The sequence below is a fragment of the Daejeonella sp. genome (genome assembly GCF_030695525.1).
Lineage (GTDB): Bacteria > Bacteroidota > Bacteroidia > Sphingobacteriales > Sphingobacteriaceae > Daejeonella.
Genome location: NZ_JAUYSS010000047.1, coordinates 230687 through 271897, shown reverse-complemented (window position 1 = coordinate 271897; position 41211 = coordinate 230687). Strand labels below are relative to the sequence as shown.

The window sequence follows — 41211 nt, the reverse complement described above, 5'->3', positions numbered from 1 at the left end:
ATCCAACCTGATTGACCTGCATAATTCCTATTCCAAAGGAGACCGGGAAACAGATGTTCAGCTTGCAAAAAACCTGGGTTGTAAGGCTATCTATTTTTCAGACAGGAATTTGGAAAATACAGCCCTGAACAGCAGTAGCTGGCCGGAGATCTGCAAATTCCTAACTGGTAAAAAGGACAGGCTGGTTGAACTTGAACGCAATACGAAGGAAACAAAGATCAGACTAAGTCTGAATCTCGATGGAAATGGCGAACATAAGATAGATACCGGATTGAAATTCTATGATCACATGCTCGATCAGCTGGCAAAGCACTCTGGTGTTGACCTGACTCTGAAGGTCGAAGGTGATCTTGAAATTGATGAGCACCATACGATAGAAGACAGTGCAATTGCATTGGGCAAAGCCTTTAAACAGGCATTGGGTGATAAGCGCGGAATTGAGCGCTATGGATTCCTATTGCCTATGGACGAAGCCCTGGTTCAATGCGCCATTGATTTTTCTGACCGCGCTTATTTTATTTATGAAGGTAAATTCGACCGGGAGTATGTAGGTGATTTCCCCACAGAGATGTTTGAACACTGGATGAAATCATTCTCGGAACATGCCGGAATGAATTTAAACTTAAAAATTATTGACGGGAGTAATACCCACCATATGATTGAAGCCAGCTTTAAAGCCCTGGCAAAAAGCATTAAGCAGGCTATTCAAATTACCGGAACAGAATTACCAAGTACTAAAGGAGTATTATGATCGGCATAGTATATTATGGTGCCGGAAATATTTTTTCGTTAACCGCTGCACTTGATCGCCTGGGCTTAAGTTATGGGATGATTAAAACAGCTGAAGACTTTGAGAAATATGACCGATATATTATTCCTGGTGTAGGCCATGCAGGTTCTGCAATGCAAAAACTGGAAGATACAGGTCTGGTGCCGTCTATTATTGCTCTCAGGAAACCGGTTCTTGGAATATGCGTGGGAATGCAATTGCTAACCACTCATTCTGAAGAAGGCGATTCTGCACTTACAGGTATTATTCCATTGAAAACCAGGCTTTTCAGCGACAAATTAAATATTAAGGTTCCACATACAGGATGGAACAAAGTCTTTCAGTCATCTGATAATCCTTTATTCAGTGATATTGCACCGGGAACTCATTTTTATTTCGTTCATTCCTATTATATAGAATTTAATTCTAATTTTACGATTGCTTTAGCAGAATACGGAATAAAATTCTCTGCTGTTATACAGAAAGATAACTTTTATGGCGTTCAGTTTCACCCTGAAAAATCCGGCATTGCCGGCGAACAATTATTGAAAAATTTTGCACACTTAGCATAAACTCATGTATATAATTCCAGCTATTGATATTTTAAACGGAAAAGTTGTCCGTTTACGCGAAGGTGATTACGATCAGGCAACATTTTATGATGTTACCCTCGAGGAGATGATTGAAAAATACAAATCTAATGGTACCGAATTTATTCATATCATTGATCTGAATGGTGCCAAGGGGGATTTTAGCAATCAGAAATATTTGTTTGATATTATTCACAAGACGAGTATAAAGATCCAGTATGGTGGTGGAATCAGAAGCATCGATAAAGTGAAAGAACTGATTGATGCAGGAGTCCACCGCGTCATAGTTGGAACACAGGCCATTACAAATGTGAATTTCCTTCAGGAATTAAGTGAGGAAGTTTGCGGCAAGGAGAAATGTCAGGATCAGGTTGTGGTGGCTATTGATGTACTTGATGAGGTAATCAAATATTCGGGATGGATGGAAAGTTCTCCTATTAAACTGATGGATTATGTTGATAAATGCTTAAATCTTGGATTTTTCAGATTTCTTTGTACTGATATCGACAAAGATGGAAAACTGGGTGGTGCCGGGGTTAGTCTCTATAAAAAGCTGCTTGAGCACTCCCCTTTCATAAAACTGATTGCCTCTGGTGGAATAAGTTCGATGGAGGATATTAAAGAATTGCAGAAAATCAAAGTCGAGTCTTGTGTTGTTGGAAAAGCAATTTATGAAGGAAGAATTTCAATAGAGGAAATTAAGGACTGGAATCTGAAAGCACTAATCAGTTTCTAAATAAATATCTAAGTTTTGGAATCCTCAAGCCTAAAAACTGAAGCTCTAATGGCAGGCAATGATCTGGCAAAGCGAATCATACCTTGCCTGGATGTAAAAGATGGTCGCACAGTTAAGGGCGTCAATTTTGTTGCTTTAAGGGATGCCGGGGATCCGGTTGAACTTGCCTATCAGTATTCACAACAGGGCGCGGATGAACTTGTTTTTCTGGACATTACCGCAACGCATGAGAGGCGAAAAACAATAGTAGAACTGGTTAAAGCTGTTGCCCGGCAGGTAAACATACCCTTTACAATTGGTGGTGGAATAAATGAAATTTCTGATGCCGACATTCTTCTTAACTCAGGAGCGGATAAGATATCTGTAAATTCTGCGGTTGTAAGAAATCCGGCCTTCATTGATGAACTCGCACTGGCCTTTGGTAAGCAGTTCGTTGTAGTTGCCATCGACACCAAACATATCAATGGCAAAAACTATGTCCATTTGAATGGAGGTCGTATCGCTACAGAAATTGAAACCGAAGACTGGATCAGGGAAGCAGAGAGCAGAGGCGCAGGAGAAATCCTCCTGACTTCTATGGATCACGATGGTACAAAAGCGGGTTTTGACAATACCCTGTTAAAGAAAATAAATGATACACTGAGCATTCCTTTGATTGCCTCCGGCGGCGCCGGAAATATACAGGACTTTGTGGATGTGTTTAAAATAAGTAATGCTGATGCAGCACTTGCGGCTTCAGTTTTTCACTATGGTGAAATTCTGATCCCCGATCTTAAAAAAGTGCTGCAGCAAAATAATATCGAGGTTAGAATATAAGTCCGGAGAAAATGACGATTGATTTCAATAAAGGAGAAGGCCTGGTACCTGTTATTATTCAGGATGAGCAAACACTGGAAGTACTTATGCTTGGCTATATGAATGCAGAAGCTTACCAGAAAACACTGTCTGAAAATAAGGTTACTTTCTTTTCAAGAACGAAAAACCGTTTGTGGACAAAAGGAGAAGAGAGTGGAAACTTTCTCAATGTAGTATCCATTAGTGAGGACTGTGATAATGACACCCTGCTGATTAAGGTAAATCCTGTTGGAGCAACTTGTCACAAAGGAAACAGAAGTTGTTTCGATACAGCTTTTAACCAGAATTTCATTTTTGAACTGGAGAAAATCATTGAAGATCGTTATGCAAATCCTTTAGAAGGATCGTATGTCAACAAGCTTCGTAATAAAGGATTAAACAAAATTGCACAAAAGGTTGGGGAAGAAGGTGTTGAAACCGTGATTGCTGCTCTGAATGAAACCGAAAATGACTTAATCAATGAAGCATCTGATTTGGTGTTTCACCTTCTGGTATTGTTAAAAGAAAAGAATGTCCGTCTCGAAAAAATTGCCCAAAACCTGGAAGGCAGACATTCGGGAAAATAGTTTTTTGGTACCTTCCAATATGATTGAGATTCAAAATACAGCTACCTTATCAGGGCATCAAAATCCTATTTTTACTGTAGAGAATTCTCAGAAGGCGGGGATTATCTTTACAGGAGGAAATGACAAAGGGGTTGTGGAATGGAATGTAAAAAAACCTGGCTTTATCAAGGTTCTTTTTCCGGTTAAATCATCGGTATACAGTCTGCATTGCTCGGTTTCTGCCCCACTCCTTCTTGCTGCTGAACGTAGCGGTCAGGTTGATGTTTTCAATTTTGAGGATCAAAAGATTGTTGCTGTATTAGATCACCATAAACTTCCGGTTTTTGATATCAAATCTGTCCGTTCAAAAAATGAACTGATCATTTCATCCGAAGACGGGACTGTCAGTATCTGGGATATTAAAAGCCTTAAACTATTATTTTCATTTAAGGTCTCTTCAAATACGGTCAGGGTAATCAGTATTAGTCCGGATGAAAAAACAGTCGCTTTTGGTTGTAAAGACAATACAGTAAGGATCTACAATCTCGAAGATTATAGTCTGATTCATATTATTGATGAGCATACTATGCCAGTCAGTTCAATACAATTTTCTCCGGATGGGAAACACCTTTTATCCAGTAGCAGGGATGCTCAATTGAAGATCTGGAGTACCTCAGACTATTCCTTAATTCAGAGTATTCCGGCCCATTTATTTTCGATTTACAGTATAGCATTTCACCCGAATCTGCCTTATCTTGCCACTGCAAGCAGAGATAAAAGCATTAAAATATGGGAAACAGAGGGTTATACCTTAAAGAAAACCATCAGCCTTGAAAAAGGTTATAATGCACACCGGCTGTCTATTAATAAAATTATTTGGGAACCAGTTGATAATCAGCTTATTTCAGTAAGTGACGATAAATTGTTGAAGATTTGGAAAGTGGATTTTGGCGGTTAGTTGTTGGTTGTTGGTAAATTCCCGGTTCATTGCAAATTTAATTTTCAAAGCCATGAAGGATTAATTTTCAATTATCAACCCTATAGCTATCTGGTCTCTACTGCATTTGCAACAGATCTCTCCTCGCGCAAATATTCCGGTAAATTCAAAATATGTTTCGCTCGTCGACATGACGGAATTCAATTCTCAATTCAATTCTAATTATTAGGATTCTTTTGGTTACTGCTTCTCAATACTCTATACTCAATACTCAATACTCAGTACTCAGTACTCAATTAAACCTCTTAACAATCCTCAATTTATGCGTGTACTTATTCAGTTCTTTATTAAATATGCCCTGAGTGTCGACCGGATCGACCCGTACCCTTCCAGAAGCATGAATAATACGTCCATTATCAAGCATGATTCCTACATGGGTAATGCGCCCTTCATCATTATCAAAAAAAGCAAGATCACCGGCTCTGGCTTCCTGAATAAATCCTAATAATTGACCTTGCTCGGCCTGCTGCCAGGCATCCCGTTTTATACGGATACCGAATTGTCTAAACACCAGTTGTGTCAACCCTGAACAATCAATCCCAAAAACTGAACGCCCTCCCCATAGATACGGTGCATTCACATAGAACATAGCCGCCTCATAAACTGAAGATCTGAACTCATTAACATTCGGATGGTGGACTTGCCCTTCAAGTTTATATCTGGTTTCTCCCAGATAGAAATAATTATCTACGGTATATGGAATAATGGTACCAGCAAGCAAATTCAGCACTTCTGAAGTATCGGTTTTCAATACAGCATGAACGGCAGATAAACCAAGTATTGCATTCAGATTTGATAAGCCTGCATGTGCAGCATCAGTGATCCCGATGTATTGCTTATTATCTATCCAGCCTTCATAATCATCGTAGCTTGTAATAAGCTTTGTCCATTTTTCTCCAATTTCAAGTATCGAAAAACAGTCCCCAAATAATAACTGGGAGCACATTTCACTCTTATCAGAAGGATCAGTCCGGAGCGGGACAAGTGCAAGATTACAGACACCAAACTGTTGATTCATATTGCAAATAAACCAATTTTACCTTAAATTGAGCAATAATTGAATTCAAATACCAAAATCACTTAAATTTAACCAGAAAAGAATTATGATAAGTCCTGAAAACATCAACAGAATACTTATAGCGGTTGAAGAAAGCCCATATTCTGAGTTGGCAGTAAATTATGGTGTATTACTTGCCAAAAATCTAGGTTCCAAAATCATTCTGGTTCATGCTGATGAAATCCCAATCGCTTCATCTTACAGTGCTGATCCATTACTTAATGAGTCGCCGGCCATGATCCCTGAACTTATGAACATACAGGAAGAGGCGAGTAAAAATCTCTTTAAAAGGTTAATTGAAAAGCATGGCGACAAAGTAGAGATTTCAACTTATAACCGGATTGGCAGAGCTCAGGATGAGATTCTTTCAGTCGCTGAGGAATGCAAAGCTGATCTCATTATTCTGGGAACCCATGGCAGAACAGGCTTTGATCATTTTATCTCAGGAAGTGTTTCAGAGAGTGTCGCCAGGAAATCAAAATGCCCTGTATTAATTATTCCTAATCCTGAAAAGAAATAAATAAAAAAAACAGACCTGAAAAAGTGGTTTGAAGTATCAGTCAGCTAATGTAACCTATCTCTGCTTATTCAACGTGCAACCATGCTTTCTTGGCGAGCAATTCCTCACGACTTTCGCGAACATCTTCATCATCAACACAGCAATCTACCGGACAAACTGCGGCACATTGAGGTTCATCATGAAAACCTACACATTCAGTACACTTATCCGAAACAATATAATATACTTCATCCGAAATAGCAGCCTGTGCTTCTTCGGCATTCAGGGTTGAACCGTCTCCAAAATCAATGAGTCCTTTTAACCCTGTACCATCAGAAAATCTCCATGCTGCACCGGCATCATAAATTGCGTTATTTGGGCATTCGGGCTCACAAGCCCCGCAGTTAATACACTCATCGGTGATTTTAATTGCCATCTTATCTAAAAGTCTATTTTTAATTTATTTTTGCACTAAAATTGAGAAGAAACTCATTTTTCAGTATGGCACAAATATAACATTATTTGAAGTAAAAATTTGAATGAGTAAGATTTTGACAAGCAATCAACGAATCGCGGCTTTTGAGGCTTTAGGCCATATCATGGCACAACCAGATGAGCAATTAAGTGCACTAATCGACTCTGCACATCAATACAATGCCTGGTTCACTCCTCAAAGTGCTGCAATGGCTGTGCGTGCAATAGCGGGAATGTTGAACGGACCGAATCTGAAAATATGGCTAAAAAATGAACCATCAAATGCCGAACCAGGCATGCGCTCAATAGGTTTAATTCTGGCAGGTAATATTCCAATAGTTGGATTTCACGATATTCTTTGTGTACTGGCATCCGGGCACAAAGCCCTGATAAAACTATCATCACAGGATCAAAAATTTATACCCTTTATATTGAAAAAACTAATTGAAATTGAGCCTGATTTTGAGCAACAGATAAGTTATATCGATAGGTTAAAAGATTTTGATGCAGTAATCGCGACCGGTAGCAACAATACTTCAAGATATTTCGACTATTATTTCAGTAAAGTACCGCACATCATCCGCAAAAACCGAAATAGTGTGGCTGTATTAACCGGTCAGGAGAGCAGGGAAGAGCTCAAAGCTCTTGGGCATGATATTTTTGATTATTTCGGACTAGGCTGCAGGAATGTCTCAAAGATCTATGTACCTCAAGGCTATGATTTCAGGATATTTTTTGAGTCGATTGAAGAATTTAAACCGGTGGCCGATCATCATAAATACAATAATAATTACGATTATAACAAGTCGATATTTCTGGTCAATCTTGATAAACACCTCGACAATGGATTTCTGCTATTGAAAGAAGACTCGCGCTTTGTATCCCCTCTGGCAGTATTATATTATGAAGAATATCAGAGCCTTGAAAAAGTGGGCATAGAATTAACGAAAAATAAAGATCTGATCCAGTGCATTGTATCAAATACCAAATTGCCCCTAAGCACAGTAGCATTTGGCCAAAGCCAGTGCCCCGGTCTTTTTGATTATGCCGATGGTGTGGATACGATGAAGTTTTTAAGAGAGCTTAGGTAGGAGGTTTTGATGAATGAGGGCTGAGGTATGAGGGCTGAGGTATGAGGTATGAGGTATGAGGTATGAGGTCTGATAATAGGATGCTAAAATAAAGAATACTTCATCTCTGTGTTCTTAAAAAAAATACCAAATGAAGCTTAATCCAGTCTTGATTCTTGGCTCTTGATACTTGATACTAAATGTAAATAATTAACTTTGAACACAATGTATGTGATTAAAGTAAAGGGAGGCTCTAAAATCCCGGATTATGTTCAATTGCGTGATGAAAAATTCACCCTTCTGGCGTATTTTCGCGTTGACCGGCCTGAAAAAGCACTGGAGAAAGCGGGACTTGCAGAGCAGGCAGATTACATTATGAATAAAATTAAAGACCTGCCTTTCGGGCAAATTTTAAAACTAGAATTATGATCGGTAACTCCGTTATAAAATTAGATGGTGTAGATGTATATCAGCAAAAGCACCTGGTACTAAGCAATGTAAATCTGCATATCAATCCGGGTGAGTTTGTGTTTTTGATCGGGCAAACCGGTTCAGGAAAAAGCAGTCTATTGAAGATTATCTATGGTGATCTGCATATTTCGAATGGAGATGGACTTGTTGCAGGTTTTGATCTTAAGAAACTAACAGAAAAAGACATCCCTTTTCTTCGTCGTAAACTGGGAATTGTTTTCCAGGATTTTCAGTTACTGACCGATCGTACGATTGAACAAAACCTTGAATTTGTAATGAAAGCCACCGGCTGGAAGGATCAAAAGCTAATTTCAGAACGCATACTTGATGTTCTGGAAAAGGTAGGATTACGTTCAAAGATCAAAAAAATGCCTCATGAATTATCCGGTGGGGAGCAGCAGCGCGTTGTCATAGCAAGAGCCTTACTCAATGACCCTGAATTAATACTTGCCGATGAACCAACAGGGAATCTTGACCCTGAAACATCCGAAGAGATTGTTACGCTTTTAAAGCAGATCAGTCAGTCGGGTACTGCGGTTTTGATGGCCTCACATGATTACCATATCATCAGAACCTTCCCATCCAGAATTATCAAATGTGAAGCTGGTTTGGTTCATGAAGATGTCAAAATATAGAGCAAAGATTAAAACAGATATAACACTAATTTGATTTCAAGCTCAATTAAATCATAATTTTTATTGACGGTAGACCTGTCTTTGTTCCTTGCTCTTTAAGCCTCTATCCTGCAAAAACACTGACAGCTTGACTGATTTTATCTTTGGCAAAAAAATTGCCAAGAGTTAATATGAACTTTTCAGAAATATTGAATAAAAAGAAGAAGAACAAAATGGAAGTGAATCAAAATCCTGAAAATACAGAACAAAATGAAATGCTGCCTGGAAATGAAACTGATAACAATGAAGTTATAGGTGATGTAGAAGAAGGTACTTCTTCTGCAAATTCGGAGTCCCAAATTTCAGAGGAAGATAAATTAAAGGCAGAGGCAACCGAATGGCAGAATAAATACCTGCGTTTATATGCAGAATTTGACAATTTTAAACGCCGCACAAGTAAGGAGCGCCTGGAATTATTGCAGATAGCAGGAAAAGATGTCATATCTGATTTATTAACCGTACTCGACGATTTTGAGAGGGCGCAAAAATCAATAGAAACTGCCACTGATGTAATTGCTGTGAAAGAAGGGGTTACACTTGTTCAACATAAATTAAAAGGTATCCTTAACCAAAAAGGTTTGAAGGAAATGGAATCAATAGGCAAAGAATTTGATGCCGACCTGCATGAGGGTATTACAAGTATTCCGGCACCCTCAGCTGATTTGAAAGGCAAGGTGATTGATGAGTTAGAAAAGGGGTATTTACTGAATGATAAGGTTATACGCTTTGCAAAAGTTATTATTGGTGCATAAAATAATATGCTGGCAATTATATTCAAATCAGAGATAATTGCTCAATTAAACATAATGCATATTGTTGATTTATAAAAATGGCTAAAAGAGATTATTACGACATACTTGGTGTCACACGCAGTTCTAATGCCGATGAGATAAAGAAAGCTTATCGGAAAATGGCAATTAAATATCATCCGGATAAAAATCCGGGAGATAAAGCATCTGAAGAGAATTTCAAGGAAGCCGCAGAGGCCTACGAGGTGTTGAGCAATCCTGATAAGAAAAAGAGGTACGATCAGTTTGGTCATGCTGGTGGAGCTTCCAGTCCGAATGGCGGCGGCTATGGTGGTGGTCACATGAATATGGAAGATATCTTCAGTCAGTTTGGAGACATCTTTGGCGGTGGCGGCGGTGCTGGCAGTCCGTTTGATAGTTTTTTCGGTGGTCAGCAACAGAGCAGAGGTGGACGCCGTGCTTCCAGAGGAAGTAATCTTCGCATCAAGGTTAAATTAAGTCTTGAAGAGATAGCCAAGGGAGTTGAGAAAAAAGTAAAAGTTAACAAACAAGTGATTTGTGACACCTGCGATGGAAGTGGGGCAAAAGATAAATCCTCTTTTAATACTTGTAGTACCTGTAACGGATCCGGAGCAGTAAGAAGGGTAACCAATACCATTTTAGGTCAGATGCAAACTACCAGCACCTGCCCTACCTGTAATGGTGAAGGAACGCAGATTACTTCAAAATGTACTGTTTGCCACGGTGATGGGCTTACAAGAGGAGAAGAAACAATAAGCATCAATATTCCTGCAGGGGTTAGTGAAGGCATGCAACTTTCGATGAGTGGCAAAGGAAACGCTGCACCAAGAGGTGGTATTCCTGGCGATCTGATTATTCTTATTGAAGAAATCCCTCATGAATCATTAAAACGCGAGGGGAATAATGTCATTTACGACCTTCACATCAGTTTTATTGATGCTGCCATCGGTGCCAGCATTGAAGTTCCAACCATTGATGGAAAAGCAAAAATTAAGATTGATCCCGGCACACAGGGCGGGAAGATTTTACGGCTTAAAGCAAAGGGTGTACCTGAAGTGAATTCATATCACAAAGGGGATCAACTTGTATATGTCAATATCTGGACTCCAAAAGCATTATCAAAGGATGAGATTGAAATACTTGACAGACTCAGGGAATCTCCGAACTTCAAACCCCAGCCGGGAAAAAATGAAAAGAGCTTTTTCGATAAAATGAAGGAATATTTCGAATAGATAGAATTAATATAGTTTTTTATTTAATCAACTTAAAAAAACCATTCCTAGCCGGGTGGTTTTTTATTTATAAGCGAATCAATGCTTTATTCAGGCAATTCACTCAAAAATTTTACATCAATTAAACTTTATCATAGCTTAAAAACACAAAAACCATTAGAAGTTTTAATAAATTAGCCCCGCCTAAGAAAAAAAAAATAGTCAAAATAAGAAATGGAAATAAGCAGATATTTTAGTTTAAGAGGAATAAAATTCATCCTGATTTTTACATTATTAGTGAATGTGAGCTTTGCCCAAAGCAAAGTAGATTCGGTTCAGAAAGTAAACGAGATTGTGATCAGGGCTTACTTATCAGAACAACCCATTTTAAAAGTTCCATCATCTGTAAGTTTAATCAGTAATAAACAATTAAGAGACCAACCCGGCATTTCAATGGTGCCCGCGCTTAATACAGTCCCGGGCATCCGAATGGAAGAAAGATCACCGGGAAGTTATCGGCTCTCTATTCGGGGAAGCTCTCTCAGATCACCTTTCGGGGTAAGAAACGTAAAAATTTATCTGGATGAACTCCCTTTGACAGATGCGGGAGGAAATACCTATCTGAATCTGATTGATGTGAATAGCATCCATAATATCGAAGTTTTAAAAGGTCCGGATGGCAGTTTATTCGGAGCAAACTCCGGCGGAGTTGTTTTGATAAACCCTGTGGATAATAATGCCGACAGTAGCTGGGCATCTGCAGGTATCAGCAGCGGATCATATGGTTTATTTCATGAGAAACTGGCTGTTCAGAAAAAATTCAAAAACCAGTACCTGAATATTAATCATTCTTATCAGAGATCAGATGGCTACCGCGAACATAGTGCCATGAGCCGTCATTATGCACAACTGATGTATCGTATGAATTATGCAGAGGAGAATCAGCTTCGTGTACTTGCTTTCTACTCTGATCTGGAATACAAAACTCCCGGAGGTTTAACATTAGCACAATACACTGCCAATCCACAGGCAGCCAGACCATCGACCGCATTCGTCGCAGGACCTGTTGCACAAAAAGCAAGGATTGAAAACAATACTTTATATGCAGGAATAGTAAATGATGCAAAGATAACCGATAATTTAAGACATGTTTTTGCAGTCTTTGGTTCAAAAACCGATTATCTGAATCCATTCATTACCAATTATGAGATCCGTAAAGAATATACTGGTGGAATAAGAACCTACCTCGAATTATCCGGGAATGAAGACAAAACAGTAAACTGGAAATGGAATGCAGGACTTGAATTGCAGGGTACCAGTGCTGATATAGCCAATTACAATAATAACAGTGGAGTACAGGGTAGTCTGCAGGCCCAGGACGATATACTTTCGCGTCAATTTTTCTATTTCACACGTTTTTCTGCAAATATCGGCGATAAGCTTACCGCAGAAGTTGCAGCCAGCTTAAATTATTACAGATATAAGTTTTCAAAAGATATCAGATCATATGCAAGCAGATTTGAACGCAATTTTGATCCGGAACTAATGCCACGATTTGCACTATCTTATCAGCTTTCAGATTTACTGGCTCTTCGATCAACTATTAGCAGAGGTTATTCACCTCCAACAATTGCCGAGGTTAGAGCTTCAGACAATATAATCAATACCACTCTGGATTCTGAAACTGGATGGAACTATGAAGCAGGTTTCCGTTTACGTAACAGCAATGACCGTCTATGGATGGATGCCTCCATTTTTCAGTATCGTCTTGAGAATGCAATTGTTCGTCGTGTAAACGCAGATGATACGGAGTTTTATTTGAATGCCGGTGGTACCCGACAAACAGGTGTGGAGACCCAGGCTAGCTATTGGCTTATCGAACCGGGTTCAAAAGGTTTTTTAAGCGGACTTCAGCTGCAAAACAGTTTTACACTCAGTAAATACTTTTTCAGAGATTACCAGATTAGAACCAGTGATTTTTCAGGAAACCGTTTAACCGGTACACCCAGGAGTGTGATAGTCAGCGGTCTGGATTTTCGCTTTCAAAAGAATTTTTACCTCTTTGCACAGCACAATTATACTTCAAAAATTCCTTTGAATGATGCAAACAGCGTATACGCAGGAAGTTTTGACCTGGTGCATTTCAAAGCAGGTTGGAGAAGTTCCAAACCCGGCAAACCTGTTCTGGATTTTTATGCAGGGGTAGACAATCTGCTGAATGAAACTTATAGCCTTGGGAATGATACAAATGCATTTGGGGGCCGCTTTTTCAATGCAGCAGCTAAACGCAATTTCTTTGGAGGAGTTAAATATACCTTATAACCTGAGTTCCGGTATAATGAAGGCTAAAATAATACCGCTATAATTGGTAAGATAAGGTTCTGGATCCGAAATAATTTGATTTTGGAAAGCAATACCTGCATGCTATAGGTTAGTTCAGTCCTTTCCTACGGGGTTATCAGTCAAGAATTCGCGTTCTACATCAAATTACCTATAGCCGGAAGCTACCTCCTCCGGCAAGGTTTATTTTACCCAGAGCTGCTTTTCATTGGGAAGGGCAGCCCGACGCTGCTTCAGGCGTGCGCAATGCCATTATTTAATGGGCAGAAGGTTCTGGCTTTCGCCAGAATGACAATGCGTTTTTTTAATAATGGATTACGATCCTGACTTTCGTCAGGATCGTAATCCTTAACTTAATGACATTGCGCGTGCGCTAGCTAGGGACAGGCAGGTCTGAGGAGAAACCGACCCTGCTTTAATATTTAAGTTCCCCCTGTTTTTCTGTTGGGTTCATCATGTAGGTAACAAGTGTCCCATCATTCAATAACTCCACGACCCGGAAACCTCTATAAGGTGTTCCCCAGCTTCCTCCAACATGCGAATCGAATAAGAATGGGATATTTTTCGCCATAATCACTCCATCCTGATCATGCTCGTGCCCGTGAAATCCGGCCCTGATATTCGGATATTTATGTATTAGTTCGAAAAACTCCGGGGTATCAATCGCATGTTTAGTCCATTTTGCCTGAGGAATATGCAGAATCAGAAATACGTTCTTTTTGCTTTTGTATTGCTCCAGCTTTTCCTTCAACCACTGCAGATCGGGTGATACATAAGTTCCCTGCACATTTGAAGTATCTGCAAGTATAAATGCCGAGCCCTTAGCCTCAAAACTGTGGTTCAAAGGCATTTTCCATACCTCATTCCATTGTTCTTCTGTTACCATGTCATGGTTTCCCCTAACAACATAATAGGGCACCTGAAGATTATCTGTTTTTATCTTGACCAAAGGTAAAAGGTTCTCTTCGTTATGAATTATATCGCCATTGAGCACACAAAAATCAATACGATTACTCTTATTGAATAAATTAATCTGATTGATCACCTTATCAGTCATTTCATCAAATGCTGTATTCGGTTGCCCATAATGAAAGTCGGATGCAAGCACAAATCTCAGCCTAACTTTGGCTTTCAGACCATAAACTTCTTCTGCAGAAAGATCAGTAATCTTGCCACTGAGCAATAAAGCGGATGCCAAAGAAATCTGCTGAATAAATTTCCTTCGGCTCTGACTATTCACATTTTTTTTCATTACCTCTAAATTTTATTTATTATAACACCCATTCCAAATCTGCATGTTAATTTTTACATGCATGTTAATTTCCTATTAATATTCAACTCAAAATCCAACTACTTTTCTCTTGCTGATTTTAATTCCACAGTATCACTTTCCAGAAATTGAAGTTTATACCCCCCGGTATCAATAACAGCTTTAGGAAATAATTTACTGAGCTGACTGAACTCAGCTTCCGAAATCGCAGTCTGGTATAAAAAGATCTGTCTCAGGTCTTTCAATGATTTCAACTGGTTTAGCCCCTTGGATGTTACAGCAGTGCCAACCAGATTAAGGTAAGTCAGTTTTGACAAACTGTTCAACAAGGCAATTCCGGAATCACTCACCTTAGTACGCTCAATGGAAAGACGGGTAAGTGAAGACAATTTCGAAATTAATTTTAGTTTATTATCATCCAGATTGGAGTCTCCGATTTTTAACCATATCACTTGCTTGCTTAATTTTTCCAGTAATTGCAAATCACTATTCGTGATTGAATCAAGTGCTACAAAATTGACAGAAAGGTAATTACTATTTAGTGCGACCGGTATAACCGCAACACCACGGGCAAGCAGGTCCTGAACGACCTTTGCATCTGCTTGTCCGACAGTCTTTTCCGGAATATCAGAGATTAAAACTGATTCAGTCTTTTCTTCAGATTGAAGAGATAAAAGCACCGGTTTTATTTTTTCCGATTGAGCCAGGTCAGCTACCTTTTTATTAAAATCCGCTCCGCTGCTAACCCACCAATGGATCAGATCCATTTCGGTTTTAGTAAGCTGCGGCTGTTCAAGAGGCGGCATATGATCATCACTCTCTTTTGACAATAAGATCCGTTTAATCAATTCACTTTCATCGGTATTTCCGGCAATAATTGCTTTTCCACCCTTGCCTCCTTTTAAAATAAAATCAGGAATGTCTAGTCTTAGTTTTCCCTTCTGTTTATTGGGCCCATGACATTTATAACATTTTGAAGTCAGAATTGGCTTGATAACATCCTGATAAGCAAGCGCTTGCTGAACGTTCGGAATAGGCTTTCTTTTTTCTTCAGCCTGCCCTGAACCGTCTGCTGAGAATGCCCTTGTCAGGTAATCTGAACCATGAGTTATGGAACCTCCAAAATGCCCGGTAAGGACAATCAGAAACACCATAAGAGCAGTAATCCAGGTAATTTGCCTTCCCTTCCGGTTTAAATACCATGCAAAAATCGAAATTACAGCAAGCGCGATACCGGACCATTGATGATTAAAAATCATGTCTTCATCATAATCACCGCTGCCTGACAGCAGGTAGCCACTGATACAGGATGCAATCGCACTGACCATTCCAATAAACAAAGAAATACCTACCGCTGAAGACAAGGACTGATATTTTTCCTTCCGAGATAATAATTGAAACAAGGCGGCGAGCAGCAATATTCCGATCGGGAGATGTACTAACAGAGGGTGAAAGCTCCCGGCAAAATCAGGCAGGTTAAACAAAAAAATAAGTAATGTGCTCATTCAGGGAATATGAAATCAGGAATATCTTTTTCTAAGCAAATGCATCATGTGCACATTAATGGCCCATTGATCGGCCAATGGCTGTCTGGTATATGGATAGGTGGGCATATAATCGGGCGGTCCAAATTCCGTAAGAACAGTAACCCGCTCTCCGTTTCTCCTCTTCCTCTCCACAATTTTATCCCACCAATCAAAATGCTGTTTCAGAGTTTGTTCCCATTCAGGTGCACGTGGGTCATTTACCTGCGGGCCTTCGGGATGGCCAATACGTGCGTGAATATGATCAGTCCGTGCTAATGCCAGATCAATGGTCTCCTTCTGATCAGCAAGTAAACTCTCATGAACATTGCACCAGTGAGAAATATCTAATGTCAGCCTGAGATCGGGATATTTTTCAAGAAAATTTCTTGTGATATGTGCTGCAAACAACATCCTGCCGCGATGTGTTTCATGGCAAATTAACAGGCCGGTTTCTTTAGCCAATTCCTGAGTATGCTCGATGAATTTTTTGTTGTCATCGAAACTGAAATAGTCTTTTCCGGAATGATTGTTAATATAAAGTGGTCGCTGGATATTTTGCTTTGCGGCAGCATCCACCATTCTTTTGTAGAATTCGAGATGCTCCTGCGGGTTGGACTGAGATCCCCCGCAGAGGAAACCGATTTCGAGATCATAAGTCTTCAGGGCAGCAAATATTTCATCCTGCGCCTTTTTATTATCCGTAGGCCACCATAATTCTATCCCATCATATCCTTCCTTTTTCACTTTTGCACAAAACGAATCCATTGTTCCCTGATAGCCCCAACTGGTGGCCATTATTTTCAGATCGTAATTTTTATTCACAGAAGATGTAGTCATATTGGGTAATGCGTAAGATTCTAAGGAGGATACTAGTAATGCAGCCGAACCTGCGACCGATTTTTTAATGAACTTTCTTCTGTCTTGTCTCATATAATTTCCGCAAAAATCGTTTATGCTAAAATATCGGTTATCACTTTCCCTCCAACATCCGTTAAACGGAATGGTCTGCCCTGAGATTCATAGGTGAATTTCTCATGGTCAAAGCCCAGTTGATTAAGTATAGTAGCCTGAATATCAAATGCTTCTGTCTTGCCATTCACAATATCATACCCTATTTCATCTGTTTCTCCATAAGTGGTACCGCCTTTAATACCGCCTCCAGCCATCCACATGTTGAAGGCAGCGGCATGATGGTCCCTGCCTTTAAATGGCATATCCTTACCTTCACGATTCTCCTGCATTGGTGTTCTGCCAAATTCTGCACCCCAAACGATCAGGGTTTCATCAAGCAAGCCTCTTTGCTTCAGATCAAGAATTAGTGCAGTGATCGGCTTATCTACATTCCTGCATTTATTTACCAGACCAATATCTACCGAACCACTGGCAGAAGTACCATGCGTATCCCATCCCCAGTCAAATAACTGAACAAAGCGAACACCCTTCTCAACCAGCTTTCTGGCCAGTAAGACATTGTTTGCAAAGCTTGTTTTACCCGGTTCTGTACCATACATCTCGTGGATGTATGCCGGTTCATCATTAATATTCATTACCTCCGGTACAGAGATTTGCATCTTATAGGCCATTTCATATTGCGCAATGCGCGACAGAATTTCCGGATCTTTAAATTCTTCGAACTGTTCCTGATTTATTTTATTGATCGCATCAATGGATGCCTTACGCAAATCCCTGTCCATACCTGCAGGATCTTTTATGAACAGAACCGGATCACCCTCCCCCCTGCATTGAACTCCCTGATAGACACTCGGCAAAAAGCCGCTTCCCCAAACACTTTTACCCGCATCGGGATTATTGCCACCGGAAGTTAAAACGACGAAACCCGGTAAATTTTTATTTTCTGATCCCATTCCATAGGTCACCCAGGCACCTATACTTGGCCTGCCGAGACGGGCTGAACCGGTTTGCATCATTAATTGGGCAGGTGCATGATTGAACTGATCGGTAGTAACCGCATTCAGCATCGCAATCTCATCCGCTACAGTAGCCAGATGAGGTAAATTATCTGAAAGCCATAAGCCACTTTTTCCATGTTGTTTAAAGTTGGCCTGCGGACCAAGCATTTTAGGCACCCCCCTGATAAATGCAAACTTTTTACCTTCAAGCAATGACTGCGGACATTCCTGCCCATCGAGTTTTGCAAGTTCTGGTTTATAACTAAACATCTCCAGCTGTGAAGGAGCCCCTGCCATGTGTAAATAAATGACCGATTTAGCTTTCCCCGGAAACATCGGAGGCTTAGGTGCAAGCGGATTGGAAGCATCGAACAGGGCATTAGGAGCAGAACTACCACCAAAACCACAGCTTCCAAGCAATGAGCCTAATGCCAAAGCCCCAAAGCCCATAGCTCCTTCCTTTAAAAAATGACGGCGGGTATGTAATTGCAATGCTGCCTGTTCGGCTTCCCTTGCTAAGCTTTGTGCCTGAACATCTCTCTTCATAATCAATATTATTACAATGGCTGGACCTTATCTAATTTTTGTTAAGCCATTCATCCATATTCAGCATTGCACCGGCAACAATGACCAGTGATGCAGTTTCAGGATCGGCAGGCTTTTCTTTATCTCCCATTAATAGATAAATAGCCGTTTTATCCTTTTTATATTTCCGGAGGGCTTCTGCATACAAATCAGATAGTGCCTTTAATTTTGTTGCTGAAATCGGCTTAAACATCATGGCTTCATAACCTTTACTAATCTGAATATTGCTTTCCTTCCCTCCAAGTTCTTTCATGCGTAGCGCCAGACTTCTGGAAATGACCAGAGTGGTTGAGTCATTCAGAGAAGTTAATGCCTGTAAGGGGGTATTTGTTCTGATCCTTCTTGGCAGGCATGATTCCCTTGCCCCACCATCAAAGGTCATCATTGAAGGATAGGGGGCTGTACGCTTCAGGTAGGTGTAAACTGCCCTTCTGTACTGGTCTTCACCTGCACTCATTATCCATTTTTCACCATTATAAGGAGAACGCCAGATTCCTTCAGGTTGAAAAGGCATCACACTTGGCCCATACATCTTTTTACTCAATACATTACTTACCTCTAAAGCCTGATCCCTGAGCTGTTCTGCTGAAAGTCTGATTCTGGATGCCCTGGAATAAAACTGATTATTGGGATCGATTTTTAACTTTTCCTCAGTCACTGCAGAACTTTGCCGATAGGCCGCAGACATAACTATCTCTTTTAAAAGACGCTTCATACTCCAGTTATATTCATTCACAAACTGCCAGGACAAATGGTCCAGCAATTCTTTATGAGTAGGTGCAATTCCTTGTGAACCAAGATCCTCAAGTGTTTCAGCAATCCCAAAACCAAACAATTGCTCCCATAAACGGTTCACCATAGTTCTGGCTACAAGCGGATTCTTTTTATCTGTTAACCATAAGGCCAACCCCAATCTGTTCTTCGGTACATTTGCCGGCATTGGGTTCATAATATCAGGCACACCCGGTTCCACCATATTTCCCTTAACCATCCAGTTGCCGCGTTCAAAAACATGAGTAGTTCTAAGCTGCTCTCTATTATTCTCGATCATGATTGGCGTTTCATCAACTTTAGCCTGCATCAGCTGGTTGAAATTACTCAAAGCCAGCTCAAACCCTGGTTTTTCCTTGCCGGGAAAGGGAACGTCAAACTGGAACCACTCAAACTGGACACCGGTATCATCCGCATTTTTTATCGCAGGACTATAATATTTAAAAAACAGGTTGCGCTTTCCTTTTTCAGCGGGTATCGGAACGGTCACAATTTTCCATTCTCCCTTTGTATTTGCAAGCGGAACAATTTTCAATAATTTCCCATTCAATGTATCCAGGTAAATAGACCACTTACCCCCATCAAAATTGGTTTTATATCGAAACATGAGTTGGGTTTTATCCTGCAATACCACATCCTTTAATCGACATGTACCGTTATTACGCAGTCCTGCAAACCAACTACTGATTAAAGCAGCATTCACATACTGATCGCATTGCAATGAATTTATTGTAGGCTGCCAGGTTTTAAGAAAGTTATAGTATTTTTTTGCCTGAGCTTCTGAAGTATTACTCCGGAGCCAGCCAGTAAGTTGTACAAGTTTTAAACTATCCTGAGCATTGTATTGACGCAATAAGGGGTAATCAGCGTTAGTATCTTCATCCCGCGTATTATTAAAAAAGGCCATGAACTTATAGTACTCATCAGCCTTAAAAGGATCATAAGGATGACTATGGCATTGAACACAGTTAAATGAGGTTCCCATAGTAGCACTCCAGGTTGTATTTACCCTATCCATCACGGCAGAAGTTCTGAATTCTTCATTATCAGTTCCACCCTCATCATTGGTCATTGTATTCCGGTGAAAAGCAGTAGCGATATATTTAGCATCATCAGGGTTTGGCATCAGATCGCCGGCAAGCTGTTCAATCAAAAAATCATTATATGGCTTATCCGTATTATATGCTTTGATCAGCCAATCACGATATTTCCAGATAATTCGTCCGCGGTCGGCTTCATAACCCCGGGTATCTGCATAACGGGCAAGATCAAGCCATAGGGATGTCCAGCGCTCACCATAACGGGGGGAGGCCAAAAGATCATCTACCAGATTCTCGTAAGCTTTATCGGTATTATCCTGAAAATATTTCTTAAAAATTGCGGCTGATGCTGGGAGTCCGATGAGATCAAGACTAAGTCTGCGAAATAAAGTTGCCTTATCAGCTTCTGCAGAGGGTTCTAATTTTTGTTCCTCCAGTTTTTCATAAATGAAGCGATCAATATCATTCCTGATCCAGTTATTGCTAACATCCGGAATATCTTGCTTCTTTACAGGCACATAAGCCCAGTGTTCTCCCCATTTTGCTCCTTCTTTAATCCATTGTCTGAAAACTTCAATTTCCTCTTCAGAAAGTGCTTCATGCTTGTAGGGCATCCTTTCATCCGGGTCATTTTGAGTAATTCTTCTGATCAGTTCACTGCCTTCGGGATCACCGGGTATAATTGCCGGTTTTCCGGACTCAGTAAGACCTAAAGCTTCTTCCTGAAACAGAAGACTAAATCCTGCCTCCTGCTTTACTCCTCCATGACAGGAGATACATTTTTTGTTGATTATTGGCTTTACATGAGTATTATAGTCTATTTTCTGATTTGAAATAGCAAGCATATATAATGCGCCTACTGCAAGGAGTAGTACAAACAACACAACTATTTTTTTTGATCTAAACTGCTCCATTGAATCTCTTTATCTTAAAGATATAAATTCCAATATAAAAAAGTGGAGTGGGGAACATTTTAAGCTTGAATACTGACAGAAAATAAAATTTCAGCTATCTTTAGAATTACTGAATATAGAACCGATATGATTAAATCATCTCTAACTTTATCAAAGAGTGTTTTCGTTTTATTTTTGTCATTTTTAGTAATCTTCGGACTATATTTTGCACGGGAGTTTCTAATCCCAATTTCAATCAGTACTCTTTTGGCTATGCTCTTTGTTCCAGTTTCCCACTGGCTTGAAAGTAAAGGAATAAGCCGTCTGTTTGCTGGAGTATTTTGTGTTTTGCTCTTCCTTTTATGTGTTGCCAGTGTGATAGGTTTACTTGCCTGGCAGGCAAAAGGTATCTCTAATGATCTTCATGAAATCATATTCCGTATTGAACAAATTGCAGATAACATCCGCGAATTTATAGCCAGAAACATTGGCATATCATCTGAAAAACAAAAGCAATGGATGTCAAAACAAACTACTGGCACCTCAGGAACATTGGGCTTGGCCGGAGTATTATTAAGTTCAGTGATGAACATAATTGTCCACTTTATTCTGGTCATAGTTTACCTTTTTTTGTTTATTTATTACCGGTCTCACTTAAAAAAATTCATACTTATGCTGGTACCTGCAAGTGCAAACCCCGAAGCCGAAAAGATAATTTTAGATAGTGGTAAAGTAGCGCAGAAATACTTATCCGGACTGAGCAGTATGATTGTTATTCTATGGATAATGTACAGTGTAGGCTTCTCAATTGCAGGAGTGAAAAGTGCAATCTTTTTTGCCATATTATGCGGACTTCTGGAGATTTTGCCTTTCATTGGAAACTTAACAGGTACCTTCATTACTGTACTGGCAGTAATGTCGCAGGGTGGAAGTGACGGAATGATTATTGGAGTGGTTATCACCTATTTACTGATTCAGTTTATTCAAACATATTTTCTTGAGCCATTAATTGTAGGCTCTGAGGTTAATATTAATCCACTGTTTACCATTCTGATTATCGTATTCATGGAGATTGTATGGGGGATATCCGGTATGATACTCGCCATACCAATGCTGGGAATTGTCAAAATTATTTGTGATCATGTGACACCGCTTAAACCATATGGGTTTCTTATTGGCAGATCAAGATCAGACAAGAAACAGGGGATACACAGAAAATTGCAAAATTGGTTAGGTCTCAATAACTAAGGGTTTGCAAACGCTTTGAAAGGGAAGTATAATTTCTTCAAAATATTTATAAAACCTCTCTTTAACCAAGAATGTGCTAAACAAAAATGTAACAAAACCATCAGAAACTACTCTAATTATGAATAATCCAACAATATGCTGAGCATCAGAAATATAGTTAAACAATATGCTAATCACAGGGCTTTAGACAATGTATCGATTGAGATCGGACAGGGTTCAATTTTCGGATTGCTTGGCCCGAATGGTGCCGGAAAAACTTCACTGATCCGAATCATCAATCAAATTACCGCACCAGATCAGGGCGAAATATTATTGAATGGCGAAAAGCTCAATCCATCCCATATTTCTAAGATAGGATACCTGCCCGAAGAAAGGGGCTTGTATAAAAAAATGGAGATTGGTGAACAAATGCTTTATCTGGCACAGCTAAAGGGCTTATCAAAGGTTGATGCCACAGCAAGGATCAGATATTGGTTTGAAAAAATGGGCATTCAGAGCTGGTGGAATAAAAAGGTAGAAGATTTGAGCAAAGGTATGCAGCAAAAGGTACAATTTATCGCTACCGTAGTTCATGATCCTGAACTGATCATCCTGGATGAACCATTCTCCGGATTTGATCCCGTGAATGCCCAGTTAATAACCCATGAAATCCTGGAATTAAACCAAAAAGGTGCTACCATTATCTTTTCAACCCACCGGATGGAATCTGTGGAGCAATTATGTGACAGCATTGCCCTGATCCATAAATCAAAGAAAATTCTTGATGGAAAGGTGAAGGATATAAAGAATTTGTACAGAAATAATACTTATAGAATAGCTTATTCAGGAATTCTGAATCCGGCGGAGACACCCCTTTTCAATATTACAGAGGAGAAAAAAGATGATGAAGCCACACATCTGACCATTCAAATCAATCCGGGTTATTCTTCAAACGATGTATTGAACTTCTTAATCCCACAAGTTCTGGTCACCGAACTGACGGAGATTGTGCCGAGTATGAACGATATTTTTATTCAAAACGTAAAAAACTAATCAGAAAAATGAATAAGATTCTACTCATTATAAAAAGAGAATATTTCAGCAGGGTAAAAAAGAAGTCATTTCTGATCATGACCTTTCTGGTACCTTTGTTAATCATTGGGATGTACGCACTGGTATTTGCACTATCAATTAAAGGTGGCGACAATATCCCGGCAGTCGAAGTCATTGATGATAGCGGAATATTCAATAAAGGCCTCGAAGATAAAAAGTCAGCAACATTTAGTAAATCAGACCTCACACTGACAGAGGCTAAGCTGAAGGTGGTTAAGAACGAAGATGCTTTTGTACTTTATATTCCTTCTGATATTTCCAGCGGCGGTACTGTTGAAATGTTTTCTCAGAAAAAAGCAGGGCTTTCTGTGATTAGCACAATAGAAAGCCAGCTGAACGATCAGATGCGTACCAAACTTCTCGCTGATGCCGGGATTGATGCCCTTACACTTGATAAGATAAAACCAAAATTATCTGTCGTTTCGAAAGAATTAACCCTCGAAGGTGAAAAAGACAGCAGCTCGGGCGCAGCAATGGCAGTTGGATTCGCAGCAGCAATTCTGATTTATATGTCACTTTTCATTTATGGGATTCAGGTAATGCGGGGAATTATTGAAGAAAAAACCAGCAGAATCGTTGAGGTTGTTATTTCATCTGTCAAACCGTTTCAGTTGATGATGGGAAAGATTATAGGGATCGGATTGGTGGGTTTAACACAGTTCCTGCTCTGGATCACCCTTTCGATAGGACTGATGACCGTGGCAAGTCAGATCATATTTAAAGGCAAAATGGAACAGATACAATCTGAAATGCCAATGAGCAAACAGGCTGCTGTTGCAAGCAGTGATGGCCCAGGAATGGATATCATTAAGGCAGTTCAAACAGTTAACTGGACTTATATCCTTCCGGTCTTTATTATTTTCTTTCTTGGTGGATACATGTTGTACAGCGCCCTTTTTGCGGCAGTTGGATCTGCCGTAGACAGTGATACAGAAACACAACAATTTATGCTGCCCATTACCCTCCCACTGCTGTTTACTTATATCATGTCATTCAGTTTTATTGTCAATAATCCCGATAGCAGCCTCTCCTTCTGGTTGAGTATTATTCCATTCACCTCACCCATCGCGATGATGGTTAGATTACCTTTCGGAGTACCAAACTGGGAGCTTGCCTTATCTATCGCCTTACTTATTGGCGGGTTTATTTTTACAACCTGGGTGGCCTCCCGTATCTACCGCGTAGGAATTCTGATGTATGGAAAAAAGGTAAGCTTCGCTGAGTTGGGGAAATGGTTTATGTATAAAGAGTGAGTTGTAAGTTGTAAGTTATAGGTTGTAAGTATTAATACTGGTTAAGATGAAATTTAGTTCTTTGAGCTGAAAGTATAAAGCTGAAAGTGGAATGCTTAAGGCTTAAAGCAGAAAGTTAAAGGTTCTTATAACTTACAACTCCAAAAAATGAATTCCATAGCTATCCTTGATCTCGGCACGAATACCTTTCAATTATTGATTGCAAACATAATTGATAATGCGCCTGTGCTTGTTTTTGAAGAGAGCATTGCTGTAAAATTAGCTGAGGGAGGAATCGAAAAAGGCTATATCAGTGAGGCAGCTTTCGATCGTGGACTTTCAGCAGTGAAACAATTTAAAAAATCAATAGATCTGTATCAGGTTAAGCTTGTCAGGGCTGCGGCAACATCAGCAGTCAGGACTGCCAGCAACGGGGCAGAGTTTTTGGAGATAATAAAATCAGAAACAGGAATTGTTCCTGAAATCATTACCGGTGATCGGGAAGCTGAACTAATTTACCTTGGTGTCGGGGCTGCTATCAATATGGGAGATGAAAAATGCCTGATCATTGACATTGGTGGGGGAAGCGTTGAATTTATCATCTGCAATAAGGAAGAGGTATTCTGGAAAAGGAGTTATGACATTGGGGCTGCCCGCCTCATGGAACAGTTTCATCATTCAGATCCCATTTCTGAAGCCGACATCATAAAACTAAATAAATATCTGGCAACCAAACTTTCAGAGCTAAAAACCCAGATCGAAACTCATAAACCTGAACTTCTCATCGGTTCTGCAGGTGCGTTTGAAACTTTTGCTGCACTCATTGATTCCCAATTTAAAGCAAGTTTTGAAAATCCTGAACTGAAGATTGAATTGAAGGATTTTGCGAAGATATCAGCACTGATACTGAAAAGCACACATGCTGAGCGCAGCAGTAACCCTGCAATTATTCCTGTCAGAGTTGATATGATCGTAATGGCCACCCTGATCACAAAGTACGTTCTGAATCAGTTTGCCTTTAAATCACTTAAATTGTCAACTTATTCCTTGAAAGAAGGCCTGCTGTTTGAGTACCTGAAAAACATAACCTGATTATTATTCAGATAACTTACACAGCTCTGTGTAAAGACGATGGGTAGGAAGGCCTACCACATTGCTGTATGAGCCATTGATCCGCTCAACTGCTACCAGTCCGATCCATTCCTGAATTCCATAAGCCCCTGCCTTATCCATAGGCTGACAGGTGCTAATATAATAACGGATTTGTTCAGCACTGATTTGCTTAAAGAACACATCTGTAAGCTCATAGAAACTACTGACCTTATGATTTTTGAGCAGGCTGACTCCTGTAATCACTTCATGTCTCTTCCCTGATAATGCCGAAAGGATCTCAAATGCATGGTCTTCATTTTCGGGTTTACCCATAATGTGACCGTCAAGCGAGACAATTGTGTCTGCTGTAATCACAATTTCATTTTCAATCAGAAGATCGAAGGCTTTTGCTTTCTTTTCGGAAATGTAAACTGCAATTTCAGAAGGTGAAAGTCCAGGAGGATAACTTTCATCCACCTCTCTCAGAACAACCTGAAAATCAAATCCCATCAGTTTTAGCAGCTCTTGTCTGCGTGGTGATTTGGAAGCCAGAATAATTGGCGGAAATTGTTGAATCATCGGATTGGGCTTTGCCAAAAATAAGAAAAGCGGCTAAAAGCCGCTTTAATATGTAGAAAAAGAATCCTAAACTGAGCTCGTCGTTATAAATTTAGTTTATAATGCTCTTTTTTGCGCTTGTATAAAGTTTTTATCGTTTGGAAATATGCTGCTGTGCTCTTTTTATTGCATTCCCGCTTTTCGCTCATACCCCACAGGCCTTAATCACAGGCCGGTATCCGCTACAATCGGGTTTAAAAACATCAGACAGTACAATTAAAACCTGGTCTATCCACTATTCAATCAAAATGGGTATATTAACGTGAATTCGACATAACATTTTAAAAACCACATAGAAACATAGCATTTTACAGCTTCTAACTTACATTTTAGACACAGATAGCCTTGAAGCTTCGCTTCAATCTATATGATTTACAATCTATGTTTCCTTTAATGCATTATAAAAGTCAATCTATGTGGTTAAATATTAATCTTTAGATTGTTTAATATTGAATTCACGTTATATTAGTTATTCCGCATTCTTGCACGACGCTCTTCAAGAATGGCCTCATAGGCTTTCTTTTGTTCATCATTAAGTAAAGCATTCACTTTTGTTGTGGTTTCAGCCTGCAGAGGTGCCATTTTAGCACGCATGGCCTGAAAATCACCCCCATCAGTTAAAGTTGTTCTGACACTGTCAGTACGCTTTGCCGACCAGATAAACACGTCCTTTAATTTAGTTTTTTGCTCGGCTGAAAGCTTTAGCGATTCCAACTGGGCAAGCTGACGATCAGCTCTTTCCTCAGGTGTACCCATTTGTCGGCCGCCCTGTGCATTGGCGAAGGATGTCATAAAGAGAATCAATCCCATGACAATAATTAATCTTTTCATATTTGCTGGTTTTTCCCTTTTGATTAATTATATGACAAAAGGTTTAAAGCTGAAAGGAAGAATCAGATTTTGCTCCCATCAGCAGCAGACGGATCTGCACTAGTCCAGAGGTTCTGGATCTTCATTACTTTTTCAACGATATCCCTCACGCATGAATCACCGCCATTTTTTGGGGAAATATAGTGGGCAAGAACTTTAATTTCCTCAACTGCATCAGCCGGACAAACCGCAAGACCCGCCATTTTCATTAGCTCCAGATCGGGAATATCATCCCCCATAAAGAGCACTTGCTCTGGCAATAATCCATTCTTCTGAATAAACTCATTATAAGCTCCGGTTTTAGATTCCAAACCGAGATAAATATCCGTAATACCAAGTCCTCTTAAGCGATGCTCTACCCCTTTTGATCTTGCACCTGAAACAATTGCTATCTTAAACCCCCGTTTAATGGCCAGTTGAAGGGCATAACCATCTTTGATATTAAACTGCCTTAAAAACTCTCCCGACTCAGTAACCAGCAGCATACCATTGGTCATGACACCATCAACATCAAGAATAAATGCTTTAATATGCTTTAGTTTTTCTAAGAACATGGGGGTAGAATTGAGGTATGAAGTCCGAGGTATGAGGTCGGAGGTCAGAGTTCGGACATCAGACTTCATACTTCTGACATCAGACTTCCGGCTTCCTGCTTCCTATTGATTATCGCGCCACTCGTAAACCCAGGCCGTTTGAATTTGCTCCAGATGACCTTCATTTGATTGCTCACGGGTACCTGCGAAATTCGGAAGACTTAAAATCCAGTCGAGAAGTTCGGTGAATCGTATTCTGTATATCTGGGACTCTCCAAAATCATCTCCAAATTTCTCATAAAGACCTATAGCTATATCTTCATAATCATTCCAATATATCGGTAATTCAAAACTTTCTTTCGCCATATCTATTGTATAATTGAATTAATGTCCTAAAAACTGATTCTGATCCGGAAGTGTTACTTCAATATCACCATTTATTAAAACACACTGACAACCCAGTCTTGAATTGATCCTCGGATTAACAGCACGATCGATAAAATCCTCTTCTTTATCTGATATCTCCTGAATATTATCCATACCGGAATTAACATAAACCTGACAGGTACTGCATCCGCAAACACCACCACAATTATGTTGTAATTCAATCCCGTTATCCAGACAAACATCAAGAACTGATTCGCCTTCCGCTATTGGAAGCTCTACTGATGACTTTGAAGCCTCTTCAAAATTGATTTTTAATTTAAAAATGTTCATTAGTGCAAAAATAGCATTTTAAACTCAGCCCTGTGAGCGCTTGTGCAAATTGACTATGCTTTGACTAAGTTTAGTATAAAGCTCTGACAAAGCAGGATTAGGTTTGAGAACTTCGAGGTGAGCCTGAATGGTCGCCTGATCTTCCCTGATAGCCGGGCCGGTCTGAACAGAAACCGGATCATTCATTTCAATTTTACTGAGAGTTTCTTCAATCAGTGGTTTCAAAAGCTCGTAATCCAGGCCTTTTTCTTCCAATAATTCCTGAGCGAGCCCGAACAGATGATTGGTAAAATTACAGGCAAATACCGCAGCAACATGAAGTGTTTTTCGTTGTTCTGAATTTAATTCAATTACATTTTCTGATAAGCGGTCGGCGACTGCGCGAATACTTGTTAATACTTCTGGAGCATTCGCTTCAATGATTATTGGAATCTGCCTGAAATCAACCGATTTAATCTTTGAGAAAGTTTGTAGCGGGTAAAACACTCCAACTTTTGTAGATGCCCCGTCAAGAGCTGAAAGTCCGGTTGAACCGGATGTATGTACAAGTAATTGATCAGCAAGTTTTAATTCAAGAGCAAGTTCCCTGATGGCTTCATCCTTAACAGCAATAATAAACAGGTCTGCAGAACGATTCAGGTCAAACATATTGTCGATTGGTTCTGCTGCCAGAGTATCTGCCAATGCACTTGCATGGGTAATATCGCGACTCCAAACCTGGGTAATATCCTGCCCTGCCATTTTAAATGCGCGACCTAAATGCGTGGCTACATTGCCGCTGCCCAAAATGACAATATTCATCAGGCTTGTTTTATTTCCTTATTTCGTCTGAAAATAGAAAGAATAAATCCGATCACCATAATGATTGTTCCGCCCCAAAATAAATTTATATATGGAAACACAATGGCCTTTAAAACAACCCAATCCTTTTCTGCTTTTGGCTTTTGATAAACCATCAGTTCAAGCTTGTCTTTATCAGGAAAAACGTTTGAAAAGCGCAATTTCAGTCCCATTTCATCAACTTTTTTTCCAAAATCAAATTTTGAACCATCTTTTAATAAATAAATGGGTTCAGATGGGTATACCTTTCCATCTGAATTTACTTCTAACTGCAAGCCAATAGCGATATCACGCTCGCCTACAGGTATATTCTGAATCTTAGCGTCCCGGTTGATTCCTTTAACCAGTATATATCCCTCTCTGAAACGCACAGTATCACCAACATTCACTTCATAGGTAACAGGCTTTTCATAATTTTCATCATCAGAATGACCTTCATGGTCCTCATGATCGTCCTCTTTTAGTGGCACACTGCTCACATGGGTATAAACATCATGAAACAGGTAGTGTCTGGTATCAGGAGAGGCTATGATCTGTCTCATTTTGGCATTCTGCTGTGCATTTGGATAGAGCGTAAAGTTTTCTTTAATAGTTCCGCTTTTTTCATCAATTACCTTATAATTTATTCTATAATAGGTATTTACACCCTGGGTTGAGTCACCCAAATAAGTGACTGTATATCGGTCCATCTTTGTAGGCTCATCCTTGTAAAGAATAATGTTTTCACGGGGATTATTGCTCTTAGCAAATTCATCGCCAAAACCAATACCTGTATTATTTACGGAAATCACTTTATTTGTAGCGGCTGCTACAAGTGCTCCAACCAGCAATAAGGCAAATCCAATGTGCGCAACTGCAGAACCGGCAAGTCTCCACTTTCCTTTAAATGCTTCACCTAAAATTTTAGCATTCGCCAGTATGGAAAACACGCAAGCATAAGTCAGGATGATATACATCACATTGGAATATATATTCATCACATAAACAGCTGCCGCAGTAATGAATACTGAAACAAGCAGTGATATAGAAATACTAACAAAGAATTTCTTAGGATCTGTCTTTTTGTATTTCAGAAATTGCGAAAATGCTGAAATAAAGGCAATAACAACTGCAAAAGGAACCTGCCACTTATTGTAATGAGCAATAACATCAGGCGGTGGCGCGATCTCTGTCCCAAAAACGGCATTAAATACAGGCACAGAGGTTGAAGCAAGTATCTGAAGACATGCAATTGATAAAACCAGAGCCCCAATAAAAAGCCAGAATTCACGTGAATAGGTTTCTTCATCCTTTTTGGTTATTGGAAGCTCCTTCCAACGGATAACCAGAAATAAAACAGCAATAAAAAGGAAGGCCAAAACATATAGAACCAGATGCCAGAACATCCCCAAATCGGTAAAGGCATGTACAGATGTTTCACCTAAAATACCACTACGGGTTAAAAAAGAAGCATAAAGTACAAGTACGAAGCTGATCAATACCAGAAAGGTTCCAGTAAAATAAGAATGTCCTGAATTTCTATAAGCGATCAGCACGTGAAGGGCTGCAATGAGGGTCATCCATGGAATGATTGAGGCATTCTCAACCGGATCCCAGGCCCAGAAGCCGCCAAAATTTAATGCTTCATATGCCCAAAAAGAGCCCATAATAATCCCTGTTCCCAGTATCATCACTGCAAAAAGTGTCCATGGTAATGCTGGTTTTATCCATTCAGAGTATCGTCTTTCCCATAAGCCCCCAATTGCATAGGCAAATGGAATAATCATCGATGCAAAACCAAGAAATAATGTAGGTGGATGAATAACCATCCAATAATTCTGTAGCAGTGGGTTTAATCCATTACCATCTGTAATCATGCTCAGGTAATCGCCACGTGCAAAAATAGGTCCCTGAATTGCATCTCTTAGCAAGATAAATGGAGAACTTCCAATCCTAAGTCCGAAAACCTCAACCCCTACCAGCATTGAAGCGATAAAGGTCTGAGAAAGCATGATGGTAGTCATGACTGAATTTTCCCAGGTTTTGCCCTTTGAAAGAATAATTGTCCCTAAAAATCCCTGCCAGAACATCCAAAGCCAGAAACTTCCTTCCTGCCCTTCCCAAAAGGAAGAGATAATATAATAAACCGGAAGTATCTTCGATGAATGAGCCCATGCATAATTGTATTCAAACAAGTGATTATAAATAATGTAATACAGGCATGACCCTATTCCAATAACGGCAAGTGCATTTAAACGAAATGCAATTCTTGCAATACGTTTCCAGCCATCAGAACTTGCCCGCTCTGATTGGTCTTTAGAATGTGAAGTTGTAGTTGCAAAATAATAGGCAAGGGTTGCCAGAAGAGCAGTACAAAACGACAGTATGATGAAGAATTGCCCAATCTTCCCCGGAAGAAGGTTTTCTCCAATGTATTGTATTTCCATTAAAATTTAGATTTTGGCGGATGTAGCAGTCACTTCAGTAACCTCTACTTCATCCGTAGTATATTTAGAAGGGCACTTCATTAGAATTTTGGAAGCATGAAATTCATTGCCAATCATTTTGCCAGTTAAAACAATCTGTTCAGAACGTTCAAAATCCTGTGGTTTAGAGCCATTAAATACTACTTTGCGCTCCTTACCTTCATTATCTTTCATGTAGAACGCAAAATAATTGGCATCCTGCTGTGGTTTATAAAAAAGTTCTTTTTCCTTATTCAGTTGTCCTACAACATGTAACTCTGAACTACTTTCTGCGGCATCTGCAAATGAGCCATAGGTACTTGAATCAGCGTATGTACTGATTATAATACCTATTGCTAATGCTATAATAACAATGCCGGCGATGGAACTCTTTTTCATATGATGCTTTTAAATGATCCTATCAAATGCAAATACAAAAATACTAAATACTTCAATTAATAGTCAATATAACAAGAATGTTTCTATATTAGAATCATTCTAAATAACAAAGGGAAACCTTACAGCCTCCCTTTGCATGTTTAAACAGTTCTGATCATGGCCAGATTCCCATATTCATATAGGAAATGGCGACTTTATCGATCGAACCAACGAATGCGGCGGTTCTGAGTCCGTCAATCTTAGGGTTTGCCATTTGTATATCACGTATCTCGTGATAAGAACGGATCATAGTGTCTTCGAGTCCGGAATTAACCAATTCAAGCTCAGTGGCTCCCTTAACAATAATGCTTTTCTGAGCCGAATCAAGTGAAATACCCGTTATCTTTTCAACCATATTGACCAGATTCTGATTGGCATTTTCTTCATATCTTTTATCCATACGACCAAATGCGACATGAGAAAGGTTTTTAAGCCACTCAAAATAAGAAACTGTAACCCCGCCGGCATTACAATACATATCAGGAATCAAAATACAACCCTTTTGGATCAGAAAATCGGCTGCATCCGGAGTTGTTGGTCCGTTAGCTGCTTCAGCAATAATTTTAGCTTTAATATTAGCCACATTGGTTATTGTAATCTGATTTTCAAGGGCAGCAGGTACCAAAATATCACATTCCTGTTCCAGACCTTCTGCAGAATTAATGAATTCTTTTGATGATCCGGCAAAACCAAGAATTGAACCAGTGGTATTGCGATGGTAGAATACCTCATCCAGATTAAGTCCGTTAGGATTGTAGATTGCTCCTTCAAACTCACAGATACCTACAACAGTAGCACCAAACTCAATAAGATATTTGATGGTATGATAACCTACATTTCCCAATCCCTGAACAATCACCCGTTTACCGGATAAACCGGTACTCAGGCCAAGTTTATTCATATCCTCGGTTATATCTACGCATTCGCGTATGGCAATAGCAACCCCGCGACCGGTTGCTTCCCTCCGACCTGCAATTCCATGCAAGGCAATCGGCTTACCGGTAACACATCCTAATGCGTCTAATTGACCGGGGTTCATTGTTTGGTAGGTATCGGCAATCCAGCTCATTTCACGTTCCCCTGAACCATAATCGGGTGCAGGAACATCAATACCGGGACCGATAAAGTTCTTTTTAATTAATTCAACAGTATATCGACGGGTTATGGTTTCAAGTTCAGCAATACTATAATCCTTGGTATTGATCTTGATACCCCCTTTAGCCCCACCGAATGGAACGTTAACAATAGCACACTTATAAGTCATGAGTGCTGCAAGTGCCATCACTTCATCCTCATTTACTATGTCGCTGTACCGAATACCCCCCTTTGTAGGTGATTTATGATGGGAATGTTCTACCCGCCAGGCATCAATTACTTCAAAACCATTCTCTCGACGAATCGGGAAACGGAAACGATATACACTATTACATGACCTGATCTGGTCAAGCAATCCTTCCGGGTGGGAAGTAAATTGTGCTGCATGATCAAAAAACTGGCAAACGTCACCAAAAAACGAAGTTTCTGAGTGCGCTGCGTCTATAGACTTAGCCATAAGAAATTAAATTATTTGAATAATTGGTTTTATGCCGCAAAGTTGATAGAAATAAACCGATACTTAAAATGAAAATTACTTAGTGTACAATATACAATTTCTATCATTCAGAAAAAACCTCATTTAAAGAACTTAAATACGGGTTATTTATTGTTTTTGTTTTTCAATTTTTTTCAATCGGCTATCAATGGAAAAGAGATAAATAGCCAGTCCGATGAAGATGACACAGATAACCAGCACCACAACATAAATCTTTCCGGAAGCTCTCAGGGAATCAGCCATCTCAACCCCATTGGAGTTTTGTGCCAGAAGGTTTAATGTAAAGGCCAGAATTAAGCTAAGTGTAAAGATAAATTTTTTCATTGTACCGAAATTGATATGTTAGTTTAATGTATTAGCTCTTCTAAAAAGTGGTTGTCTGTTATCAGTTGTCTGTTGTCAGTAAATCCTACCAATTGTCAACCCGATAGCTATTTGGAGTCAACTCTCAATCTACTTGATACTGTCATCCTGATGCAGGAGGGACCTTAGCCCCTATTGACTTCTATTTTTCATATCAAACACCTACTCACCTATTGCTAAGTTCCTTCGTTACACTCAGACATCCTACTGTATTTCACGCTCAACTCTCAATTCTCAATTCTCCACTCTCAATTGTCAACTGTCAACTGTCAATTAATTAAGTTTTCCCTATTCTCAACCTTCCTAATCCTATACCTGATTGTGGTAATCCAGGTACTGACCAGAATCCAACCCAATACAGCAGGATAAAATACCGGGCGCAGTTCGGGAGCCATATCTTGGGTATTAAATCCGGGGTTACCTCCATTTCCGGGGTGGAGTGAGTCAGTCATGCGCGGAAGTATGAATAACAGGACCACCATTATAGGGAATGCGAAAATATTATAGACTGCTGATATTTTGCCTCTTTTCTGTTCCTCCTCTAATGAGTTCCTTAAAACAAGGTAAGCCAGATAAACAAGCAGGGCAATTGCTGCACTATTTTGTTTAGGGTCATTACTCCAGGCTTCACCCCAGGTATATTTTGCCCAAACTGCACCGGTAACCAGTCCCAGAATACCGAAAATGATTCCGACATTGGCACTTTCTACGGCCATCAGATCATCATTTTCATTTGCTGAATTCAGATAACGGATACTGTAAATAAAAGAAACGGTAAGCATGACGATCATCGCAAACCACATCGGTACATGAAAATGAATATTCCGGATAGTTTCGTTTAAGATCGGCTTTGCCGGCACATGAAATAAAAACCCCGCAATAATTGAGTAAAGCACAAGAACTGTGGCCAGGATTTTCCACCAGTTTTTATTCATAATGAATTTGAATTAATCCTTCCAAAGGTAAGGAAATAACAATAAAGATGTAGTGATCACAATGATATTTATGGCTATCAGAACACCGATCTCATCATAAGAGACCGATCTGTCTAAACCGTCCATTGCATTCTTTGATAACTTAATCAGAACCACCAATAGGGGTATGATCACCGGAAAACTTAATATAGCCATAAGCCCTCCCGCATTGTTTGCTTTGGAGGCGATGCCCGAGATCATCGTAAAGACAGATGCAAAACTGATACTGCCCAATAGCACTGCAAAAAAATAGAATAGTGGATCTCCCAGCAGATTTTTAAAAACCAGGGTATAAAAACCCAATGCAATGGCCGAGAGCAACAGCATCAGGAAGATATTGTAAATGATTTTGGAGATGATGATCGCCTGGGCACTGGTAATTGTATAGTAGTACAACTGCCTGCCCCTGCTTTCCTGGATAAAACTTTTGGTTATCGCATTCACTGAGGCGAATAGCATAATAATCCAGAAGAGGGCATTCCAGGTTGGCGGACTGGTAATCTCGCGGAAAGCCAGATAACATACAAAAACTGTTGAAACCACATACAGTAAAATGCCATTCAATGCATATTTTGAACGCCATTCAAGCATGATTTCCTTACGGATCAGAAATTTAACCTGATTCAATAAATCCATTGCAACAAATATAGAATTTGCTTTTCAGTTTCGGGTATTCATTCCCGGGCAATAAATGAATCGAATATTTATTTGTATTTTGTATCATGTTTTTTTCAATACTTGATAGTCCTATTGGACAAATGGTCATTGAGGCCAATGAGCAGGAGATTTGTGCCGTAAGTTTTCCTGATGAACTGCCATTAGATAGCCCGAATGAACTATCAGAAGCTGCTAAAGAACAATTCAGAGAATATTTTGAGGAAAAGAGGACGTATTTCGATTTTCCAATCGCTCAGCCGGGAACCGCCTTCCAACAAAAGGTATGGAATGAATTAAGGAAAATTGATGCCGGCAAACCCATAACTTATGCGGCCTTAGCAAAAAGAATGAAAAGTCCCTTGGCCATACGTGCAATTGCATTGGCGAATGGCCGCAACAACCTAATGATTGTCATTCCATGCCATCGCGTAATTGGCAGCAATGGCGATCTGGTAGGGTTCTCCGCAGGATTATGGCGTAAAAAATGGCTGCTTGAACATGAAGCAAGGATGACTTCTATGGGGCAGTCGGTATTGTTTGTTGCGGATCAGGCCCGCAATGACAGTTGCGGCTCTGGGCTGCAATGACAGCGGGTCAAATTAGGTCTGTTGTCAGTACGGACCTGATCCACTGTCAGTGAGGCCTGGATCCGTTGTCAGTGCGGACCTGATCCGCACTCCTTGGTGCCAATTCAACATGATAACGTACCAGATCGTCTATTGGGGAACGGATGATTTTACCCACTTTCATACCATACTCCGTAGCTGTTTCCTCAAGCACATTTCTGAAATTATATCCCACAGATCCGATACAATTAAAAGTATAATCCTTATAATTAGGATAATGCGAAACCAGGTTTTCAAAAAAATCAACAAAAGATGATTTTACAATATTTCTTGAATACTCTGCATGCACATTATTATCATACACGAACTTTGCAAAGCTGGCACAAAAACGATTTGCCAATGGTTTGGTATAAACATTGTCAGTAACTTCATCAGGGGTCAGTTTATATGTTTCCCAGAAACGCGCTCTAACCACCTCTGGCATGTAGCCCCTTAAATAATCAGTGAGTAATTTCTTGCCAATATCACAGCCACTACCTTCATCACCCAGGATATAGGCGGCAGAGTCAATATTTAAAGTAATATCCCTGCCATTGTAAAGCCCTGTATTTGTTCCGGTTCCCAAAATTGCTGCAAAACCACTATCCAAACCAAGTAAAGCACGTGCTGCAGCAAGAAGATCATGTCCAACATAGATACTGGCTTGATTAAATATTACAGACATAGCATCTTCAACAATCTGTACCTTATCTTCAGTAGAACAACCGGCACCATAATAATTTACTTCATGAATATCAGAAAGATCAAGATCAGAAGGTAAACCCTTCCTGAGTGAATCAATTATATACTCGGTGCTGACAAAATATGGGTTGTATCCTTCTGTATTAAAATAAATTTTTTGCCCGGATTTATTCAATAAACACCAATTAGTCTTGGTAGACCCTCCATCTGCAATAATGATCATAGTTCTATAAATATTTTTAAAAAGCTAAATGTATGAATTTATACTAATTGTCTGATAGGAGTCTTTTTGAATATTACATTGAAAGCATATATTGTTAATGAATATAAGTTGGTGAAAACAATCCAATGCAGGAATTCTGAATTCAAATAGCCTAAAAAATTTTGGCAATACCATAAAAAATGATGTATTTTAGCGACTGAGGCTTCTCTGATCATATTATTGTACAATTAAATGCCCGGCGCCAATACTACGATATAGATCTGTAATAAGAAATATCAATTTTGTTTGGGCTGTAAATGCCAAGCCGGGAATTATTCCGAATTTTTTCACAAAAATTATGCAGAAACATACATATCAAACCGGTATAATAGGGAATTGTGCTTTTATGGCACACATTAACAAGAACACGAACATAGATTGGTTATGCTGGCCAAGATTTGATAGCTCCTTTGTTTTTGGCGGACTTTTAGATAAAGATAAAGGAGGTGAATTTTCGATTTTACCATCAGGAGAGTATGAATCGCATCAATATTATCTGGAGAATACCAATGTGCTTTGCACCGAAATTACATCAGCTGAAGGGGTTTACAGGATAACCGACTTTGCCCCAAGATTTAATCAGTTTGATAGATATTTTAAACCTTTAATGCTGATCAGGAAAATCGAATTAATTAGCGGTACACCACGCATAAAAGTTAAATGTAAGCCTGTTTACAACTATGGGATCAAGACATTAAAAGCTTCACGCGGCAGCAGCCATATTGAATATAATGGTTCGGAAGAAAAAATACGCTTAACCACAAATATTCCCATTAATTATATCATTGATGAGCAGTCTTCGGTATTGAGCGAAACAAAATACTTAGTTTTTACCTATGGGGAACCACTTGAAGCCCCTCTGGCTAGTACAGCAGAACGCTTTCTTCTCGAAACGATCAATTATTGGAGACTTTGGATAAAGCACTCTTCCATTGCCATTTTCTATCAAAAAAACGTAATCAGATCAGCACTGGCACTTAAGATTCACCAATATGAAGATACGGGAGCAATCATTGCTGCAAGCACTACCAGTCTGTCTGAATTTCCGGGCAGCGGTCGCAACTGGGATTATCGGTATTGCTGGTTAAGAGACACATTTTATGTGATAAGTGCCTTAAGTCATATCGGGCATTTTGAAGAAATGGAGCGCTATTTTAGCTATGTTTCTGACCTTTCGTTTTCAGAAAAAGGGCGCTATCAACCATTATACGGGATAACCGGGGAAAAGTTTCTGACAGAGACTATACTGGAACATCTGGATGGGTATTTGGGAAACAAACCTGTACGTATTGGCAATCAGGCATTTGAACATATTCAAAATGACATTTACGGACAAGTTCTTATTTCTTTGTTGCCCTTATATACCGACCATCGTTTTGTAATTTCAGAGAGAAAAGATTCTGCCCACTGGATAAGCTATTTGCTTTCGAAAGTTGAACTCACCATTGATGAGAAGGATGCCGGTATCTGGGAATTCAGAAATATTGCCAATACCCATTGTTACAGTAATCTATTTCAATGGGCAGGCTGCTCTGCTGCTGAAAAAATGGCACGTGCAATCGGTGATATTGAACTGGTAGAGAAGGCAATTTCCCTGAAAAACAGAGCTGCTGTCCACATTGAGAATTGTTATGACCCCGTTCGCAAGGTTTATACCCATGCTGTAGGCAGTCCACATCTTGATGCAAGCACCCTTCAGCTCATTATGATGAATTACCTTGACCCGGCTTCTGACCGTGCAAAAGATCATCTCAGCATGCTTGAGAAAGAATTAAAAACAGAAAAAGGTCTATTTCACAGATATTTACATTCTGATGATTTTGGCAAACCAAAATCCACTTTCCTGATTTGTGCTTTCTGGTATGTCGAAGCTCTGGCCTGTGTTGGCCGCCTTGATGATGCGATCCGGGAATTTGAAAACCTTTTGCAATATTCAAACCACCTTTTGTTATTTAGTGAGGATGTGGATGAAGAAAGCGGCAGCCAGTGGGGGAATTTCCCTCAGGCCTATAGCCATGTGGGTTTGATGAATGCTGCTTACCGCATTGCGATAAAACTGGATCGGCCTGTATTTATTTAACCTAGATATAAGGAAGGTTAAAGGAGAGGCTTATAATTATTCCGATAGGGCTCTGGAGCCAAAATAATTTGATTTTGGAAAGCAATGCCTGCGTAATATCGGTTAATTCAGCCCTTTCCTCCGGTGGCAGTTCCGGCAATTAATCCTGTTATATTACCCTCTGGTCGGTGTTCTCACCGTACCAAGCACGATTATATCAAGTGGTCGGTGATAACACCAACCACAGGGAAATTACAAATAGCCGTAAGCTACCTCCTGCGGCAAGGTTTATTTTACCTGGAGCTGTTTTTCATTGTGACGGGTAGCTCCGAAGGATCACCTGCCATTTGAAATTAACCCGGGTTGCAGCTATAGCTTTTGTCTTAAGCGAATATTTATGTTAAATTTTAAATCGGACTCACGTTATGTAGTCAATGTAGCTAAACACAATTGCTATTTACTGATCAGTATCAGAGCCAAGTCCATGTAAAAATTGTCTTACCTCACGGGGATTTCGGAGATAAAACCGGGCAGCCGACAAGCTGCTTCCGACCTTAAAAGTAAGGGCCGAATCTGGCAGGGCTTTGAAAATATCCTCATCGGTATGATCATCCCCTATAGCCATTACGAAATCATATTCGTTCATGAACATGAAGTTTAAAGCCGCTTTTCCCTTATTAATCTCCATATTTTTAATCTCAATAACCTTGTTCCCGGGCAGAAGCTGCAGTCCTTTATCTTTAGTAAGATATACCAGATTGTTTACTAGTTCAGATACTCTGAGTTCCCCAAGATCTTTTGGAACTTTCCGGTAATGCCATACCAGAGAAAAGCTTTTCTCTTCAATAAATGATCCGGGTGTCCGTTCAACATAGGTGTTCAGGATCGGATATATTTCTTCCTTCCAGGTATCAGTTAATCCCACAATGTTTGTCCAGGTATTACCTATTTGCTTTTGCCATACACCATGCTCAGCAATAATATGAACGCCGGAATGACCAAACCATTCCTCCATTTTAAGATGATCCCGTCCGCTTATCAGAACAACTTCATTTGACTTATCAGTACTTAGCTTTTCCAGTAAAACATAAAGCGCAGGATCTGGACTCGCTTTATTGATGTCAGTATGGAAATTAACCAGAGTTCCATCATAATCTAAAAAAATAATACGCTTTGATGCAGATGAGTACCTGGCACTTACATTTTTTGCTACACTAAAATCAACATGTCTGGATTGCATTGACTTTTGTAATTGTTTGACCTCTTGTAACTTATCCATATATATTTTCACCCAATGAAAGATATTAAACCTGGAAACCACCTTCCTCATTTCTGCCATTTTTGTTTCCTGTTCAGCAAGCGGCATATTCAAAGCCTGAACTATGGCTCTGGTGATATCGCCTATGTTATTTGGGTTTACGATCAGCGCATCGATTAGTTCTTTGGATGCCCCAGCCATTTCACTTAGAATTAAAACCCCATTGTTTTTAGTGCGACTGGCCACATATTCCTTGCTGACCAGGTTCATACCATCGCGCATTGGAGTTACAAGTCCGATATCAGCCATCTGATATAAAGCAGAAAGTGCTTCAATTGGAAATGATCGATAGAAATACAACACCGGTGACCATTGCATGGTACGATATGAAGCATTAATGTTCCCAACTTTCTTATCAATATGGTCTTTTAACTCCCTATACTGAGGTACATTGTCGCGAGAAGGTACCACAACCATATATAGAACAACTTTTCCGATATATTCCGGATATAATTCGAGTAAAAGCTCAAATGCAGCTAATCTTTGTAGAATACCCTTACTGT

40 protein-coding genes (1 of these 40 running past the window's edge) are annotated in these 41211 nt (G+C 39.7%); 19 read left to right on the top strand and 21 right to left on the bottom strand.

Going from position 1 to position 41211, the window contains the following annotated elements:
* From hisB to Q8S11_RS11335, 6 genes are all read left to right on the top strand, one after another.
* A partial coding sequence (hisB, locus tag Q8S11_RS11360) for an imidazoleglycerol-phosphate dehydratase HisB (protein ID WP_305662213.1) occupies window positions 1-751 on the top strand: 751 nt, incomplete at its 5' end.
* A complete protein-coding gene (gene hisH, locus Q8S11_RS11355; RefSeq protein ID WP_305662212.1) occupies window positions 748-1341 on the top strand; it encodes an imidazole glycerol phosphate synthase subunit HisH in 594 nt (197 codons plus the stop codon). The genes hisB and hisH, both read left to right, overlap by 4 nt.
* A gap of 4 nt (window positions 1342-1345) precedes the next feature.
* Window positions 1346-2095, top strand: coding sequence for a 1-(5-phosphoribosyl)-5-[(5-phosphoribosylamino)methylideneamino]imidazole-4-carboxamide isomerase (gene hisA, locus Q8S11_RS11350; RefSeq protein WP_305662211.1), 750 nt, complete (start codon window positions 1346-1348; stop codon window positions 2093-2095).
* Between the two features lie 48 nt (window positions 2096-2143).
* Window positions 2144-2911 carry an imidazole glycerol phosphate synthase subunit HisF gene (hisF, locus tag Q8S11_RS11345; RefSeq protein ID WP_305662210.1) on the top strand — a complete coding sequence of 256 codons (768 nt, stop codon included), beginning with the start codon at window positions 2144-2146 and terminating at the stop codon, window positions 2909-2911.
* An 11-nt stretch (window positions 2912-2922) separates the two neighbouring features.
* A complete protein-coding gene (hisIE, locus tag Q8S11_RS11340) occupies window positions 2923-3516 on the top strand; it encodes a bifunctional phosphoribosyl-AMP cyclohydrolase/phosphoribosyl-ATP diphosphatase HisIE (RefSeq protein WP_305662209.1) in 594 nt (197 codons plus the stop codon).
* Window positions 3461-4453, top strand: coding sequence for a WD40 repeat domain-containing protein (locus tag Q8S11_RS11335; protein WP_305662208.1), 993 nt, complete (start codon window positions 3461-3463; stop codon window positions 4451-4453). Before hisIE ends, Q8S11_RS11335 begins: the two co-directional genes overlap by 56 nt.
* 271 nt (window positions 4454-4724) lie before the next feature.
* On the opposite strand, the gene Q8S11_RS11330 is transcribed toward Q8S11_RS11335, so the two are convergent.
* On the bottom strand, window positions 4725-5510 hold the full coding sequence (locus tag Q8S11_RS11330; protein ID WP_305662207.1) for a C40 family peptidase: 786 nt from the start codon (window positions 5508-5510) through the stop codon (window positions 4725-4727).
* An 85-nt stretch (window positions 5511-5595) separates the two neighbouring features.
* On the opposite strand from Q8S11_RS11330, the gene Q8S11_RS11325 reads away from it, so the two are divergent.
* The gene (locus Q8S11_RS11325; RefSeq protein ID WP_305662206.1) at window positions 5596-6069 is read left to right on the top strand and encodes a universal stress protein; all 474 of its coding nucleotides are present in this window, start codon (window positions 5596-5598) and stop codon (window positions 6067-6069) included.
* A gap of 64 nt (window positions 6070-6133) precedes the next feature.
* Here Q8S11_RS11325 and Q8S11_RS11320 read toward each other — a convergent pair whose 3' ends face one another.
* On the bottom strand, window positions 6134-6484 hold the full coding sequence (locus tag Q8S11_RS11320; RefSeq protein WP_305366030.1) for a 4Fe-4S binding protein: 351 nt from the start codon (window positions 6482-6484) through the stop codon (window positions 6134-6136).
* Window positions 6485-6587: 103 nt separating this feature from the next.
* Between Q8S11_RS11320 and Q8S11_RS11315 the strand changes: the two genes are divergently transcribed.
* The 6 genes from Q8S11_RS11315 to Q8S11_RS11290 all read left to right on the top strand — a co-directional run bounded on the left by Q8S11_RS11315 (window position 6588) and on the right by Q8S11_RS11290 (window position 13040).
* On the top strand, window positions 6588-7613 hold the full coding sequence (locus Q8S11_RS11315) for an acyl-CoA reductase (protein ID WP_305662205.1): 1026 nt from the start codon (window positions 6588-6590) through the stop codon (window positions 7611-7613).
* A 204-nt stretch (window positions 7614-7817) separates the two neighbouring features.
* A complete protein-coding gene (locus Q8S11_RS11310) occupies window positions 7818-8021 on the top strand; it encodes a fructose-6-phosphate aldolase (RefSeq protein WP_305662204.1) in 204 nt (67 codons plus the stop codon).
* On the top strand, window positions 8018-8698 hold the full coding sequence (locus tag Q8S11_RS11305; RefSeq protein WP_305662203.1) for a cell division ATP-binding protein FtsE: 681 nt from the start codon (window positions 8018-8020) through the stop codon (window positions 8696-8698). Before Q8S11_RS11310 ends, Q8S11_RS11305 begins: the two co-directional genes overlap by 4 nt.
* Window positions 8699-8868: 170 nt before the next feature.
* Window positions 8869-9489: a nucleotide exchange factor GrpE gene (locus tag Q8S11_RS11300; RefSeq protein WP_305662202.1), complete on the top strand. Its 621-nt coding sequence runs from the start codon at window positions 8869-8871 to the stop codon at window positions 9487-9489.
* A gap of 77 nt (window positions 9490-9566) precedes the next feature.
* The gene (gene dnaJ, locus Q8S11_RS11295) at window positions 9567-10739 is read left to right on the top strand and encodes a molecular chaperone DnaJ (RefSeq protein ID WP_305662201.1); all 1173 of its coding nucleotides are present in this window, start codon (window positions 9567-9569) and stop codon (window positions 10737-10739) included.
* A gap of 213 nt (window positions 10740-10952) precedes the next feature.
* A complete protein-coding gene (locus Q8S11_RS11290) occupies window positions 10953-13040 on the top strand; it encodes a TonB-dependent receptor (protein WP_305662200.1) in 2088 nt (695 codons plus the stop codon).
* Between the two features lie 433 nt (window positions 13041-13473).
* Here Q8S11_RS11290 and Q8S11_RS11285 read toward each other — a convergent pair whose 3' ends face one another.
* The 5 genes from Q8S11_RS11285 to Q8S11_RS11265 form a co-directional block, all read right to left on the bottom strand.
* Complete coding sequence (locus Q8S11_RS11285; RefSeq protein ID WP_305662199.1) at window positions 13474-14310, bottom strand: metallophosphoesterase; 837 nt, start codon at window positions 14308-14310, stop codon at window positions 13474-13476.
* 98 nt (window positions 14311-14408) lie between these two features.
* Window positions 14409-15833: a c-type cytochrome domain-containing protein gene (locus tag Q8S11_RS11280; RefSeq protein ID WP_305662198.1), complete on the bottom strand. Its 1425-nt coding sequence runs from the start codon at window positions 15831-15833 to the stop codon at window positions 14409-14411.
* A gap of 15 nt (window positions 15834-15848) precedes the next feature.
* Complete coding sequence (locus Q8S11_RS11275) at window positions 15849-16784, bottom strand: sugar phosphate isomerase/epimerase (protein ID WP_305662197.1); 936 nt, start codon at window positions 16782-16784, stop codon at window positions 15849-15851.
* Between the two features lie 20 nt (window positions 16785-16804).
* On the bottom strand, window positions 16805-18310 hold the full coding sequence (locus Q8S11_RS11270; RefSeq protein WP_305662196.1) for a DUF1501 domain-containing protein: 1506 nt from the start codon (window positions 18308-18310) through the stop codon (window positions 16805-16807).
* 31 nt (window positions 18311-18341) lie between these two features.
* Window positions 18342-21074 (bottom strand): DUF1553 domain-containing protein, encoded by a 2733-nt coding sequence (locus tag Q8S11_RS11265; protein WP_305662195.1) that lies wholly within the window; start codon window positions 21072-21074, stop codon window positions 18342-18344.
* Between the two features lie 126 nt (window positions 21075-21200).
* On the opposite strand from Q8S11_RS11265, the gene Q8S11_RS11260 reads away from it, so the two are divergent.
* The 4 genes from Q8S11_RS11260 (at window position 21201) to Q8S11_RS11245 (ending at window position 25717) form a co-directional block, all read left to right on the top strand.
* Window positions 21201-22301: an AI-2E family transporter gene (locus tag Q8S11_RS11260; RefSeq protein ID WP_305662194.1), complete on the top strand. Its 1101-nt coding sequence runs from the start codon at window positions 21201-21203 to the stop codon at window positions 22299-22301.
* A 135-nt stretch (window positions 22302-22436) separates the two neighbouring features.
* Window positions 22437-23333, top strand: coding sequence for an ABC transporter ATP-binding protein (locus Q8S11_RS11255; protein WP_305662193.1), 897 nt, complete (start codon window positions 22437-22439; stop codon window positions 23331-23333).
* A gap of 8 nt (window positions 23334-23341) precedes the next feature.
* Complete coding sequence (locus Q8S11_RS11250) at window positions 23342-24646, top strand: ABC transporter permease (RefSeq protein WP_305662192.1); 1305 nt, start codon at window positions 23342-23344, stop codon at window positions 24644-24646.
* A gap of 147 nt (window positions 24647-24793) precedes the next feature.
* A complete protein-coding gene (locus Q8S11_RS11245) occupies window positions 24794-25717 on the top strand; it encodes an exopolyphosphatase (protein WP_305662191.1) in 924 nt (307 codons plus the stop codon).
* A gap of 3 nt (window positions 25718-25720) precedes the next feature.
* Here Q8S11_RS11245 and Q8S11_RS11240 read toward each other — a convergent pair whose 3' ends face one another.
* The 12 genes from Q8S11_RS11240 to Q8S11_RS11185 form a co-directional block, all read right to left on the bottom strand.
* Entirely contained in the window at window positions 25721-26296 is a 576-nt protein-coding gene (locus tag Q8S11_RS11240) for a Maf family nucleotide pyrophosphatase (RefSeq protein ID WP_305662190.1), read from the bottom strand.
* Window positions 26297-26800: 504 nt separating this feature from the next.
* Window positions 26801-27166, bottom strand: a complete 366-nt coding sequence (locus tag Q8S11_RS11235; RefSeq protein ID WP_305662189.1) for a hypothetical protein — start codon at window positions 27164-27166, stop codon at window positions 26801-26803.
* Between the two features lie 62 nt (window positions 27167-27228).
* Window positions 27229-27759, bottom strand: coding sequence for an HAD family hydrolase (locus Q8S11_RS11230; RefSeq protein ID WP_305662188.1), 531 nt, complete (start codon window positions 27757-27759; stop codon window positions 27229-27231).
* 102 nt (window positions 27760-27861) lie between these two features.
* Window positions 27862-28104, bottom strand: a complete 243-nt coding sequence (iscX, locus tag Q8S11_RS11225) for a Fe-S cluster assembly protein IscX (RefSeq protein ID WP_305662187.1) — start codon at window positions 28102-28104, stop codon at window positions 27862-27864.
* Window positions 28105-28122: 18 nt separating this feature from the next.
* Window positions 28123-28455, bottom strand: coding sequence for a 2Fe-2S iron-sulfur cluster-binding protein (locus Q8S11_RS11220; RefSeq protein ID WP_305662186.1), 333 nt, complete (start codon window positions 28453-28455; stop codon window positions 28123-28125).
* Window positions 28456-28479: 24 nt separating this feature from the next.
* On the bottom strand, window positions 28480-29256 hold the full coding sequence (locus Q8S11_RS11215) for a Rossmann-like and DUF2520 domain-containing protein (protein ID WP_305662185.1): 777 nt from the start codon (window positions 29254-29256) through the stop codon (window positions 28480-28482).
* A complete protein-coding gene (locus Q8S11_RS11210; RefSeq protein ID WP_305662184.1) occupies window positions 29256-31721 on the bottom strand; it encodes a heme lyase CcmF/NrfE family subunit in 2466 nt (821 codons plus the stop codon). The genes Q8S11_RS11215 and Q8S11_RS11210 overlap by 1 nt, the downstream gene beginning before the upstream one ends.
* A gap of 6 nt (window positions 31722-31727) precedes the next feature.
* A complete protein-coding gene (locus tag Q8S11_RS11205; protein WP_305662183.1) occupies window positions 31728-32138 on the bottom strand; it encodes a cytochrome c maturation protein CcmE in 411 nt (136 codons plus the stop codon).
* A 154-nt stretch (window positions 32139-32292) separates the two neighbouring features.
* Window positions 32293-33729: a Glu/Leu/Phe/Val dehydrogenase gene (locus Q8S11_RS11200; RefSeq protein ID WP_305662182.1), complete on the bottom strand. Its 1437-nt coding sequence runs from the start codon at window positions 33727-33729 to the stop codon at window positions 32293-32295.
* 147 nt (window positions 33730-33876) lie between these two features.
* On the bottom strand, window positions 33877-34092 hold the full coding sequence (locus Q8S11_RS11195; RefSeq protein ID WP_305662181.1) for a CcmD family protein: 216 nt from the start codon (window positions 34090-34092) through the stop codon (window positions 33877-33879).
* A gap of 308 nt (window positions 34093-34400) precedes the next feature.
* Window positions 34401-35066 carry a cytochrome c biogenesis protein gene (gene ccsA / locus Q8S11_RS11190; protein WP_305662180.1) on the bottom strand — a complete coding sequence of 222 codons (666 nt, stop codon included), beginning with the start codon at window positions 35064-35066 and terminating at the stop codon, window positions 34401-34403.
* 12 nt (window positions 35067-35078) lie between these two features.
* Window positions 35079-35741 carry a heme exporter protein CcmB gene (locus Q8S11_RS11185; protein WP_305662179.1) on the bottom strand — a complete coding sequence of 221 codons (663 nt, stop codon included), beginning with the start codon at window positions 35739-35741 and terminating at the stop codon, window positions 35079-35081.
* Window positions 35742-35827: 86 nt separating this feature from the next.
* On the opposite strand from Q8S11_RS11185, the gene Q8S11_RS11180 reads away from it, so the two are divergent.
* Window positions 35828-36349, top strand: coding sequence for a methylated-DNA--[protein]-cysteine S-methyltransferase (locus Q8S11_RS11180; RefSeq protein ID WP_305662178.1), 522 nt, complete (start codon window positions 35828-35830; stop codon window positions 36347-36349).
* A gap of 46 nt (window positions 36350-36395) precedes the next feature.
* Here Q8S11_RS11180 and Q8S11_RS11175 read toward each other — a convergent pair whose 3' ends face one another.
* Entirely contained in the window at window positions 36396-37292 is an 897-nt protein-coding gene (locus tag Q8S11_RS11175; RefSeq protein WP_305662177.1) for an N-acetylglucosamine kinase, read from the bottom strand.
* A 337-nt stretch (window positions 37293-37629) separates the two neighbouring features.
* On the opposite strand from Q8S11_RS11175, the gene Q8S11_RS11170 reads away from it, so the two are divergent.
* Entirely contained in the window at window positions 37630-39411 is a 1782-nt protein-coding gene (locus tag Q8S11_RS11170) for a glycoside hydrolase family 15 protein (protein ID WP_305662176.1), read from the top strand.
* 436 nt (window positions 39412-39847) lie between these two features.
* On the opposite strand, the gene Q8S11_RS11165 is transcribed toward Q8S11_RS11170, so the two are convergent.
* Window positions 39848-41211: the 3' portion of a bifunctional alpha,alpha-trehalose-phosphate synthase (UDP-forming)/trehalose-phosphatase gene (locus tag Q8S11_RS11165; protein ID WP_305662175.1), read on the bottom strand. 826 nt of this gene lie beyond the right edge of the window; the window shows 1364 of its 2190 coding nt (coding positions 827-2190); the start codon falls outside the window, past its right edge; the stop codon is at window positions 39848-39850.

Bases quoted from the DNA above. Each gene is read 5' to 3' on its own strand.
- Q8S11_RS11285 (WP_305662199.1), bottom strand. From the start codon at position 14,310: ATGAAAAAAAATGTGAATAGTCAGAGCCGAAGGAAATTTATTCAGCAG.
- Q8S11_RS11335 (WP_305662208.1), top strand. From the start codon at position 3,461: ATGTCCGTCTCGAAAAAATTGCCCAAAACCTGGAAGGCAGACATTCGG.
- Q8S11_RS11245 (WP_305662191.1), top strand. From the start codon at position 24,794: ATGAATTCCATAGCTATCCTTGATCTCGGCACGAATACCTTTCAATTA.
- hisF (WP_305662210.1), top strand. From the start codon at position 2,144: ATGGCAGGCAATGATCTGGCAAAGCGAATCATACCTTGCCTGGATGTA.
- Q8S11_RS11290 (WP_305662200.1), top strand. From the start codon at position 10,953: ATGGAAATAAGCAGATATTTTAGTTTAAGAGGAATAAAATTCATCCTG.
- Q8S11_RS11265 (WP_305662195.1), bottom strand. From the start codon at position 21,074: ATGGAGCAGTTTAGATCAAAAAAAATAGTTGTGTTGTTTGTACTACTC.
- Q8S11_RS11170 (WP_305662176.1), top strand. From the start codon at position 37,630: ATGCAGAAACATACATATCAAACCGGTATAATAGGGAATTGTGCTTTT.
- Q8S11_RS11210 (WP_305662184.1), bottom strand. From the start codon at position 31,721: ATGGAAATACAATACATTGGAGAAAACCTTCTTCCGGGGAAGATTGGG.
- Q8S11_RS11185 (WP_305662179.1), bottom strand. From the start codon at position 35,741: ATGGATTTATTGAATCAGGTTAAATTTCTGATCCGTAAGGAAATCATG.
- Q8S11_RS11205 (WP_305662183.1), bottom strand. From the start codon at position 32,138: ATGAAAAAGAGTTCCATCGCCGGCATTGTTATTATAGCATTAGCAATA.
- Q8S11_RS11270 (WP_305662196.1), bottom strand. From the start codon at position 18,310: ATGAAGAGAGATGTTCAGGCACAAAGCTTAGCAAGGGAAGCCGAACAG.
- Q8S11_RS11305 (WP_305662203.1), top strand. From the start codon at position 8,018: ATGATCGGTAACTCCGTTATAAAATTAGATGGTGTAGATGTATATCAG.
- Q8S11_RS11310 (WP_305662204.1), top strand. From the start codon at position 7,818: ATGTATGTGATTAAAGTAAAGGGAGGCTCTAAAATCCCGGATTATGTT.
- Q8S11_RS11220 (WP_305662186.1), bottom strand. From the start codon at position 28,455: ATGAACATTTTTAAATTAAAAATCAATTTTGAAGAGGCTTCAAAGTCA.
- Q8S11_RS11260 (WP_305662194.1), top strand. From the start codon at position 21,201: ATGATTAAATCATCTCTAACTTTATCAAAGAGTGTTTTCGTTTTATTT.
- iscX (WP_305662187.1), bottom strand. From the start codon at position 28,104: ATGGCGAAAGAAAGTTTTGAATTACCGATATATTGGAATGATTATGAA.
- Q8S11_RS11250 (WP_305662192.1), top strand. From the start codon at position 23,342: ATGAATAAGATTCTACTCATTATAAAAAGAGAATATTTCAGCAGGGTA.
- dnaJ (WP_305662201.1), top strand. From the start codon at position 9,567: ATGGCTAAAAGAGATTATTACGACATACTTGGTGTCACACGCAGTTCT.
- Q8S11_RS11280 (WP_305662198.1), bottom strand. From the start codon at position 15,833: ATGAGCACATTACTTATTTTTTTGTTTAACCTGCCTGATTTTGCCGGG.
- Q8S11_RS11275 (WP_305662197.1), bottom strand. From the start codon at position 16,784: ATGAGACAAGACAGAAGAAAGTTCATTAAAAAATCGGTCGCAGGTTCG.
- Q8S11_RS11235 (WP_305662189.1), bottom strand. From the start codon at position 27,166: ATGAAAAGATTAATTATTGTCATGGGATTGATTCTCTTTATGACATCC.
- Q8S11_RS11200 (WP_305662182.1), bottom strand. From the start codon at position 33,729: ATGGCTAAGTCTATAGACGCAGCGCACTCAGAAACTTCGTTTTTTGGT.
- ccsA (WP_305662180.1), bottom strand. From the start codon at position 35,066: ATGAATAAAAACTGGTGGAAAATCCTGGCCACAGTTCTTGTGCTTTAC.
- Q8S11_RS11215 (WP_305662185.1), bottom strand. From the start codon at position 29,256: ATGAATATTGTCATTTTGGGCAGCGGCAATGTAGCCACGCATTTAGGT.
- Q8S11_RS11240 (WP_305662190.1), bottom strand. From the start codon at position 26,296: ATGATTCAACAATTTCCGCCAATTATTCTGGCTTCCAAATCACCACGC.
- Q8S11_RS11195 (WP_305662181.1), bottom strand. From the start codon at position 34,092: ATGAAAAAATTTATCTTTACACTTAGCTTAATTCTGGCCTTTACATTA.
- Q8S11_RS11320 (WP_305366030.1), bottom strand. From the start codon at position 6,484: ATGGCAATTAAAATCACCGATGAGTGTATTAACTGCGGGGCTTGTGAG.
- hisH (WP_305662212.1), top strand. From the start codon at position 748: ATGATCGGCATAGTATATTATGGTGCCGGAAATATTTTTTCGTTAACC.
- Q8S11_RS11330 (WP_305662207.1), bottom strand. From the start codon at position 5,510: ATGAATCAACAGTTTGGTGTCTGTAATCTTGCACTTGTCCCGCTCCGG.
- hisA (WP_305662211.1), top strand. From the start codon at position 1,346: ATGTATATAATTCCAGCTATTGATATTTTAAACGGAAAAGTTGTCCGT.
- Q8S11_RS11325 (WP_305662206.1), top strand. From the start codon at position 5,596: ATGATAAGTCCTGAAAACATCAACAGAATACTTATAGCGGTTGAAGAA.
- Q8S11_RS11180 (WP_305662178.1), top strand. From the start codon at position 35,828: ATGTTTTTTTCAATACTTGATAGTCCTATTGGACAAATGGTCATTGAG.
- Q8S11_RS11230 (WP_305662188.1), bottom strand. From the start codon at position 27,759: ATGTTCTTAGAAAAACTAAAGCATATTAAAGCATTTATTCTTGATGTT.
- Q8S11_RS11175 (WP_305662177.1), bottom strand. From the start codon at position 37,292: ATGATCATTATTGCAGATGGAGGGTCTACCAAGACTAATTGGTGTTTA.
- Q8S11_RS11255 (WP_305662193.1), top strand. From the start codon at position 22,437: ATGCTGAGCATCAGAAATATAGTTAAACAATATGCTAATCACAGGGCT.
- hisIE (WP_305662209.1), top strand. From the start codon at position 2,923: ATGACGATTGATTTCAATAAAGGAGAAGGCCTGGTACCTGTTATTATT.
- Q8S11_RS11315 (WP_305662205.1), top strand. From the start codon at position 6,588: ATGAGTAAGATTTTGACAAGCAATCAACGAATCGCGGCTTTTGAGGCT.
- Q8S11_RS11300 (WP_305662202.1), top strand. From the start codon at position 8,869: ATGAACTTTTCAGAAATATTGAATAAAAAGAAGAAGAACAAAATGGAA.